Annotated in this window: 47 protein-coding genes and 1 pseudogene; 26 read left to right on the plus strand and 22 right to left on the minus strand. The window is 70.3% G+C overall.

What is annotated here, in order from left to right:
* Positions 1-81: 81 nt before the first annotated feature.
* A complete protein-coding gene (locus ACX9GQ_RS13725; RefSeq protein WP_459630124.1) occupies positions 82-1254 on the minus strand; it encodes an alpha/beta hydrolase family protein in 1173 nt (390 codons plus the stop codon).
* Positions 1247-1840 (minus strand): TlpA family protein disulfide reductase, encoded by a 594-nt coding sequence (locus ACX9GQ_RS13730; RefSeq protein ID WP_459630125.1) that lies wholly within the window; start codon positions 1838-1840, stop codon positions 1247-1249. Before ACX9GQ_RS13730 ends, ACX9GQ_RS13725 begins: the two co-directional genes overlap by 8 nt.
* Before the next feature lie 289 nt (positions 1841-2129).
* Between ACX9GQ_RS13730 and tyrS the strand changes: the two genes are divergently transcribed.
* Positions 2130-3392, plus strand: a complete 1263-nt coding sequence (tyrS, locus tag ACX9GQ_RS13735) for a tyrosine--tRNA ligase (RefSeq protein ID WP_459630126.1) — start codon at positions 2130-2132, stop codon at positions 3390-3392.
* A 48-nt stretch (positions 3393-3440) separates the two neighbouring features.
* On the opposite strand, the gene ACX9GQ_RS13740 is transcribed toward tyrS, so the two are convergent.
* Positions 3441-6893: a YhdP family protein gene (locus ACX9GQ_RS13740; RefSeq protein WP_459630127.1), complete on the minus strand. Its 3453-nt coding sequence runs from the start codon at positions 6891-6893 to the stop codon at positions 3441-3443.
* A gap of 121 nt (positions 6894-7014) precedes the next feature.
* Here ACX9GQ_RS13740 and ACX9GQ_RS13745 point away from each other — a divergent pair, with 121 nt between their 5' ends.
* Complete coding sequence (locus tag ACX9GQ_RS13745; RefSeq protein WP_459630128.1) at positions 7015-7479, plus strand: peroxiredoxin; 465 nt, start codon at positions 7015-7017, stop codon at positions 7477-7479.
* Between the two features lie 106 nt (positions 7480-7585).
* Complete coding sequence (locus tag ACX9GQ_RS13750) at positions 7586-9034, plus strand: M23 family metallopeptidase (RefSeq protein WP_459630129.1); 1449 nt, start codon at positions 7586-7588, stop codon at positions 9032-9034.
* 93 nt (positions 9035-9127) lie between these two features.
* Here ACX9GQ_RS13750 and ACX9GQ_RS13755 read toward each other — a convergent pair whose 3' ends face one another.
* Complete coding sequence (locus tag ACX9GQ_RS13755; RefSeq protein ID WP_459630130.1) at positions 9128-11929, minus strand: Rne/Rng family ribonuclease; 2802 nt, start codon at positions 11927-11929, stop codon at positions 9128-9130.
* Between the two features lie 695 nt (positions 11930-12624).
* Between ACX9GQ_RS13755 and ACX9GQ_RS13760 the strand changes: the two genes are divergently transcribed.
* The 3 genes from ACX9GQ_RS13760 (at position 12625) to prfB (ending at position 17723) form a co-directional block, all read left to right on the plus strand.
* Complete coding sequence (locus ACX9GQ_RS13760; RefSeq protein WP_459630131.1) at positions 12625-13917, plus strand: N-acetylmuramoyl-L-alanine amidase; 1293 nt, start codon at positions 12625-12627, stop codon at positions 13915-13917.
* A gap of 156 nt (positions 13918-14073) precedes the next feature.
* A complete protein-coding gene (locus tag ACX9GQ_RS13765; RefSeq protein WP_459630132.1) occupies positions 14074-16497 on the plus strand; it encodes a penicillin-binding protein 1A in 2424 nt (807 codons plus the stop codon).
* A gap of 97 nt (positions 16498-16594) precedes the next feature.
* Positions 16595-17723, plus strand: a protein-coding gene (gene prfB, locus ACX9GQ_RS13770) for a peptide chain release factor 2 (RefSeq protein ID WP_459630133.1) whose coding sequence is annotated in 2 segments (ribosomal slippage) — positions 16595-16663 and positions 16665-17723 — 1128 coding nt in all. Because the reading frame shifts where the segments join, the coding sequence is not laid out codon by codon here.
* 389 nt (positions 17724-18112) lie between these two features.
* Here the strand turns inward: prfB and ACX9GQ_RS13775 are convergent.
* Both ACX9GQ_RS13775 and ACX9GQ_RS13780 read right to left on the minus strand, forming a co-directional pair.
* Positions 18113-18397: a GIY-YIG nuclease family protein gene (locus ACX9GQ_RS13775; RefSeq protein ID WP_459630134.1), complete on the minus strand. Its 285-nt coding sequence runs from the start codon at positions 18395-18397 to the stop codon at positions 18113-18115.
* Between the two features lie 420 nt (positions 18398-18817).
* Positions 18818-22573: a vitamin B12-dependent ribonucleotide reductase gene (locus tag ACX9GQ_RS13780; RefSeq protein WP_459630135.1), complete on the minus strand. Its 3756-nt coding sequence runs from the start codon at positions 22571-22573 to the stop codon at positions 18818-18820.
* A 766-nt stretch (positions 22574-23339) separates the two neighbouring features.
* Between ACX9GQ_RS13780 and ACX9GQ_RS13785 the strand changes: the two genes are divergently transcribed.
* Both ACX9GQ_RS13785 and ACX9GQ_RS13790 read left to right on the plus strand, forming a co-directional pair.
* Positions 23340-23750 (plus strand): NADH:ubiquinone oxidoreductase subunit NDUFA12, encoded by a 411-nt coding sequence (locus tag ACX9GQ_RS13785; protein ID WP_459630357.1) that lies wholly within the window; start codon positions 23340-23342, stop codon positions 23748-23750.
* A 137-nt stretch (positions 23751-23887) separates the two neighbouring features.
* On the plus strand, positions 23888-24625 hold the full coding sequence (locus ACX9GQ_RS13790; RefSeq protein ID WP_459630136.1) for a DUF2155 domain-containing protein: 738 nt from the start codon (positions 23888-23890) through the stop codon (positions 24623-24625).
* An 8-nt stretch (positions 24626-24633) separates the two neighbouring features.
* Here ACX9GQ_RS13790 and ACX9GQ_RS13795 read toward each other — a convergent pair whose 3' ends face one another.
* Positions 24634-24954, minus strand: a complete 321-nt coding sequence (locus ACX9GQ_RS13795) for a hypothetical protein (protein WP_459630137.1) — start codon at positions 24952-24954, stop codon at positions 24634-24636.
* 227 nt (positions 24955-25181) lie between these two features.
* On the opposite strand from ACX9GQ_RS13795, the gene ACX9GQ_RS13800 reads away from it, so the two are divergent.
* Positions 25182-26102: a pirin family protein gene (locus tag ACX9GQ_RS13800; protein WP_459630138.1), complete on the plus strand. Its 921-nt coding sequence runs from the start codon at positions 25182-25184 to the stop codon at positions 26100-26102.
* Positions 26103-26110: 8 nt separating this feature from the next.
* On the opposite strand, the gene ACX9GQ_RS13805 is transcribed toward ACX9GQ_RS13800, so the two are convergent.
* The gene (locus ACX9GQ_RS13805; RefSeq protein WP_459630358.1) at positions 26111-27064 is read right to left on the minus strand and encodes a homocysteine S-methyltransferase family protein; all 954 of its coding nucleotides are present in this window, start codon (positions 27062-27064) and stop codon (positions 26111-26113) included.
* Between the two features lie 340 nt (positions 27065-27404).
* Between ACX9GQ_RS13805 and ACX9GQ_RS13810 the strand changes: the two genes are divergently transcribed.
* The gene (locus ACX9GQ_RS13810; protein WP_459630139.1) at positions 27405-28463 is read left to right on the plus strand and encodes an ABC transporter transmembrane domain-containing protein; all 1059 of its coding nucleotides are present in this window, start codon (positions 27405-27407) and stop codon (positions 28461-28463) included.
* Positions 28464-28521: 58 nt separating this feature from the next.
* Positions 28522-30396, plus strand: a complete 1875-nt coding sequence (locus ACX9GQ_RS13815) for an ABC-F family ATP-binding cassette domain-containing protein (RefSeq protein ID WP_459630140.1) — start codon at positions 28522-28524, stop codon at positions 30394-30396.
* Positions 30397-30414: 18 nt separating this feature from the next.
* Here ACX9GQ_RS13815 and ACX9GQ_RS13820 read toward each other — a convergent pair whose 3' ends face one another.
* The 6 genes from ACX9GQ_RS13820 to ACX9GQ_RS13845 all read right to left on the minus strand — a co-directional run bounded on the left by ACX9GQ_RS13820 (position 30415) and on the right by ACX9GQ_RS13845 (position 34103).
* A complete protein-coding gene (locus ACX9GQ_RS13820; RefSeq protein WP_459630141.1) occupies positions 30415-30849 on the minus strand; it encodes a hypothetical protein in 435 nt (144 codons plus the stop codon).
* Positions 30850-30957: 108 nt separating this feature from the next.
* Complete coding sequence (locus ACX9GQ_RS13825) at positions 30958-31344, minus strand: hypothetical protein (RefSeq protein ID WP_459630142.1); 387 nt, start codon at positions 31342-31344, stop codon at positions 30958-30960.
* Entirely contained in the window at positions 31341-31808 is a 468-nt protein-coding gene (locus ACX9GQ_RS13830) for a DNA polymerase III subunit chi (protein WP_459630143.1), read from the minus strand. The genes ACX9GQ_RS13825 and ACX9GQ_RS13830 overlap by 4 nt, the downstream gene beginning before the upstream one ends.
* 27 nt (positions 31809-31835) lie before the next feature.
* Positions 31836-32105, minus strand: coding sequence for a hypothetical protein (locus ACX9GQ_RS13835; protein ID WP_459630144.1), 270 nt, complete (start codon positions 32103-32105; stop codon positions 31836-31838).
* Between the two features lie 352 nt (positions 32106-32457).
* Positions 32458-32583: a hypothetical protein gene (locus tag ACX9GQ_RS13840; RefSeq protein WP_459630145.1), complete on the minus strand. Its 126-nt coding sequence runs from the start codon at positions 32581-32583 to the stop codon at positions 32458-32460.
* A 20-nt stretch (positions 32584-32603) separates the two neighbouring features.
* Complete coding sequence (locus ACX9GQ_RS13845) at positions 32604-34103, minus strand: leucyl aminopeptidase (RefSeq protein WP_459630146.1); 1500 nt, start codon at positions 34101-34103, stop codon at positions 32604-32606.
* 280 nt (positions 34104-34383) lie between these two features.
* Here ACX9GQ_RS13845 and lptF point away from each other — a divergent pair, with 280 nt between their 5' ends.
* From lptF to rsmA, 5 genes are read left to right on the plus strand one after another with little or no spacing between them, the layout of a single operon-like run.
* Positions 34384-35520, plus strand: a complete 1137-nt coding sequence (lptF, locus tag ACX9GQ_RS13850; protein ID WP_459630147.1) for an LPS export ABC transporter permease LptF — start codon at positions 34384-34386, stop codon at positions 35518-35520.
* A 5-nt stretch (positions 35521-35525) separates the two neighbouring features.
* Positions 35526-36608 (plus strand): LPS export ABC transporter permease LptG, encoded by a 1083-nt coding sequence (gene lptG, locus ACX9GQ_RS13855; RefSeq protein ID WP_459630148.1) that lies wholly within the window; start codon positions 35526-35528, stop codon positions 36606-36608.
* Positions 36609-36646: 38 nt separating this feature from the next.
* On the plus strand, positions 36647-39187 hold the full coding sequence (locus ACX9GQ_RS13860) for an LPS-assembly protein LptD (RefSeq protein WP_459630149.1): 2541 nt from the start codon (positions 36647-36649) through the stop codon (positions 39185-39187).
* Positions 39184-40218: a 4-hydroxythreonine-4-phosphate dehydrogenase PdxA gene (gene pdxA, locus ACX9GQ_RS13865; protein WP_459630150.1), complete on the plus strand. Its 1035-nt coding sequence runs from the start codon at positions 39184-39186 to the stop codon at positions 40216-40218. The genes ACX9GQ_RS13860 and pdxA overlap by 4 nt, the downstream gene beginning before the upstream one ends.
* Complete coding sequence (rsmA, locus tag ACX9GQ_RS13870; protein WP_459630151.1) at positions 40215-41063, plus strand: 16S rRNA (adenine(1518)-N(6)/adenine(1519)-N(6))-dimethyltransferase RsmA; 849 nt, start codon at positions 40215-40217, stop codon at positions 41061-41063. Before pdxA ends, rsmA begins: the two co-directional genes overlap by 4 nt.
* Before the next feature lie 66 nt (positions 41064-41129).
* On the opposite strand, the gene gmk is transcribed toward rsmA, so the two are convergent.
* The 7 genes from gmk to fabD form a co-directional block, all read right to left on the minus strand.
* Positions 41130-41795, minus strand: a complete 666-nt coding sequence (gene gmk / locus ACX9GQ_RS13875; RefSeq protein WP_459630152.1) for a guanylate kinase — start codon at positions 41793-41795, stop codon at positions 41130-41132.
* A gap of 13 nt (positions 41796-41808) precedes the next feature.
* Positions 41809-42696, minus strand: a complete 888-nt coding sequence (locus ACX9GQ_RS13880; RefSeq protein WP_459630153.1) for a YicC/YloC family endoribonuclease — start codon at positions 42694-42696, stop codon at positions 41809-41811.
* Positions 42697-42852: 156 nt separating this feature from the next.
* Positions 42853-44391: an endolytic transglycosylase MltG gene (gene mltG, locus ACX9GQ_RS13885; RefSeq protein WP_459630154.1), complete on the minus strand. Its 1539-nt coding sequence runs from the start codon at positions 44389-44391 to the stop codon at positions 42853-42855.
* Between the two features lie 140 nt (positions 44392-44531).
* Positions 44532-45794, minus strand: a complete 1263-nt coding sequence (gene fabF / locus ACX9GQ_RS13890) for a beta-ketoacyl-ACP synthase II (protein ID WP_459630155.1) — start codon at positions 45792-45794, stop codon at positions 44532-44534.
* A 32-nt stretch (positions 45795-45826) separates the two neighbouring features.
* Positions 45827-46063, minus strand: coding sequence for an acyl carrier protein (locus tag ACX9GQ_RS13895; RefSeq protein WP_459630156.1), 237 nt, complete (start codon positions 46061-46063; stop codon positions 45827-45829).
* 260 nt (positions 46064-46323) lie between these two features.
* Positions 46324-47061 carry a 3-oxoacyl-[acyl-carrier-protein] reductase gene (fabG, locus tag ACX9GQ_RS13900; RefSeq protein ID WP_459630157.1) on the minus strand — a complete coding sequence of 246 codons (738 nt, stop codon included), beginning with the start codon at positions 47059-47061 and terminating at the stop codon, positions 46324-46326.
* A gap of 46 nt (positions 47062-47107) precedes the next feature.
* A complete protein-coding gene (fabD, locus tag ACX9GQ_RS13905) occupies positions 47108-48055 on the minus strand; it encodes an ACP S-malonyltransferase (RefSeq protein ID WP_459630158.1) in 948 nt (315 codons plus the stop codon).
* Between the two features lie 323 nt (positions 48056-48378).
* Here fabD and rpsF point away from each other — a divergent pair, with 323 nt between their 5' ends.
* The 4 genes from rpsF (at position 48379) to rplI (ending at position 50793) form a co-directional block, all read left to right on the plus strand.
* Entirely contained in the window at positions 48379-48867 is a 489-nt protein-coding gene (rpsF, locus tag ACX9GQ_RS13910) for a 30S ribosomal protein S6 (RefSeq protein ID WP_459630159.1), read from the plus strand.
* Positions 48867-49106, plus strand: coding sequence for a 30S ribosomal protein S18 (gene rpsR / locus ACX9GQ_RS13915; protein ID WP_459630160.1), 240 nt, complete (start codon positions 48867-48869; stop codon positions 49104-49106). Before rpsF ends, rpsR begins: the two co-directional genes overlap by 1 nt.
* A 125-nt stretch (positions 49107-49231) precedes the next feature.
* A complete protein-coding gene (locus ACX9GQ_RS13920) occupies positions 49232-50197 on the plus strand; it encodes a DUF2232 domain-containing protein (protein ID WP_459630161.1) in 966 nt (321 codons plus the stop codon).
* A 32-nt stretch (positions 50198-50229) separates the two neighbouring features.
* Entirely contained in the window at positions 50230-50793 is a 564-nt protein-coding gene (rplI, locus tag ACX9GQ_RS13925) for a 50S ribosomal protein L9 (RefSeq protein WP_459630162.1), read from the plus strand.
* A gap of 157 nt (positions 50794-50950) precedes the next feature.
* On the opposite strand, the gene ACX9GQ_RS13930 is transcribed toward rplI, so the two are convergent.
* Positions 50951-51394: a PaaI family thioesterase gene (locus tag ACX9GQ_RS13930; protein ID WP_459630163.1), complete on the minus strand. Its 444-nt coding sequence runs from the start codon at positions 51392-51394 to the stop codon at positions 50951-50953.
* A gap of 81 nt (positions 51395-51475) precedes the next feature.
* On the opposite strand from ACX9GQ_RS13930, the gene ACX9GQ_RS13935 reads away from it, so the two are divergent.
* The 6 genes and pseudogenes from ACX9GQ_RS13935 (at position 51476) to ACX9GQ_RS13960 (ending at position 56681) form a co-directional block, all read left to right on the plus strand.
* Positions 51476-52285, plus strand: a complete 810-nt coding sequence (locus ACX9GQ_RS13935) for an enoyl-CoA hydratase (protein ID WP_459630164.1) — start codon at positions 51476-51478, stop codon at positions 52283-52285.
* A gap of 155 nt (positions 52286-52440) precedes the next feature.
* Positions 52441-53235, plus strand: a complete 795-nt coding sequence (gene modA / locus ACX9GQ_RS13940) for a molybdate ABC transporter substrate-binding protein (protein ID WP_459630165.1) — start codon at positions 52441-52443, stop codon at positions 53233-53235.
* A gap of 10 nt (positions 53236-53245) precedes the next feature.
* Positions 53246-53953 (plus strand): molybdate ABC transporter permease subunit, encoded by a 708-nt coding sequence (modB, locus tag ACX9GQ_RS13945; protein ID WP_459630166.1) that lies wholly within the window; start codon positions 53246-53248, stop codon positions 53951-53953.
* A 1-nt stretch (position 53954) separates the two neighbouring features.
* A pseudogene (gene modC / locus ACX9GQ_RS13950) lies at positions 53955-54605 on the plus strand (molybdenum ABC transporter ATP-binding protein); the annotation flags it as partial.
* Between the two features lie 94 nt (positions 54606-54699).
* Positions 54700-55287 (plus strand): CoA-binding protein, encoded by a 588-nt coding sequence (locus tag ACX9GQ_RS13955; RefSeq protein WP_459630167.1) that lies wholly within the window; start codon positions 54700-54702, stop codon positions 55285-55287.
* Positions 55288-55394: 107 nt separating this feature from the next.
* A complete protein-coding gene (locus tag ACX9GQ_RS13960) occupies positions 55395-56681 on the plus strand; it encodes an O-acetylhomoserine aminocarboxypropyltransferase (RefSeq protein ID WP_459630168.1) in 1287 nt (428 codons plus the stop codon).
* Positions 56682-56736 lie beyond the last annotated feature (55 nt).

The raw sequence follows: 56736 nt of genomic DNA on the forward strand, positions 1-56736 counted from the left end.
TACGACAAACTCGCACGCAACTACCTCGCAGGCGCACTCATCGCCGCCACTTGTGCTTACTGGATCAATTGAGTCCGGACCCTAGGGCAGCGGCCGCGCGTCCTGCCGATCCTGCGACCCCTTCGCGGGCGCGGGCGGGGAAGCGCCCAGCACCAGCCGGTTGTTCTCGGCGACGATCTCGCACTGCGGCGCGCTCTTCTGGCATTGTTCCAGGGCGAGCCTTCGCGCCTGCGCGACGTCGGCCGCGCCCATGTACCAGTTGAGCTTGCCGCCGCCCGCCGGCCGCGCCATCGCCTTCTCGCCCGGGATGCCGACATAGCGGGTGACGGCCTGGCGCTGCTGTGGCTCCAGGCCCGCGGCCATGATCGCGTCGATCTCGCTCTCTCCCAGCGTGGGCAGGCCGAGGTCGCGCAGGAAGGCGTCGAGGGCGGCGAGCCATCGGGTGCGCCCTTCCGGCAGCGTGAACAGCATGTGCCCGTCCTCGCCGACGGGGTCGAGCATCACCATCCGCGCATCGGCACCGGTCGCGGCGACGCCGGCGTGCATCGCTGTCGCGATCGGCGGCGGGAAGGTCTGGTCGTTTCGCGCGTAGATCCAGAGGGTCGGCACCTTGGGGGGCTGCTCCACCAAGGCCCTGACGAGCCTCTCCTCATAGGGGCAGGAGTTGAGCCGCAGGCCGCCGGACACGTTGATCACGGCGCGCAGCCCCCGCGGCGGGCGCGCCGCCAGCGCGAGGGCCACGGCTCCGCCCGCCGACACGCCGATGGCGATGGCCCGGCCCGGATCGGCATCCTTCCGTCGTGAGACGACCGAAAGGACCGCAGCGAGGTCGTCGGATTCACGACGGAACAGGGCGCCAAGGTCCCGATCCGCCCGGCACAGGTTGGCATAGGCCAGTTCGCCCTCCGAAAGGCCGAAGCCGCGACGGACCACGACCACCGCCAGCCACCCGCGGCGGGCGAGATCGCGCGCGATGGCGCGATAGGAACTGGCGTGGACCACGGCCACGTCGTCGAGACCAGCGGGCTTGCCGTGCGTGATGATCGCGATGGGCCGCGGGGTGGCCGGCCCCGCGAGGCGCACCGTCATCGTCTCGAGGCGCACGGTCGCGCCGTCGACGGTCACCGGCAGGAATCCGCTTTCCTGGACGAACTCGGGGGCACGGGCCTGCGCACGGACAGCACCGGCCGCCAGAAGCAGCCCGAGGACCGGCACCAGCACAGCCCCCGCGACGGCAGCGACCGGCCTAGCCACGGAGGATCGCCTCGTCGATCGCGGGCAGCAGCTCGCGCCGGATGCGCTCGGCGTCCAGTCCGCCGGCAAGCTTCCGCACCGCCGCGCCGCGGCGGTCGAGGACGACGGTCGTCGGCACGCCGCGGATGCCCAGCGCCCGGCTCATGATCCCCTGGGGATCGTGGCCGAGCGCCCTGTACGGCACCCCCGCGCCCAGCAGGTAGGCCCGCACCGCCTCGGGGGTGTCCCGATAGACGACGCCGACGAAGTTGACCCTGGAATCCCGGGAATAGGCCATCAGCGTGCCGTGCTCGCCGCGGCAATAGGGACACCACGAGGCCCAGACGTTCATCACGGTGACGACACCGGTCAGCGTGCGCCGGGTGATCCCCGGAAGAGGCCCGCCGTCGGGCCCGCGCAGGCCCTCGACGGCGGGCAGGATGAAATCACCCTCGGGCACGCCCCCGCCCCGCGCCGAACCGCGCCCGGCCAGAAGCGCGAGGACACCGCCGAGGCCCGCCGCAGCCAGCGCAGCAGTCAGCACGAAGCGCCGGCTCGTTGCCGGCAGCGTGCCCTGGGACGTGGCGTCTGCGTGCTCGAAGGACATGGTCGTCTCCGCCGCACAGCATCGCAGGGAAAGGTTAAGCCGCGGTGGGGAGCACCGGACAAACCCGCGACCTGATCGGCCGCAGCCTCGTAGGAAGGGTGCGCTCCGGTGCTCTCTCGCCCATAGTAGGACTGGGCCAGACACCTGCACCACGAACCGGAAGTTGTATTCCGCCCGAACAGGCCGGGATGCGCCGCCCCGTTGCGCCACCGGCGCATTGCCCCTAAACCTCCGCCGCCGGCCGGGCGGGAAACGTCATCGGCGGCGGGACAGCAGCCAGAGACACGCCATGAGCGAGAGCTTCAAGCCGAAGTCGGACTTCCTGCGCATCCTCCTGGAACGCGGCTACGTCCACCAGTGCTCGGATTTCGCCGGCCTCGACGAGAAGGCCCGCGCCGGAGAAGTGGCGGCCTATGTGGGCTACGACTGCACGGCGCCCTCGCTGCACGTGGGCAGCCTGATCTCGATCATGATGCTGCACTGGCTCCAGCAGTCCGGGAACAAGCCGATCCCGCTGATGGGCGGCGGCACGACGCGCGTCGGCGATCCGTCCGGCCGCGACGAGACCCGCAAGCTGCTCACCCCCGAGCAGATCGAGGCCAACAAGGACGGCATCAAGCAGGTCTTCTCGCGCTTCCTGACGTTCGGCGACGGCCGCACCGACGCGATGATGATCGACAACGCCGAGTGGCTGACCAAGCTCAACTACATCGACTTCCTGCGCGAAGTCGGCCGGCACTTCTCGGTCAACCGCATGCTCTCCATGGACAGCGTGCGCATGCGCCTGGAGCGCGAGCAGGAACTCTCCTTCATCGAGTTCAACTACATGTGCCTGCAGGGCTACGACTTCGTCGAGCTCAACCGCCGCTACGGGGTGAACCTGCAGATGGGCGGCTCCGACCAGTGGGGCAACATCGTCACCGGCATCGACCTCGGCCGGCGCATGGGCACGCCTCAGCTCTACGCCCTCACCTGCCCGCTGCTCACCACCGCGTCGGGCGCCAAGATGGGCAAGACGGCCTCCGGCGCCGTCTGGCTCAACGCGGACATGCGCTCGCCCTACGAGTACTGGCAGTTCTGGCGCAACACGGAGGACGCCGACGTCGGCCGCTTCCTGCGCCTCTACACCGTGCTGCCGATGGACGAGATCGCCCGGCTGGAGGCTCTCGGCGGCGCCGAGATCAACGACGCCAAGAAGGTCCTCGCGACCGAGGCTACGGCCCTGCTGCACGGCCGCGACGCCGCGCTCGCGGCGGCCGAGACGGCCCGCCGGACCTTCGAGGAGGGTGCCGCCGACGCCGCGCTGCCGAGCATCGACGTCCCGCGCGCCGAACTCGCCGCGGGCGTGGGCGTACTCACGGCGTTCGTCCGCGCCGGCCTCGTGCCGTCCACGGGAGAGGCCCGGCGGCAGGTCAAGGGAGGCGGCTTGCGCGTCAACGATGCGGTCGTCACCGACGAGCGCGCGACGATCGGCGAGACCGACCTGAACGCCGACGGAGCCGTGAAGCTCTCCTTCGGCCGCAAGAAGCACGTGCTGCTGAAGGCGTCCTGAAGCACCGGCAACCCGTCCGCCCGCCACGAGGCGGGCGGGCGCGACGCCTCAGCGGTCGCTTCCGACGACTGCCGGCGGTGGCGCGGGCCGCTGCGCCGCGCTTTCCTGGGTCCCGCCGGAGCCCCCGAAGACACCGAAGAACTTCCGCAGGACGCCGGGCGCGACCGCCGAGAGCGGGTTGATCGAGAGCGACGGCTGCGTCACCCGGCCGGTGATCCGGAAGTTGACGGCGAAGATGCCCTCGTCCTTGCCGCCGCCGAGCAGCGTCCCGACGATCGGGACACGGTTGAGCGCGTTGTTGAGCCCGTAGGCGGGCACGAAGGTGCCCGAGAGGTCCACCCGGTCGCGGGCATAGTCCATCGCGCCCTCGAGCGTGCCGCCGACCGCCGGTCCCCACATGGTGCCGTCGCGGATTTCCAGGCGCCCGCCACCGACGGTGAAGCCCGCGCGCAGCTTGGTGAAGGCGACCGAATTGCCGCGTTCCGGGTCGCCCTGCGCCACGCGCGCCAGGGCGGGTTCGTTGGCAAGGGAGAAGGAGTTGGCGAGAATCTCGCCGTTCATCTGCCCCGGTCCACCATAGACCTGCAGGATCAGCGTTCCGCCGATCATCCGCCGGTAGATGTCGAAGAAGCGCAGGAACGACCCTGCGTCACCGCTCTCCACGACGAAGCCTGACGCCCCGCTCTCGGACCGCGCAGGTTGTCCGGCCACCGGCGAGTTTCCGAAGCGGCCCGTCATCCGCAGGTCCCGGACGTCACCGCCGCGAAGCGAGAGCTTGAGGTCCGCCCCGGTGAGCTTCTCGTTGTTCTCGCCCAGCACCGTCTGCGCCTTGAGGTCGAGATCGAGGTCGCCCGGATTGGACACCTGCGGCCCGCCGGGTGCCATCACCGCCCGGATCAGGGGCCGCGCATCGATCTGACCGGCCCGCACCGTGGCCTTGACCGCGCCCGCAGCGGTGCGCTCGGCATCGAGCTTGATGTCGTCGCCCGGAGCGATCCGCAGCGTCGTGAAGCGGATCTGCTGCGGGGTTCCGTCGGCGCCCAGGCGGAGCGATCCCTTGGCCTGCACCCCGCCCGCGGCGTCGAGCACAAGGTCCTCGAGAGCCGTGGCATCACCATCCGACTCCACACGGAAGGACACCTTCCCCGGGCGCCCCGCCGGCTTGGTCCAGCCGGGCAGGACGTCGGTGACGACGGCCTTCGCTAGATCGGCCTCGACCCGCGTCGTCGGGCGGGGGCCGGTCGCGTCGGCGACGGTCACGCGCAGCTCGACCGGCCCGGTGAGGTGGCCGGGAAGCCGCAGCCCGCGCCGGTTGCGCGCCGCCTCGTCGAGCGTGAGCACCGCGGAAGCCTCCATCGGCCCGCCCGCAGGTGCCTTCAGCTCGAGCGCGGCCGGCGAACCGCCAAGCCGCGCATCGCCCTTGATCGACAGGCCGGCCTTGTCCTGCGCGAAGGTGAACGTGCCGCCCTCCAGCTTCTCGCGGCCGCCGAGGTTGTCGATGGCGACGCCCGAAGCCTGCCCTGACACGCGCAGCGCCACGTCCTTCGGGCGTATGGCGGGCGCCAGCGGCAGGCCCAGCGACATCTTCGCCTCGAACGTCCCCTTGCCCGCGGCGAGTTCAGCCGGCAACGACAGGAAGGGCTTCAGCCCGTTGGAGCGGAGGGCCTCCAGCAGGGAATCGAGCGCGCCCGCGGCCTCCCCCTCGATCTGCAGGACCGGCGGCTTGGCCGCCGTGTCGTCCGAGCGGACGTTGACGTTGGACAGGCGGATGCCGTGGGACGCGCTGCCGATCTGCCCGCCGCTCGCGGTGACGCGGATCGTTCGCCCCGTCACCTCGCCCTTCGCCGTGACGTTGCCGATGGTGGGCATCCCCGGACCGATGCGCAGCACGCCGCCCGTCACGCTGACGTCGAGGCGCACGGAGTCGTCCGGAAGCGGACGCTCCGAGAAGGCATCGGCCAGAGCCTGCGGGCTCAGGCTCGTCGCGAGGCGGAACGACTCGACCGTTCCCCCCTCCACGTTGGCAAGCATCCAGGTGCGGGCGTCCGAGGCGACGATGGACGGCCAGAAGGCCAGCACGTTGCGCACCGGCATGCGCCCGGTGGTGAGGCCGAGCTGGAGACCGTCCTGCCCGTCGAACCGGCCGAACTGGCCCGTCATGGCGAGCGCGAGCTGCGGGCCCGTCGCCTCGAGGGTGTCGATGCGCAGGCCGCCGAGGCCGATCGGCATCCGCCCGCGGATCTCGAGCCGGTCGATCTGGACGGGCTTGTCCTGCGGCCCGTCACCGGCCATGGCGGAATCACTGCTGCCGAGCTCGATCGCCCACATCGCGTCGTCGGTCTGCGGCACCGACACCCGGCCCTGCAGGCGCCACTGCGTATCGCCCGCAGCGAGTTCGAGGGAGGTGACGAGCACGGCGTGCTCCTTCGCATCCCAGCCGAACTGCCCGCGAACCGAATCGACGAGGATCGGCTCGAAATCGGGATGGTCGAACATGACGATCGCCGAGCCGCCGGTGATGCGCGCCTCGAACGCGGTCACGCCGTTGTCCGGCCCCAGCGACAACTCCATCGCACCGCGCAGCGGCATGTCGGTCATGGCCGGGATGGAGCCCGGCTGCGAGAGGCCGATGAACTCCGCGACGGATACGTTGTCGACACCCACGCGCAGCGTCCGCTCGCCGCCCGGCGTGCCGCTGACAGTCGCCTGCGCGGACCACGAGCCCAGCGGCCCACGCGCGGAGACGCGCACGTCGGTCTCGCCGGCCGTCGGGCGGGAGAACTGCATGGTGAGGCGGTCGTAGGTGACCGAGCGACCGCGGCGCAGGTCGTTGACGCGCAATCTCCCATCGCGGATGCCCGCGCGCTCCAGCACGGCGAGCGGCCCCGCGCGCAGAAGGAGCGGGTCGAGCAGGGCGGCCGGGCCGAAGCCGCTGCGGGGCGTCGGTGCCTCGCCCTCGCTCCTGGGCGGCTCCTCCTCGCCCGTCGCCGACACGGAGACGGCCCCGTCGGCGGCGATGGTCAGCGCCACGGCCGGGCCGATGAACTGGATGTCCCGCGGCTTGAGCTGGCCGAAGGCGAGCCCGGTCGCGTCGAAGGCGACGTCGGCCTGCGGCGCCGCGACAACGAGGTTGCCCTGCGCGTCGCGCACGGCGACGCCTGTCACGCTGAGCTGCGGGCCGTGGTCCGTCCACTGCAACTGGGAGTGGCGAACGGTGACGTCGAAGCCCTCGCCGAACTGGTCCTCGAGCGCCGACGTGACCCGCTCGGTGAGCGCGTCGACGGAAACCGGGCCTGACTGCAGGCGCCAGACGAGGGCGACGACTCCCACCGCGACGAGAACGACCGCCGTGGCGAGGACACGCAGGACGCGCAGGACGACGCCCGCCTTGCGGGATTTCGGGCGACGGCGACGGGTCGCGCGCAGCCGCACGACGGGCGCGCAGCCGTCCTGCGAAGCCTCGTCGAGGACTTCGCTTGCGTCGATCCGTCCCGTCGTCAACCGTCGCGTCCGTTGCTGCCCCGGCCTCTGCCCCCGCTGCGCGCCGGCTCGTGGCCAAATCCGCGGCGCAGCGCCTCCCGTAAACTAGAAGCCACGACGATTCGACGAAAGGAAGGCAGACATGACCCTCGCCATCGGCGCCCCCGCTCCCGACTTCTCGCTCCCCGGCGACGGCGGATCGACGGTGTCGCTCAAGGCCATGAAGGGCAAGAAGGTGGTCGTCTACTTCTACCCGAAGGACGACACCCCCGGCTGCACCAAGGAGGCCATGGAGTTCAATGCCCTTCGCGGCGACTTCGAGAAGGCCAACACGGTCATCGTCGGCATTTCCGCCGACAGCTCGGCAAGCCACGACAAGTTCAAGAAGAAGTACGACCTCTGCTTCCCGCTCGGCTCGGACGAGTCGAAGGAGACCCTGGAGGCCTACGGCGTGTGGGTCGAGAAGAGCATGTACGGCAAGAAGTACATGGGCATCGAGCGCACAACCGTGCTGATCGGCGCAGACGGAAAGGTCGCGCAGATCTGGCCGAAGGTGAAGGTCGACGGCCACGCCGCAGACGTGCTCGCGGCGGCGAAGGCGCTCTGAACGCAGGGAAAAGGCGCCCCGGGCGGGGCGCCTTTTCCGTTTGGTTAACCCTAACGAGTTGTAATGCCTCGCGCAGTCGTTGTTTGCGCGTGTCGCGAGGCTCCCGATGACATCAGTACCCGGCGGTTCGCGCTCCGGCAGGTCGCCCGTGACGCTGGTCTACGAGCGCGGCGGCCGAACGCGGACGGTGCGTCTCGACACCCGGCTGGCGCTGGTCGTGGGCGTCGCCCTCGTCCTCCTCGGCACCTGGTACCTCGTCGCCACGCTCTACCTCGTCTTCCGGGACGACGTCCTGACCAATCTCGTCTCCCGGCACGCCCAGCTCCAGTACGCCTACGAGGACCGCATCGCGGCGCTCCGGTCTTCCATGGACCGGCTGACGAGCCGGCAGCTGATCGACCAGGACGGCGTCGAGGGCAAGGTGCAGGAGCTCCTCGCCCGCCAGGCGCAGCTCGAGACCCGTCAGGCCATGGTCGCGGCCCTTGTGAGCCAGGCCGAGTCCATGCCCCGCGGGGCAGGTCCCGCCGTGCCCGCCCCGATGCCGCTGCCTCGGCCCGCCTCCTCGCCCGCGCAGGCCATGGGCGGCCCCGCCCCGTCGAACGACCTTCCGGCCGCGGCATCGTCCTTCGCCCCCGCACAGAAGCCGCAGCCGATCCCCGAGTTCGGCCCGCTGCGTGGCAGCGGCGCGCCCGCGGCGTCTCCTGTGAAGGGACAGGTGCCGGCGGGGCGGACCGCCGACGCGGACCACGCCCCCCTCCCCGTCCCCTCCCTCCCGGCAGATCTGCCCGGCCCTCGCGCGGAGGCACCCGTGGCGGCGCCCGTCGCGGTGCCTGGGACGGCGGCCGCGAAGCTGGCCCGGCTCTCCGTCGCCCAGTCGATCGCCGAATCCCGCCAGCTGACGACGCTGGAGGACTACGCGGCGCGGTTCCGGACCCAGTCGCTCCGCCTGCAGGGCGTGCTGGCCGAGGTGGGGCTCGACAGAACCCGCTTCGCGTCCATCGCCCCCGCCAACGCCGCCGCCCAGGGCGGCCCGTTCGTTCCGGCGAAGGTGGACGGCACGGCGGGGCCTTTCGAGGCTTCCGTCGACCGGCTGCAGCGGTCGATGGCCGAGGCCGGAGCCATGATGCGGATCGTCGAGGCCATCCCGCTGCGCCGCCCGCTCTCCGGCGATCCCGACACGACGTCCAGCTTCGGCTATCGGCCCGATCCCTTCACGCGCGGCCTCGCGATGCACACGGGCGTCGACTTTCGTGACGACTACGGTTCGCCGGTGCGCGTGACCGCGCCGGGTACCGTGGTGGCGGCGGAGTGGTCGGGCGGCTACGGGAACATGGTCGAGGTCGACCACGGCAACGGCCTGTCGACCCGCTACGCCCACCTGTCACAGATCCTGGTCACGGAAGGCCAGCACGTCGACGCCGGCGCCGTTGTCGGCAAGCTCGGCTCAACCGGCCGCTCCACCGGGCCCCACCTGCACTACGAGACGCGGGTCGACGGTGAACCGGTCGACCCCATGCGCTACCTGCGCGCCGCGGGACGCTTCAACCGCAGCTGAACCCCGCGGCGGGGCCCGCCTCGATCCTCTCACAAACGAAAATCCCCGGCCTAGGCCGGGGATTCGCATTTCGGGGCCGGAAACCGGGGAGCGTCAGCTGCCGCCGAGGGCCTGCTTCGCCTTGGCCCACCAGCCGGCCTTGCGGGGCGTCGCCGGCTCGCTGCCGATGACGACTGGTTCGGTCGTGATGGGCTCGGGCAAGGGCTCCTGAGCCGGAGGCTCGACCGCCACCGGCGCAACGGCGACGGGCTCGGGCGATGCCTCGACCGGCGCCGCGACCACCGGCTCGGGCGCCGCCTGAGTGGCCTCGGTGGCCTCGGGGGCCGTAGCCTCGGGGGCCGCTGCTGCCGCGGCCCGCGGCTTGCGCGTCCTCGGCTTGCGGGCCGGCTTCGGCTCCTCGGCGACGACGACCGCCTCGGCGACGACCTCGACGGCCGGCTCCGCGGGCGCCTCGGCACCGGCCTCCGCCGGAGCTTCGTCGCCCCCCTCTCGGGTGCGTCGCCCGCCGCGACGGCCGCGACGGCGGCGGCCGTCCCGCTCGCCGGAGGCCGGCGATGCCACCGGCTCGCCGCCTTCTGCTTCATTGAGGGCCAGTTCCTCGACCTCGGCCTCCGACACGGCGTCCTGCGGCTCGAAGGTGTGGGTGCCCGCAAAGGGCGCGCCGGTGACGTCAGGCTGGGGCGCGTCGAGCGGCATGGGGCCGCCAGCGTGCATCGGCGCAGCGCCTCCCTCGGGCCGCCCCTCGCCGCCACGCCCGCCACGGCGGCGCCGACGGCGACGCCGGCGACGACCGCCCTCGCCGTCACCCCGGCCCTCGCCGTTGCGGTCACCGTTGCGCTCGCCCTCGAAGCGCGGCCGGTCGCCGCGCGGTCCGCGGGGCTCGCGCTCGCCGCGGGCGCCCTCGGACTCGGTCTCCTCCTCGTCCTCCTCGGCCTCGGGCTCCTCGACCTCCGGCTCCTCGTCCTCCGGCATGACGACGCTGTCGACCTGGACCGTCGTGGGGATCGGCCGCGGATTGGCGATGGCCTCGCCGCGCTCGATGGCGAAGGCGTGGCTGCCGGTGTGGCTGTCGTCCGCCAGGATCGTGATGTCGACGCCGAACCGGTCCTCGAGCCCGCGCAGGTGGCTCCGCTTCTGGTTGAGGATGTAGAGCGCCACTTCCGTCCGCGTGCGGACGATGAGGTGGTGCGCGTTGCTCTTGATGAGCATCTCCTCCACCGCGCGCAGCACGTGCAACGCCACGGACGGCACGGCCCGGACGATGCCGGCACCGGCGCAGTGCGGGCACGGCACGGTGGAGCCTTCCAGCACGCCGGTGCGGATGCGCTGGCGCGACATCTCGAGAAGGCCGAAAGCGGAAATGCGGCCGACCTGGATGCGCGCGCGGTCGTTCTTCAGCGCCTCCTTGAGGCGCCGTTCGACCGTGCGGTTGTTCCGCTTCTCCTCCATGTCGATGAAGTCGATGACGATGAGGCCCGCGAGGTCGCGCAGGCGCAGCTGCCGGGCGACTTCGTCGGCCGCCTCGCAGTTCGTCTTCAGCGCCGTGTCCTCGATGTTGTGCTCGCGCGTGGCGCGGCCCGAGTTCACGTCGATCGAGACCAGCGCCTCGGTCTGGTTGATGACGATGTAGCCGCCCGACTTCAGCGTCACCTGGTTCGAGAACATCGCGTCGAGCTGGGCCTCGACGCCGAACTTGGCGAAGATCGGCTGCACCTCGCGGTAGGGCTTCACGTTCTTCGCATGGCTCGGCATGAGCATGCGCATGAAGTCCTTGGCGTCCTTGTAGGCGCCCTCGCCCGCGACGAGCACCTCGTCGATGTCCTTGTTGTAGAGGTCGCGGATGGCGCGCTTCACGAGCGAGCCTTCCTCGTAGGTCAGCGCCGGGGCGGACGACTGCAGCGTCAGCTCGCGCACCGACTCCCACAAGCGCATCAGGTACTCGAAGTCGCGCTTGATCTCGGCCTTGGTGCGGCTGGCGCCGGCCGTGCGCAGGATGACGCCCATCCCCTCGGGCACCTCCAGCTCCTGCGCGACGGTCTTGAGGCGCTTGCGGTCGGCCGCGCTGGTGATCTTGCGGGAAATGCCCCCGCCGCGGCCCGTGTTGGGCATCAGCACCGAGTAGCGGCCGGCGAGCGAGAGGTAGGTGGTGAGCGCGGCGCCCTTGTTGCCGCGCTCCTCCTTGACGACCTGCACCAGCAGGACCTGCCGGCGCTTGATCACCTCCTGGATCTTGTACTGGCGGCGGACCTGGCGGGGGCGCTCCGGCACCTCCTCCATCGCGTCCTCCGAGCCGACGCTCTCGATCACGTCGGCCTCGTCCTGCGCCTCGTCGTCGCCGTCCTCGTCGTCGCCGTCGGAGGCGCCGGACGCTTCCGATGCGGGAGCCGCATCGGCCTGCGAGACCTCGTCGGCGGCCGGCGCCTCGGCGACGGCATCGCCATCGGCCGGCGCCTCGGCGGCCGTCGGCTCGCCACCCTCGCCCTCGGCTGCAGCCTCGGACACGGTCTCGGCGGTCTCGGCCGCGGCGGCCTGCGGACGACGCTCGCCGCCGCGGCGGCGGCGGTTGCGGCGGCTGGCGCGCTCCTCCTCGGCCTCGGCGTCGCGCTCCTGGCGCGCCTCCTCGGCGAGCAGCGCCTGCCGGTCGGCGACCGGGATCTGGTAGTAGTCGGGATGAATCTCGCTGAAGGCGAGGAAGCCGTGGCGGTTGCCGCCGTAGTCGACGAAGGCGGCCTGCAGCGAAGGCTCTACGCGGATGACCTTGGCGAGGTAGATGTTCCCGCGGAGCTGCTTCTTGTTGGCGGACTCGAAATCGAACTCTTCGACCCGGTTACCGCGGACCACGACCACCCGGGTTTCTTCCGGGTGGGAGGCATCGATCAACATCTTGTTGGCCATGAGAGACTCTCATTGGCGCAGTCTCCGCTGGTCGGCCTGCCTTGTCCTGAAATGACATGCCGCTGGCTCCGCGGCGGACCGTGGTCCGCGGGAGGCGGCAGGGAAGAACGACAAGAGAACGGGCGGAACGGAGACGGCGCACGGTTGCCGCCGGAACCCGGCGGGGGGTTGGTACGCGCTGAAGAACGAAAGGTGCGGGCCGCCGCGGTCGCTCGCTTGTCCCCGCCCCGCGCCGAGAATCGACGGAAACCGCCTGTCGGCGGCCGTCGCCTCGCGTGCTGGACGGGTCCGGAGCAGCATGCTCGTGCCCTCAACCTCGACATGGGTGGCGGCCGAGGGGTCCGCTGGAGGGCGGGTCCGGTCGCCGGGCGCCCGCGCGACGCACGAGGCGCCACGAACGGGCCGGGATCGCAGGCCGTCTTCCGACATCGGGGCGGCCGGTCCCTTCGGTCCGGTCGTCGCCCGCCGATCGGCACATGGCTCCGGGACGCACACGCCCTGGGTGGAACCTGCACCGGCCACACGACCTTTTTCTCTTAGCGACGCGCAGGCCGTCTTGGCAAGGGCCGTGTTGCTGCACCGCCACAGCCGCCGGCGATCGCGCCGCCCCCGGTAGGGTTCGGTTAACCCTCGGGCCGGTAAGGCTTTAGAAAGGACTCGCGACGCCGCGGCGTCGATCCGGAGATGGAACGGGCATGGTGCGGCGGGGCTCCTCGCGGACGGACGGCGCAGCGGGCGCATGGGCCCGCCGTGCGCTCGTCGCCGGGGCCGTGCTGGCCGGTCTGGCCGGGTTCCCCCTGGCGGGCCTTGCCCAGGGCCCTGCCCTGCCCCCAGTGGAGGGTCCTCGCGCAGCCCCCGCTCCCCTCCCCGTCGCCATCGATGCGGAGATCACGGGCGACGCCGCGACGACGCGCCTCGCCTTCATCGTCTCGCAGGAACTGCAACCCCAGGTGCGGATGCTGGAACGGCCGGACCGCATCGTGGTCGACCTTCCCGAGGTGAACTTCCAGCTCCCGGCCCAGGCCGGCCGCAAGGGCCGCGGGCTGGTGAAGTCCTTCCGCTCGGGTCTCATCGGGCCAGGCCGATCCCGGATCGTGATCGATCTGGCCGGGCCCGCCCTGCCCGTCCGCGTGCTCACCGAGCCGGCCAGGGGCGGAGCAGCGACGCAACTCGTCATCGAACTCAAGCGTGCCGACCGCGACGCCTTCGCCAAGGCGGCCGTGTCGGAGCTCGAGGCGGTCCCGGTGGATGCCCATCCGGCGAAGCCGCCGCAGGGCGACTCGCGGCCGGTCATCGTGCTCGACCCCGGCCACGGCGGCATCGACACCGGCGCCATCGGCGTCGGGCAGGTCGTGGAGAAGGATCTCGTCTTCACGTTCGCGCGAGAACTGAAGGCGAAGCTGGAGAAGGCCGGCCACTACCGCGTCGTCCTGACGCGGGAGGGCGACAGCTTCGTCTCGCTGCGGGAGCGGGTGAAGATCGCCCAGGCGCAGAACGCCAGCCTCTTCGTCTCCATCCACGCCGACACGCTGGTCGGCAGCGCCGAGGTGCGCGGGCTCACGGTCTACACCATCAGCGAGAAGGCCTCGGACGCCGAATCGGCCCGCCTCGCCGAGAAGGAGAACATGGCCGACAGCGTCGCGGGCCTCGATCCCAACGAGGACCCGGCCGAGATCGCCGGGATTCTCGGCGACCTCACGGTGCGGGAGACGAAGGTCTACTCCAACCTCTTCGCCCGCACCCTCGTCGGCCAGATCACCGCGGCCTCCAAGCTCAACAAGAATCCGCACCGTTCGGCCGGCTTCATGGTGCTGCGCGCGCCGGACGTGCCGTCCGTGCTCGTCGAACTTGGCTACCTGTCGTCGAAGAGCGACGTGGCGCTGCTCACGGCGGCCGACTGGCGGGACAAGGCAACCGACGCGATCACCGCCTCCGTCGACCGCTTCTTCGCGCAACGACTGGCTCAACAATCCGTTGTGTCTCCGTGACATCGGGGACGAAAGCGGGCATACAGGTCGAACATTCGCAGGCGTGAACGGCCGTGGTCGTGTTTTGACCACAATGGCCCGGCACGCCATGACGTTGATCACAGGGCCGCGCTGTGATTGCTCGCGCGGCCCGGCTGAAACGGCGACACGGTTGAAATGCGCTACGTCCTGCGACTGATCGGCTTCATGTTCACGGCTGGGGCCATCCTCTTCCTCGTGGGAGCGGCGGGCGCCTCCTATCTCTATTGGAAGTACTCCCAGGACCTGCCCGACTACACCCAGCTCGCCAACCACGAGCCGTCGGTGATGACGCGCATGCACGCCGGCGATGGCAGCCTGCTGGCCGAGTATGCCCGCGAGCGGCGCCTGTTCATCCCGATCCAGGCCGTGCCCAAGATGATCGTGGCCTCGTTCCTGTCCGCCGAGGACAAGAACTTCTACAAGCACGGCGGCGTCGACCCCGAGGGCATCCTGCGCGCCGGCCTCTACTATTTCCGGCGCGAGAAGGGCAGCCGCCCGCAGGGCGCGTCGACCATCACCCAGCAGGTCGCCAAGAACTTCCTGCTGTCCAGCGAGCAGACCTTCGACCGCAAGATCAAGGAGATGCTCGTCGCGCTGCGGATCGAGTCCACCTACACCAAGGACAAGATCCTCGAGCTCTACCTGAACGAGATCTACCTCGGCCTCGGCAACTACGGCATCGCCGCAGCGTCGCTGAACTACTACGGCAAGTCGGTACACGAGCTGACGCTCGCCGAGGCGGCCTACCTCGCAGCGCTGCCGAAGGCGCCGAACAACTACCACCCGTTCCGCTTCCGAGAGGCGGCCATCGGCCGGCGCAACTGGGTCATCGACCGCATGGTCGAGAACAACTACGTGTCGAGGGAGGACGGCGAGAAGGCCAAGAAGGAGCCGCTCACCGTCAATCCGCGCTCGCTGTCCCCCAACTCCGTCGCCGCCGGCTTCTTCGCCGAGGAGGTGCGCCGCGAGCTGGCTGAGCGCTACGGCGAGAAGAAGCTCTACGAGGGCGGGCTTTCGGTCCGCACGACCCTCGATCCCAAGATGCAGCTGATGGCCCGCAAGGCCCTCACCGACGGCCTCGTGCGCTACGACGAGGCCCACGGCTGGCGCGGCGCGATCCAGCGCCTCGAGATCACCGGCAAGGACTGGGGCGTGCCGCTGGGCGAGGTGCCCGCGCTGGGCGACGTGCCGTGGCAGATCGCGGTCGTCCTCGACGTGACCGGCGACGTGGCCCGGGTCGGCCTGCAGCCGAACCGCGAGCTCTCCGGCGCCCTCTCCCGCGAGCGCACCACCGGCGTCGTCACCAACGAGGGCGCCAAGTGGACCCGCAAGCCGGTGCGCCAGCTGGTGACGGCGGGCGACGTGGTCTACGTCGAGCCCATCGACCAGAAGGGCAACTTCCGGCTGCGCCAGCTGCCGGAGATCTCCGGCGCAATCGTCGCCATGGATCCCTACACGGGCCGCGTGCTGGCCATGGTCGGCGGCTTCTCGTTCGACCAGTCGAAGTTCAACCGCGCCACGCAGGCGCTGCGGCAGCCGGGCTCGTCCTTCAAGCCCTTCGTCTACGCCACCGCGCTCGACAACGGCTACACGCCCTCCTCCGTCGTGCTCGACGGGCCGATCGAGGTCGACCAGGGCGCCGGGCAGGAGATCTGGCGTCCGGAGAACTACGACGGCAAGTTCGCCGGCCCGCGCACGCTGCGCTACGGGATCGAGCACTCCAAGAACCTGATGACCGTGCGCCTCGCGCAGGACGTGGGCATGCCGCTGGTGTCGGAGTACGCCAAGCGCTTCGGTGTCTACGACGACATGCCGCCGATGCTGGCGATGTCGCTGGGCGCCGGCGAGACGACCGTGCTGCGCATGACCACGGCCTATTCGATGTTCGTCAACGGCGGCAAGCGCATCAAGCCGACCCTGATCGACCGCATCCAGGACCGCTGGGGCCAGACGATCTACCGCCACGACGAGCGCCAGTGCCCCACCTGCGAGCAGGACCGCTTCTCCAACCAGCAGGAGCCCCGGCTCATCGACAAGCGCGAGCAGGTGCTCGATCCGCTGACCGCCTATCAGGTGGTGTCGATGCTGGAAGGCGTGGTGCAGCGTGGCACCGCGACCGTCGTCAAGGAGGTCGGCAAGCCGCTCGCCGGCAAGACCGGCACGACCAACGATGCCAAGGACGTGTGGTTCGTCGGCTTCTCGCCCGACCTCGCCGTCGGCGTGTACATGGGCTATGACAAGCCGCGCTCGCTGGGCAACTCGGCCACCGCCGGCCAGTACGCCGCCCCCGTGTTCCGCGACTTCATGAAGATGGCGCTCGCCGACAAGCCGGCGACGCCGTTCCGCGTGCCGCCGGGCATCAAGCTCATCCGCGTCGCCGGCTCCACCGGCCTGCGCGCCGGCCCGAACGACCCGGGCGCCATCCTCGAGGCGTTCAAGCCCGGCACCGCCCCGCCCGACAGCTACTCGGTCATCGGCGGCATGGGTCCCGGCGGCCCCCTGACCGTGACGCCCGAGGCCGCGCGCGCCGTCGGCAGCGGCACGGGCGGGCTGTACTGACCCCGCTTTACACCGGCCGGGCGGTTTCGTAGGGAAGCCGCTCGGTTCCCCCGGCCCTCGCGCCGGATTCTCCCCTCGCCCGGAAAGCCAACGAGACATGCGCGCCGAAGTCGAAGCGCTCGTCGAAGCCGCCAAGCAGTCCATTGGACTGCTGAGGAGGCATCTTTGACGTCGATACCGCCACACGCCGCCTCGCGGAGCTGAACGCCCGCGCCGAGGACCCGAGCCTCTGGGACAAGCCCGACGAGGCCCAGAAGGTCATGCGCGAGCGCACCGACCTCGAGGAGAGCCTCGGCTCCATCGGCCGACTCGAGCGCGAGCTCGACGACGCGCTGACGCTGATCGAGCTCGGCGAGATGGAGGACGACGCCACCGCCATCGCCGAGGGCGAGGAGGCGGTGCGCAACGTCCAGGCCGAGGCGGCCCGCCGCCAGGTAGAGACCCTGCTCTCCGGCGAGGCCGACCAGAACGACACCTTCCTCGAAGTCCACTCCGGCGCCGGCGGCACCGAGAGCCAGGACTGGGCGAACATGCTCATGCGCATGTACACGCGGTGGGCCGAGCGGCGGAAGTACAAGGTCGAGGTGATGGACGTCACCGACGGCGAAGAGGCCGGCATCAAGGGCGCGACGCTGCAGATCAAGGGCCACAACGCCTATGGCTGGCTGAAGACCGAGAGCGGCGTTCACCGCCTGGTGCGAATCTCGCCCTTCGACTCGAACGCCCGGCGCCACACCAGCTTCGCCTCGGTGTGGGTCTACCCGGTCATCGACGACCGCATCCAGATCGAGGTGAACGAGGCGGACTGCCGCATCGACACGTTCCGGTCCTCCGGCGCCGGCGGCCAGCACGTCAACACCACGGACTCCGCGGTGCGCATCACCCACATCCCCACCGGGATCGTGGTCGCCTGCCAGCAGGAGCGCTCCCAGCACAAGAACCGCGCCAAGGCGTGGGATATGCTGCGCGCCCGCCTCTACGAGCTGGAGCTGAAGAAGCGCGAGGAGAAGGCCAGCGCCGAGGCCGCGTCGAAGACCGACATCGGCTGGGGCCACCAGATCCGCTCCTACGTGCTGCAGCCCTACCAGCTGGTGAAGGACCTGCGCACCGGCACCCAGTCGACGAGCCCCTCCGACGTGCTCGACGGCGAGCTCGACCCCTTCATGGAAGCCGCCCTCGCCCAGCGCGTGTACGGCACGACGGTCGAGGTGGAGGACGTGGAGTAAGGGGGGCGTCAGGGGCAGCGCGGCCGCAGCGGTCAGCGATTGCCCTCTTGCTTCCCTGCTGCAGCCTTGCCGTTCACGTCTGAAGTCCACCGTCCCGCGTCGGCGCCCTTCGCCCTCGGTTCGCTGGATCCCCTTCCCCTACGCGCCTGCGGCGCTCCGGCCGGGGATGACGGCGGAGTGAACGGGCGGCCGGGGAACAGTTGATGGAGGTCACGGGAGACCTCGCCGCCCTCTCCGTCCGGTCTAGACACCAACTCCGTTCGCTACGCCCCTGCCGCCGGCCCAGACACCCTCCCCCGTCATCCCCGGCGACCGGCGCAGCCGGTCGGGAAGGGGATCCAGTCTTCCCGACGCTGGAAACGGACCACGACGGAGAGGGTCTCCCCTTCTCAATCGGCCGGCAACTCCAGCCACTCCGGATTGGCGGCCTCTATCAGTCTCAGTTTCCACGCTCGGTTCCAGCCCTTGAGCTGTTTTTCCCGCGCGATGGCGTCCTCGGCGCGGTCGTACCACTCGACGTAGACGAGCGTCGTGACGCCATGGCGTGCCGTGAAGCCGGGCGTCGTCCTGGCCTTGTGCTGCTCGATCCGAACGGGAAGGTCGCCGGTCACGCCGATGTAGAGGGTGCCGTTGCGTCGACTGGCGAGGATGTAGACCGCGAAACGTCGCGCCATGGCGGAACCGAAGCACCAGCATGTCAGCGCGTCCACGTCACGCAGGTTGCATGCCTTGCGGAACGACGCCGCTGGATCCCCTTTCCCCTTCGCGCCTGCGGCGCTCCGGCCGGGGATGACGGCAGAGAGAATGAGCGCCGGCGGCGCTCTGGGCGGCGACCGCGGAGAGACTGGGCGCCCTTGGAAAAGCTGGCGGAGGTCATGAGGGGGGCCTCGCCAGCCTGTCCGTTCGCCCCCCTCCGCCACCGGGTCTGAGCCCCCCGCAATCCGCCCGGACACGCTCCCCGTCATTCCCGGCGACCGGCGCAGCCGGTCGGGAAGGGGATCCAGCGGCGTGCCGTCCGTCCGCCGCCAAAAGCCGAAGGGCCCCGCCATCCGGCGGGGCCCTTCTCACTTCAGAACCTCAGTCCGGCGAACCCGTCACGAGCAGCCCGTCGTGCTCCCGCAGGTGTCGCACTTCAGGCAGGTGCCGTTCCTCACCAGCGTGAAGTTGCCGCACTCGCCGCAGGCGTCGCCTTGATAGCCCTTCATCAGGGCCTCGGCGCGCTTGGCGCCTGCGGTGGGGGCCGGGGCAGCGGCGGGGGCTTCCTCGCGGCGCGCCGCGGGCGCAGCGAAGGCGAGGTTGGCGAGGCCGGTCTCGTCGAGCACGCGCTCCACCTGCCCGGCCACGTCGGCCTTCAGCGCCGTGGCGCCGACCGTGGTCAGCCCGGCCGACGCCGGCTGGCCGCGCAGTTCGCCGCGGGCGTCTGAGTTGGCGGCGCCGCCCTCGATGGCGAGGAGCCCGGTGGGCTTGCCGCGCACGAGGCCCTTCGACACCACCCGCGCCGCAGCCGGCGACACCGCCGCCGGAGCCTTGCCCTCGTCCTCGCCCTTGCCGAGCGCATCGAAGCCGATGGCGTCCGGCGAGACGTGGGCGAGGTCGTGGCGGGCGAGGTAGGAGATCGCCAGCTCGCGGAAGACGTAGTCGAGCACGCTGGTGGCGTTCTTGATCGCGTCGTTGCCCTGCACGAAGCCCGCCGGCTCGAAGCGGGTGAAGGTGAACGCGTCGACGTACTCCTCCAGCGGCACGCCGTACTGCAGGCCCAGCGAGATGGCGATGGCGAAGTTGTTCATCAGGCTGCGGAAGGCGGCGCCCTCCTTGTGCATGTCGATGAAGATTTCGCCGAGGCGACCGTCCTCGTACTCGCCGGTGCGCAGGTACACCTTGTGCCCGCCGACGATCGCCTTCTGCGTGTAGCCCTTGCGGCGGTCCGGAAGCTTCTCGCGCTCGCGCAGCCGCTCGATGCGCTCGACCACACGCTCCACGATCTTCTCGGCCACCGCCGCGGCGCGGGCCGAGGCCGGCTGCGCCACGAGTGCCTCCAGCGCCTCGTCCTCCTCGTCGTCGTTGTCGGCGATGAGCTGGGCGTTGAGCGGCTGCGAGAGCTTGGAGCCGTCGCGGTAGAGGGCGTTGGCCTTCAGCGCGAGGCGCCAGGAGAGGAGGTAGGCGTTCTTGCAGTCCTCCACCGTGGCGTCGTTCGGCATGTTGATGGTCTTGGAGATCGCGCCCGAGATGAAGGGCTGCGCCGCCGCCATCATGCGGATGTGGCTCTCGACCGAGAGGTACCGCTTGCCGATGCGCCCGCACGGGTTGGCGCAGTCGAAGACGGGATAGTGCGCGAGCTTGAGGTGCGGCGCGCCTTCCAGCGTCATCGCCCCGCAGACGTGGATGTTCGCCGCCTCGATCTCGGCCTTGGAGAAGCCGAGGAACGCGAGGAGCTCGAAGGAGGGGTCCGCCAACTTCTCCGCCGGAACCTTGAGGGTCCCGGTGAGGAAGTCCTCCCCGAGCGTCCACTTGTTGAACACGAACTTGATGTCGAAGGCCGACGCCAGTCCCCGCTCAACAGCCGCGATCTTCTCGTCCGTGAAGCCCTTGCCCCGCAGCGAGGTGTGATTGATTCCCGGCGCCTGCGCCAGAGAGGCGTGGCCCACCGCATAGGCGACGATCTCGGCGATGGCGGCCTCGCCGTAGCCCAGCGTGCGCAGCGCCTCCGGCACGGCCTGGTTGATGATCTTGAAGTAGCCGCCGCCGGCGAGCTTCTTGAACTTCACCAGCGCGAAGTCGGGCTCGATGCCGGTGGTGTCGCAGTCCATCACGAGGCCGATCGTGCCGGTGGGCGCGATCACGGTGGCCTGCGCGTTGCGGTAGCCGTGCTGCTCGCCGAGCGCCAGCGCTGCGTCCCACGCCTTGCGGGCATGCTCGATGAGCGCCTTGTCGGTGCACGAGGCGGCGTCCAGCGGCACGGGCGTGACGTTGAGGCCCTCGTAGCCCGCCGCCTCGCCGTGCGCGGCGCGGCGATGGTTGCGGATGACGCGCAGCATGTGCTTCGCGTTGTCCTTGTAGCCGGGGAACGGCCCGAGCTCCTTCGCCATCTCGGCGGAGGTGGCGTAGGCGACGCCGGTCATGATGGCGGTGAGCGCGCCGCAGATGGCCCGGCCCTCGGCCGAGTCATAGGGGATGCCGGACGTCATCAGCAGGCCGCCGATGTTGGCGTAGCCGAGGCCCAGCGTGCGGTAGCGGTAGGACAGCTCCGCGATCTCCTTCGACGGGAACTGCGCCATCAGCACGGAGATCTCGAGCACCACCGTCCACAGGCGGCAGACGTGCTCGTAGCTCGCCACGTCGATGCGGCCGTCGGGCTGGCGGAACTGCAGCAGGTTCAGCGAGGCGAGGTTGCAGGCCGTGTCGTCGAGGAACATGTACTCGGAGCACGGGTTCGACGCGCGGATCGGCCCCGCAGACGGGCAGGTGTGCCAGTCGTTCATGGTGGTGTTGAAGTGCAGGCCCGGGTCGGCCGAGGCCCACGCGGCGTGGCCGATCTTCTCCCACAGGTCGCGGGCCTTGAGCGTCTTCGTCACCTTGCCGGTGGTGCGGGCGGTGAGGTTCCAGTCCCCGTCCGCCTCGACGGCGCGCAGGAAGTCGTCCTTCAGCGAGACCGAGTTGTTCGAGTTCTGGCCGGAGACGGTGAGGTAGGCCTCGCTGTCCCAGTCGGTGTCGTAGGTGTCGAACTGGATGTCCGTGTAGCCCTGGCGGGCGAACTGGATGACGCGCTTGATGTAGCTGTCCGGGATCATCACCCGACGCGCCGCCTTGATCTCGCGCTTCAGCGCCGGGTTCTTCTCCGGGTCGAAGCAGGCGTCGCCCGAGCCCTCGCAGTTCACGCAGGCCTTCAGGATCGCCTTGAGGTGCTTCTGGCAGAGCTTGGAGCCTGTGACGAGGGCGGCGACCTTCTGCTCCTCCTTCACCTTCCAGTCGATGTAGGCCTCGATGTCCGGGTGGTCGGCGTCAACGACGACCATCTTGGCCGCGCGGCGGGTGGTGCCGCCCGACTTGATCGCGCCTGCGGCGCGGTCGCCGATCTTCAGGAAGGACATCAGGCCCGACGAGCGGCCCCCGCCGGCGAGCTTCTCGCCCTCCCCGCGCAGCAGCGAGAAGTTGGAGCCGGTTCCAGAGCCGTACTTGAAGAGCCGCGCCTCGCGGACCCACAGGTCCATGATGCCGCCCTCGTTGACGAGGTCGTCCTGCACGCCCTGGATGAAGCAGGCATGCGGCTGCGGGTGCTCGTAGGACGACTTCGACTTCGTGAGCTTGCCGGTCTTGAAGTCCACGTAGAAGTGGCCCTGCGACGGCCCGTCGATGCCGTAGGCCCAGTGCAGGCCGGTGTTGAACCACTGCGGCGAGTTGGGGGCGACCATCTGGCGGGCGAGCATGAAGCGCAGCTCGTCATGGAAGGCGTGCGCGTCCTCCTCCGAGGAGAAGTAGCCGCCCTTCCAGCCCCAGTAGGTCCAGCAGCCCGCGAGGCGGTCGAACACCTGCTTTGCGCTCATCTCGGAGCCGGTGCGCTCGCCCTCGGGCAGCGCCTTGAGCGCTGCCTCGTCGGGCACCGAGCGCCACAGCCACGAGGGGACGTCGTTCTCCTCGACCTTCCTCAGGCGGGCCGGGACGCCCGCCTTGCGGAAGTACTTCTGGGCCAGCACGTCGGACGCGACCTGGCTCCACGCCTCCGGCACCTCGATGTTCTCGAGGCGGAAGACCACCGAGCCGTCCGGATTCCGGATCTCGCTCGTGGCTGCCCGGAACGGGATCGCCTCGTAGGGCGACCTGCCGCTGGTGGTGTATCGACGTTCGATCCGCATCGTATGTCCCCTTTGACGGACGCCGCGCGCCCGCCGAGCCGGTTGATGCCCGGCTCCTGCCCCTGTCTGACGTGCCCCTGGAAACGCGAGCGGCGGTTGTGGCCGCCTTGCTCAAACCCTGCTCCCGACGGGCGGTTCCGGGCCGGCCATGCCACGGAGGGCACCTCGCGGGCCTCTCCGGCGGGTCGGTTCCGGCCGACTGGACAGACGGGTCTCCCCGCCTCTCCCGCTGCCGCGTCGAACGCTGTGTGACCCTAGTGTGAAGGAGCGGCCGGCGTCAACATCATGTGTCGACCACTCCTGTGGCCACTAGATGTAGAGCGGAAGACCTTAACAGTGCGTGAATCACGCCACATTTATGCCAAGCATCGGATTCGTCTGGAAGATTCGCAACGGTGCTGTGGGTGGGGCCCGGCGGGGTTGTCCCCGCGATGCACCAGGGTGCGCGAATCCCCGTTCTGATCCCTTGACAAGACCCCTCGCATTCTTCCCTTCGCCCGGCGTTGCAGGGGCCCTGTCTAACCCTCTCATTTCGGTTCGATTCCGGAACGAGCGCCAGGGTTGGCGAGTCGCGGGAATCGCACCTGCGGTTGAGCAGCCTCCTGTCGAATCGAGTCGCCGCGAGCCTCCCCCTTGCGACTTTCGCGGACTGGACAGGCTCCGCCCCGATGGCCATAGTCCGCCCCGACGAACCGGAGACGGGCGTGGCGGTCGGCCACGTCCCTCGCCATCGACCTGCGCCTTTCCCTGCGGAGCCGTCATGGGCATCAAGGACACCCTCATCGAGATCTTCACCTGGTGGAACGGCCAGACGATGGGGACCCGCTTCCACACGTGGCGGCACGGGGAACTGGTGGGGACGGACGAGTTCGGCAACCGCTACTTCCAGACGCGCGGCGGCAAGGTCGACCCGACGATCGGCGTCGTGCGCCGCTGGATGCTGTTCGCCGGCGAGATCGAGGCGACCAAGGTGCCGCCGGGCTGGCACGCCTGGCTGCGCAACACGACGGACGTCCCGCCCGGCAAGGACGGCTACGCGGCCCGCGAGTGGCAGCTCGGCTGGCGCCCCAACCCCACCGGCACCCCTAACGCCTACCGCCCCAAGGGCTCGATCCTCGCATCAGGAACGCGTCCTGCCGCGACCGGCGACTACGAGGCCTGGACGCCGGGCAGCTGAGCGGCACGGCCGGACTCATCCGGCTGGCTACCGGCCCCGGCGCGGCTCTGCCCTTTCTCCGCCCCTTTTCGCATGTTAATCCGTCGCGCGCCCGCGGCGGGATCGACTCGCCGGAGCCACCGGACACGCCGTCGATCATGCCGCACCCGCTCCGCTTCGCCCGTCCTCTCGCCGCCGCCGCGCTGGCGGGCGTGACGCTGGCCGTCGCGGCCGGAACGGCACGGGCCGACAAGATCCGCAACCCGGTCGCCATCTTCGCCGGCCTCGACAAGATCACCGGCCGGATCATCTCGTTCGACGTCAACATCGACGAGACCGTGCAGTTCGGCGCGCTGCAGCTGACGCCGCGGCTCTGCTACACCCGCCCGCCGACCGAGCCGGCCAACACGACGGCCTTCATCGAGGTCGACGAGGTGACGTTCACCAACGAGTACCGGCGCATCTTCGGCGGCTGGGTGTTCGCCTCCAGCCCGGGGCTGCACGGCATCGAGCACCCGATCTACGACGTGTGGCTGACCGGCTGCAAAGGCGGCACGGAGATCATCCCGGATCCGCCGAGCGCCGACCAGGTGGCCGACCCGCTGCGCGGCACCGAGCAGCAGCGCGCCGCGGATCGCCGGCGCAACCAGGGTCTGGACGCGCCCGTCACCGGCCAACAGCCGGCCGGAACCGCCTCGCTGCCGCCCGGTTCGCCCGCGCCGCAGCTGCCGCCGGGTGTGCCCGTCCCGCCCGGCACGGTGCCCGGCGGCCAGATCGGCATTGCCGCGCCCGCGGGCACGCCCACGGCCCCGCGCCAGCCGACGCAGCGCTTCTTCCCGGCGACGAGCGCCACGCCCTCGCCCAACCGCGACCCCTTCCAGAACTCGAACAGGTAAGGCCGGGCTCAGCGCCCGCCGCCGCCCTTTCGCTCGCGCGCCAGACGCTCGATCATCTCGGCGATGGCGGTCCAGTGGAAGCGCAGGGCCGCCTCCCCGTCCTCCGTCAGGCCGAAGGCCGGCAGGGACCAGTCGTCGTTCGCCGCATCGCCGCGCTGGGCAAGGCCCAGGCGCCGCAACCGCTCATAGACCTGCAACGTCCGCGCGTCCTGCGGCACCACCCCGCCCGACGCGAGTGCGACGAGCGCAAGGACCTCGCGCTCCTCGACGACTTCCCCCGGCAGGATCTCGAACGGCATGGCATGGTCCCCGATGAGGGCGCGAGCCATAGACCTCCCGGGGGGCCGCATCAAGGCGGGACGCGTCCCGGCGTCGGGTGCGTGGCCGGGCAGCCCCTCCTTCTCCCCGCCACGCGGGGAGAAGAGAGTGCTGAACGGCGGCGCATGCGGGCGATGGCACGCCTGCAAGGGCGCCCGGCCCGCCGATACCCTACATTGCGAAAGACGGCACGGCCGCCGGCCTGCCGCACCGGACGCCCCACCCCCGGAGGACACCGATGACCCAGTTCCACACGCCCGGCCTCGACAACGACTGCGATCATGCCGACGGCCCCAGCGCGGTCGAGACGGTGATCGTGCCGCGGGCCCGCGACCTCGGCGGCTTCGAGGTGCGCCGAGCGCTCCCCTCCGCGCAGCGGCAGATGATCGGTCCCTTCATCTTCTGGGACCAGATGGGCCCCTCGGTGTTCAAGGCCGGCACGGGCATCGACGTGCGGCCGCATCCCCACATCGGACTTGCCACGCTGACCTATCTCTTCGAGGGCCAGATCCTGCACCGCGACAGCCTCGGCGTGGTGCAGGCCATCGACCCGGGCGAGGTCAACTGGATGACGGCGGGCCGCGGCATCGTCCACTCGGAGCGCACGGCGCCGGAGGTCCGGCAGAACGAAGCCACGCTCTTCGGCATCCAGTCGTGGATCGCCCTGCCCGAGCGCCACGAGGAGACGGACCCCGGCTTCGCCCACCACGCGGCGGGCGACCTGCCGCTCATCGAGGGCGAGGGCAAGCGCGTGCGCCTCGTCGCCGGCTCGCTGTATGGCCAGACGGCGCCGGTGAAGACGTTTTCCGAGATGGTCTATGCAGAGGCCGTGCTGGAGCCGGGCGCGCGCCTGCCCATCCCGGCCGGGCACGAGGAGCGCGCCGTCTACGTCGCGCAGGGCACGATCCTCGTCGGCCATGACCGGTTCGAGCCCGCCCGGCTGCTGGTGCTGCGGCCCGGCGAGCCCGTCACACTGACGGCCGAGACAGCCGCCCGCGTGCTCATCTTCGGCGGCGAGCCGATGGACGGCCCGCGCTACGTCTGGTGGAACTTCGTCTCCCGCTCGAAGGACCGGATCGAGCAGGCGAAGGCCGACTGGAAGGCGGGACGCTTCGACGGCGTGCCCGGGGAGACGGAGTTCATCCCCCTCCCCGGCTGATCCGGCGGTCAGGCTGCGATCGGCGGGGCGCACGCCTCGCAGATCGCCGCCACGTGGCGGTGGTCCGTGCCGCAGCATCCGCCCATGACGCGCAGGCGCGGCAGCTGGCGCTGCAACATCCGGTAGCGCCGGCCGAGATCGGCCGGATCGCCGGGATCGAGCTCGGTCGCCGCGTCGAGCTCGGCATGGCTCTTCGTCGACGCGTTGGCCCTGAGCCCTCCGAGCCGGATCGTCCAGGCGCCGCCCCGCTCGAGCGCCGGCGCGAGATGCAGCGGATGGGCGCAGTTGACCATGTAGTAGAGCGGTGCGCCGCCCGTCGCCGCGTCGACCATGGCGATCGCACCCTCGAGCGTGGCGCCCGAAGCGAGCCGGCCGTCGGTCTCGACGGTGAAGGAGATGGCGCATGGCACCCCCACGATGGCCGCCGCCGTGGCGATGCCGCACGCCTCCTCGGGCGTGTTGATCGTCACTGCCGTGATCATGTCGACCCCGGCGCCAGCCAGCGTCCCGACCTGCACGGCGTGGTACCGCGCCGCCTCCTCCGCCGACATGCGATCCTCGACCCGGTAGCCGTCACCGCGGGGGCCCACGACCCCGTTGACGAGGACGCGCGAGCCGGGACGCGCCAGACGCTCGCGCAGGGCGCGCGCCCACCGCACGCTCTCGCGGTTGACCCGGGAGAGCGCTGCGGCGTCATGACCGAGCCGGGCGCCCCAGTCGGCGTTGGCGCGCCAGGTGGGCGTGTCGAGCAGGAAGCCGGCGCCGTGGCGCGCGGCGGTCTCGAGGTAGGGACGGAAGTAGCGCTCCAGCCGCTCCCGCCCCTCCGCCGTCTCGATGAGCGGATAGGCGGCGAAGCAGGGCAGATCGATGCCCTCGATGAAGACGAGCGTCGTCTCGAGCCCGCCGTCCGTGAGAAAAAGGGTCTCGTCCGCGCCCGGCAGGCCAGCCGGGCCGCGCTGCATGGTGAAGGATGTCACGATGTCCTCCTTGGGGGATGGAGTGGATTCACCATGCGCCCGGGCTCGGCGCACCCGATGTGACAAATCACACGCGGGGAACGGGTCGCGCAGCGCTGATGGACCGGTGCCGGGACGAGGGCCGCGGCCAGAACTGCCTTGCAGGGAGGGGCAGTCCGCCCCCCCTCACCCGCCCCTCATGATGAGGAGCCCGCGAAGCGAACGTGTCGAACGACGCATCAGTGGCGGGCCCGACGGCATCACGCGGATCGGTTGTCCTACGCATTGGCCGCCATGCCGGGCGGGGGCACATTGTCTGCATGGTCTCCTTCGTGGCGCAGGCGCGATGACGGCTTACGCCCACGGCGCGGCGGGACGGCAGCCTTCGACCGCGGCAGCGGACGCGTCCGGTGTGGCGCCGCCCCTGCCCTTCGGGCTTTTCGGCTTCATCCGGCTCGTCGGCATCCGTCACCAGCTCCTGCTGTGCGGGCTGTCGATGGCGGTCTTCCTCCTGTCGACGGCCCCGCTCGAGGTGCAACGGCGGATCGTGAACGACGCCTTCAAGGGCGGCTCGTTCCGCACCATCCTGCTGCTGGCAGCGGCCTATGCGGCGCTCGCGCTGTCGGAGGGGCTCATCAAGCTCGGCATGAACGTCTATCGCGGCTTCGTCGGCGAGACGGCGGTGCTGACCCTGCGGCGCACCTTTCAGTCGCTGCTGCGGGCCCTGCCGCCCGACGCCAGCACGCCGGAGGCGCTCGGCGTCGAGACCTCCATGATGCTGGCGGAGGCGGAGCCCGTCGCGGGATTCGTGGCCGTGAGCGTCTCCGAGCCGATCCTGCAGGGCGGGCTGCTGATCAGCGTCTTCGGCTATATGGTCTACCTGCAACCCGTGATGGCGCTGGTCGCGTTCGCGGTCCTCACGCCGCAGGTCGTCTTCATCCCCATGATGCAGCGTGCCATCAACCGGCGCGTCGCCCGGCGCATCAGCACGCTGCGCGAGGTGGGCGCAGACATCATCGGCGACCGCACCGGCGCCCACGAGCGCCAGCAGCGCGAGCGCATCGCCCGCGTGTTCGACCTCAACATGGGAATCTTCAAGCTGAAGTTCTCGATGAACTTCCTCATGAACCTGCTCCACCACCTCGGCACGGCCTCGGTGCTGGCCATCGGCGGCTGGTTCGTGGTGCATGGCGACACGGAGGTCGGCACCGTCGTCGCCTTCATCTCAGGCCTTGCCAAGGTCGTCGACCCGTGGGGCGACCTCGTGAACTGGTTCCGCGACCTCACCTCGACGCAGACCAAGTACGGCCTGATCGCCCGAGCCGCAGCCGTCCTGGCCGGCGCCCAGGCGAACGGCACCACCCTCGACGCCAGCGACCTCATCGGCCGCACCGACGAGCCCTGACCGGTCAAGGACCCGTCCCGGCCTTGCGCCGCCCGCCGGCCTTTGCGACAAGCCCGGCATGCTGCACGTCAACGACCTGACCTACCGGCTGGGGCCGCGAACCCTGTTCGACAAGGCAACCGTGGCCATCCCCACGGGCGCGCGCGTCGGCTTCGTCGCGCGCAACGGCACCGGCAAGACCACTCTCTTCCGCATCATCCGCGGCGAGGTCTCGCCGGAGGGCGGCTCGGTGACGATCGGCCGGGGCCTGCGGATCGGCTCGGTGGCGCAGGAGGCCCCCGGCGGCCCCGAGACGCTGGCAGAGGTCGTGCTCGCTGCCGACACGGAGCGGGCGGCGCTGCTCGCCGAGGCCGAGACCGCGACGGACCCCCACCGGATCGCCGAGATCCAGACCCGCCTCGTCGACATCGACGCCCATTCGGCCCCCGCCCGCGCCGCGTCGATCCTGCACGGCCTCGGCTTCGATGCGGAGGCGCAGGCGCGGCCCTGCTCGTCCTTCTCTGGCGGCTGGCGCATGCGCGTCGCGCTCGCGGCCGTCCTCTTTGCCGAGCCGGACCTGCTGCTGCTCGACGAGCCGACCAACTACCTCGACCTCGAAGGCACGCTCTGGTTGATGGACTACCTGGCGCGCTACCCGCACACGGTGCTCGTCATCAGCCATGACCGCGACCTCCTGAACCAGTCGGTCGAATGGATCCTGCATCTCGACCAGGCGAAGCTGTCGCTCTACCGCGGCGGCTACGACCAGTTCGAGCGCCAGAGGGCCGAGCAGCAGGCGTTGCAGCTGAAGCTGCGCAAGAAGCAGGAGGACGAGCGGCGCCACCTCCAGGCCTTCGTCGACCGCTTCCGCGCCAAGGCATCCAAGGCCAAGCAGGCGCAGTCGCGCGTCAAGCGGCTGGAGAAGATGCAGCCCATCGCCGCCATCGTCGACCAGGAGGTGCTGCCCTTCGACTTCCCCTCCCCCGAGCGCCCGCTGTCGCCGCCGATCGTCGCCATGGAGGGGGCGAGCGTCGGCTATGGGGAGAAGCCGATCCTCTCGCGCCTGTCGCTCTCCATCGCCGACGACGACCGCATCGGCCTGCTCGGCTCCAACGGCAACGGCAAGTCGACCTTTGCGAAGCTCGTCGCGGGCCGGCTCGATGCCATGGCCGGCACCGTTCGGCGCTCCTCCAAGCTGCAGGTTGCCTACTTCGCGCAGCACCAGCTCGATGAGCTGAACCCCGGCGCGACGCCGTATCGGCATGTCGCCGACCTGATGCCGGACGATACCGAGGCCCGCGTGCGGGCCCGCTGCGCCCGCATGGGGTTCTCGGGCGCCAAGGCCGACACGCCCGTCTCCGCCCTCTCCGGCGGCGAGAAGGCCCGTCTCCTCATGGGCCTCGCCACCTTCGGCGGTCCGCATCTGCTCATCCTCGACGAGCCGACGAACCATCTCGACATCGACAGCCGCGCCGCCCTGATGGAGGCGATCAACGACTATGGCGGCGCCGTCATCCTCATCTCGCACGACCGCTTCCTGCTGGAGGCCTGCGCCGACCGCCTGTGGCTGGTCGCCAACGGCACGGTGAAGCCGTTCGACGACGACCTCGACGCCTACCGGCGCTTCGTGCTCGAGGGGCCGGACCGCCCGGCGTCCAAGCGGGACGACGAGCGGGGCTCGGCCGCCGACACCCGCCGCGAGGCGGCGGGCCGGCGCGTGGCGCTGGCGCCGCTGAGGAAGAAGATCGAGGCGCTGGAGGCGAAGATGGCGAAGTTCGCCGACCTCATCGCACGTGTCGACGCGGTGCTCGGCGATCCCGACACCTTCCAGAAGGAGCCGCAGAAGGCATCCCAGCTCTCCGCTCAGCGCGCCGAACTCGAGCGCGGCCTGATGGCGGCCGAGGAGGAGTGGCTGGAGCTTTCCGCCGAGTACGAGACGGCAGCCGCGGGCTGAAGGGCAAAACCGCCGGCCTCAGTTGACGAGTGCGTAGCCCTTGCCGGCCCAACGCCACGTGCCCTTCTCCGACAGGAGCTCGCGGTATCCGCGGTGCACGCGGCGCGCGACGTTGAGGTCGCGGTCGCTCGTGCTGAGGATGGCCGCCCAGCGTCCCTGCATCCTCGTGAAGACAGTGACGCCGCAACGCGTCCCGCTGCAGGGGGCCGCGGGGCGTACGGCCACTTCCTGCACGCCGTCATTGTCCAGGTCGATGACGGCATAGTCCCATCCCGACCCAATTCCGTCCGCGACGGGCGTCGGCGACGAGCCGAGCCCCAGCGTCTCCGTGAGGAAGGCCGCATCCTCCGGCGTCAGGCTCGGATGAAAGACGAGTTTCTCGGTGGCGGACGCGGCAGCCGGCATCAGGGCGATGGCGAGGAGGCAGGCGGCGGCGCGAAGGCGCGGGCGCATCGGGGTGTCCGGGTGGCGGGAGGCTCTCTCCGCGCGCACCCTACCGGGCGCGGCATGAGACGGCGTTCCGGAACACCGGACAATTTGAAGGACCCCGCGAACGTTGCCCTACTGCACGACCTGCACGAGCCGGTTGTCGGCGAAGAGGTAGATCACCTTCCCGGTGGGGGTCATGTAGAGCATCGTCGTCTCGCGCTTGGCGCGCGGGCTGGAGCCGGTCTGCACGCTGAGCGGCTCGCCCTTGAGGGCGACGAGTTCGCATTCGGTCAGGCCGATCAGGCCGTCGCCCTCCCGCCCCCGGAACGTCGCCGGGTCGATGCGCAGATCCGCGGTACAACGTCCGTCCTCACCCACGACGGCCTCGGTCGTGGCCACGCGGGCGGTCGCCGACTTGTCGTTGACGAAGCCCGTCATCTCCATCGCGCAGCCGCCGAGCATGAGCGCCGCGATTGCCACGGCACTGGAGCAGACACGGCGAAGGGATTCCCGGATCACGCTTTCTTCTGCCACCGTCCGTCCTCGTCCTGCTGCCAGTAGGTGGGCTGCCGCCCGGCCTTGCGAAGCTCCGCCCACGCTCCGCGGGCGGCCGCCAACGCTGCCTCGTCGTTGCCGTCGAAGAGCAGCACGAGCCGCGTCAGTCCGTCGAGGGTGGCCGGCAGCCGCGCCCCCTCGACGAGGAAACGCACCGTGGCGCCGTTGGGATTGCCGTCCCCCGCCGTCAGCACCACGCGCTCCCGCGCGGCATCCGGCTCGCGGTCGGTGGCGTGTGGCAGGAAGCCCTCGTCGGAATAGGTCCAGAGGAGGTCGTCGAGCGCGGCCACCCGCTCCGGCGTCACCGCCTGCACCACCACCGACCAGCCGCGCTGGAGGCTGCGTTCCAGCAACTGCGGGAGCACGGCTTCGAGCGGCTTCGACTGCAGGTGGTAGAACCAGATCTCGGTCCCGGCGGTTTCGCTCATGCGCCGCCTCCCGTCGACACGGCGGCCTCAGGCCCGGCGGGCGTTCCCCACGCCGTGCCGGACCGCGTCCGCAGCACCCCAGGACGACGCCACGAAGGCGACGTCGCCGAGCCGCACGCCGGGATGGCGCCGGGCGAGTTCGGCCCGCACGGCGGCCTCGAGGCGAAGACGATCCGTCGCCTCGTCGCTGCAGGGCGTCCAGTCGACCAGCAGCGGATACCACCCGCCGTCGGCTTCCACGCTCGCATAGGTCTCCCCCTGCCCGACCGGGCTCAGGACGATCCGGTGCTCCGTCATCGCGACTCGCCTCCATGCTTTGCGGGGCGATGGTGGCCCCGCGAGGGCGATGCGCAACGCGGCACGCGACTTTTGCACAGTCCGGCAGCGCCGCCGAACGACGGCGTGACGAATCCGTCACGGTTCACGAAATGACGAAGCGGCACCGGCAGCCGGACCGGAGAAAGGCCTCAGTCCAGCCAGCCGGGCAACTCGCCGGCGGCCAGCAGGAAATAGCTGGCCACAAGGATGCAGGTGAGCACGAAGCCTGCGAGAAGGCTCAGGAAATCACGCCATGCGTCCATCGAGAGACCGTAGGCGGCACCGTGGACGCCAGACAGATGGCAGGAACGCGGACCTAGGCCTGTGCCGGTCAGCGTCGCCAGGCATCGATCATGTCCCACAGGCTCGGCGTCTCCACGCCGCCCAGGACCTCGCGCAGGACGATGAGCAGGGTCAGAAGGCCGAAGAACACGATCGACCGGCCCCGGGAGAACATCGTCCTGCCTCCGCCGCGGCTCAGCCCTCGTAGTGGTCCGCGACGAGCCGGTCGAGCAGACGCACACCCCAGCCCGAGGCCCAGCCGCGGTTGATGTCCGACGACGGCGATCCCATGCCCGTGCCGGCGATGTCGAGATGGGCCCACGGCGTCTCGTTGACGAAGCGCTTGAGGAACTGCGCCGCGGTGATCGAGCCCGCATGCCGGCCGCCGGAGTTCTTCACGTCGGCGAACTTGCTGTCGATGATCTTGTCGTAGCGCGGGCCGAGCGGCATGCGCCACACGGTCTCGCCCGTTGCCTTTCCGGCGTCGAACAGGCGCGCCGCCAACGTGTCGTCGTTGGAGAAGAGGCCCGCGTTCTCCTGCCCGAGCGCCACGAGGATGGCGCCGGTGAGGGTCGCGAGGTTCACCATGAAGGCCGGCTTGTAGCGGTCCTGCACGTACCAGAGCACGTCGGCGAGGACGAGGCGGCCCTCCGCGTCGGTGTTGATGATCTCGATCGTCTGCCCGGAGAGCGACGTGACGATGTCGCCGGGACGCTGGGCATTGCCGTCCGGCATGTTCTCGACGAGGCCGATCGCGCCGATCGCGTTGACCTTGGCCTTGCGCGCAGCCAGCGCGTGCATGAGACCAACGACGCAGGCGGCACCCGCCATGTCGCCCTTCATGTCTTCCATGCCCTGCGCCGGCTTGATCGAGATGCCGCCGGTGTCGAAGGTCACGCCCTTGCCCACGAAGGCGACGGGCTGGGCCTTGGCAGACTTCGCCCCGTTCCAGCGCATGATGACGACGCGGCTCTCGCGCGCCGAGCCCTGCCCGACGCCGAGCAGCGCACGCATGCCGATCTTCTCGAGCTTCTTGCGGTCGAGGATCTCGATCTCGACGCCGAGCTTCGACAGCGCCTCGGCGCGCCGCGCGAACTCCTCCGGATAGAGGACGTTCGGAGGCTCGTTCACGAGGTTGCGCGCCAGCACCACGCCGTCGGCCACCGCAGCGCGGGTCTTCGCCGCGCGCCGCGCGGCGGCGGGGTCGAGCACCCCGATCGTCACGGAGACGGAATCCGGGGCGGCGTCGTCACCCTTGCGGGTCTTGTACTTGTCGAACCGGTAGGCCCGCAGTTGCAGGCCCATCGCGATGTCCGCGGCGGCGGCCGCGTCGGTCCGCCACCCGGTGGGGCCTTCGAGCAGCACGGACGCCGCCTTCGACGTCCCCAGCCGGCCGCCGATGGCGCCACCGAGGTCGACGTAGTTCGTTTCGCCGCGGTCCTTGGCCGACCCCAGCCCCATCACGACGAGGCGGTCGGCCTGCAGCCCGGCGGGAGCCAGCAGGGTGAGCCCGCTTCCGGCCTTGCCCTTGAAGCCTTCCGCGGCGGACGCCCGCGCCACCGCGTCGGACACCGCCTCGCCAACGAGCGCCAGCACCGATTCGGGGATCGCCAGGTCGTCGCCCACGAAGATCACGAGCGCGCCGCTTGCAGGCAGCGCGGGACTGGCAAAGGCGACCTTGATACGATCGGTCATCGGAGGCTCCGGAAGGAGGAAACGGGAGGCACGTCGAGAGATAACGGCGCGGGCCTGACAATTCCAGCGGCCCCGGTCGCATGTCCACGATCCTCGCCGGGAGCGGGCCCGGGCGATGCGGTGTGCACACTTCACGATTGCGTTGAGGCCTTCATTTCCCGCCATGCATGCAGCCCCTGGCATTGCCACGACATGGCCGCGATCACGCCCGATGAAGGACGCTTGCCGGCGCACCGGCGTTTCTTTAGGGCTGGCGTCCTGAGCGTCGCCGGCACGGGCCATGATGGGTATCCTCGACCGCTACATCCTGCGTACGGCGACCGTCGCGTTCCTCGCGACGCTGCTGTCGCTGACGGCGGTCATCTGGATCACGCAGGCCCTGCGCGAGTTCGACCTGCTCACGGCCAAGCGCCAGACCATCCTGATTTTCCTGATGGTCACCGGCCTCTCGATCCCGGCGCTGTTGACGATCATCGCCCCCTTCGGCCTGTTCATCGCCGCGCTCTACGCGCTCAACAAGCTGAACGGTGATTCCGAGCTCATCGTCATGAGCGCGGCCGGTCTCGCACCGTCGCGGCTGCTGCGTCCGTTCCTGGTCCTGTGCGTGGCCGTTTCGACGCTCGTGGCCTCGATGACGCTGTGGGCCATGCCCGCGAGTTTCCGCGACCTGCGCGACCTGATCACGCAGATCCGCGCGGACTTCATCGGCAACATCGTCCGGGAAGGCCAGTTCACGACGCTCGACATCGGCATCACGTTCCACTTCCGGGAACGCGCCGGCGACGCGCTGCTCGGCATCTTCATGCAGGACCGACGCGACCCCGACAAGGTCAACACCTACATCGCCGAGCGGGGACAGACGATCGAGGCGAACGGCGTCCCCTACCTCGTGCTCGAGAAGGGAAGCGTGCAGCGCGAGGTGCGCGGATCCAGCGACGCCTCGATCGTGGTCTTCGAGCGTTATGCGATCGACCTCAGCCAGTTCGGGGCGGATGGCGAAACGGTGGTCTACAAGCCGCGCGAGCGCGGCACCGCCGAGCTGCTGAGCGTCGACCTCAACGACGCGTATGTCCGCGACCAGATCGGCCGGTTCCGGGCTGAACTCCACGACCGGTTCTCGACGCCGCTCTACCCGTTCGCCTTCCTGGCCATCGCGCTGGCGGCACTGGGAACTCCACGCACCACCCGCCAGGGCCGCGGCATGGCGATCGGCGCGGCGATCATCGCCGTCGCCGCCGTCCGCATCGCAGGCTTCGCGGCGTCGAGCCTCGTCGTCCGCGCGCCGTGGGCCATTCCGCTCCCCTACCTGATCCCGATCATCGGCGCCGGGGTGGCCCTCGCCTGGTTCCTGCTGGGCGGCCGGTCATGGCCGCGCGTGTCGTTGCCGCTGCGCCGCCCGGCGCTGGCGCGAGGCTGACGCGCATGATCGGGCGCACGCTCGGCCTCTATCTCGCGTCGCGCTTCGCGCGCTCCGTCATCGGCGTGTTCCTGACGGTTTTCGCGCTGATCTACACGCTGGACTTCGTGGAGCTGGTGCGACGGACCGGCGACGTCGCCGACGTGCCGGCCGCGCTTCTGGCGCAGCTCTCGCTGTTCCGCACGCCGTCGGTCGCCGAGCAGGTCCTGCCCTTCGCCATCCTCTTCGGCGCCATGGCGGCGCTTCTCAACCTGTCGCGCAAGCTGGAGCTGGTGGTGGCGCGGGCGGCGGGCGTGTCGGCCTGGCAGTTCCTCACGCCGCCGCTGCTGGTCGCCATCACGTTCGGGATCCTGACCGCGACCGTCTACAACCCCGTCGCCTCGTGGCTGCGGGATCGCGCCACCAACATCGAGACGACGCGTTTCGGAAAGAACAAGGCCTCCGCCGACCAGCTCATGTGGGTGCGCCAGCGCAGCGTCGACGGCCAGGCGATCATCCGGGCGGAGCGATCCAGCGGCTCGGGCACCGTGCTGGGGCAGGTCACCTTCTTCGAGTTCGACCCGCAGGGTCGCTTCGTCAGCCGCGTGGAGGCGACCTCGGCGCAATTGCGGCCGGGCTTCTGGGAGCTGACGAAGGCCCGCGTGATCACGCCGGAGCAGGAGCCACAGGCCTTCGACACCTACAAGGTCGCCACCAATCTGACGCCGGAACAGGTCCGCCAGTCCTTCTCCTCGGCTGACGGCGTGCCGTTCTGGGAGTTGCCCGGCCTCATCAAGCGAACCGAGGAATCGGGGCTCGATGCGGCCCGGTACAGGCTGCAGTTGCAATCGCTCCTGGCGCGCCCGCTGCTCTATATGGCGATGGTGCTGGTGGCCGCTTCGGTTTCCTTAAGATTTTTCCGATTTGGTGGTGTCGCCAGGATGGTCCTCGGTGGTGTCGCTGCCGGGTTCGTGCTCTACGTAGCGACGAAGCTGATCGAGGATCTTGGATCGGCAGGTTTCCTGTCGGCGGGGGTGGCGGCCTGGTCGCCTGCCATCGTCGGCAGTTTGCTCGGAACGCTCGCCCTATTGTATCAAGAGGACGGGTGATGACGGGCCGTGCGTTCTTCGGCCGTTGTGGTTCGGGCATGGTATCGCAGTCCAAGATAGCGACCCTGATCGTGGCGGGCATCGGCGTCGGTGCCGCGGGTCTGTCGCAATGGCCGGCCGCGGCCCAGACGATGTCGGACATGATCGGCCGCCAGGCCCAGAAGTCCGGCAAGGAGGGCGGCAAGGACCGCCTGCTCGTCGAGTCGCGCGAACTCGTCTACGACCGGGACAAGAACACCGTCTCGGCGGTCGGCAACGTCCAGCTGTTCTACCAGGGCCGCGTCCTGGAGGCTGACAAGGTCCTCTACGACCGCAACACAAGCCGCGTCTTCGCCACCGGCAACGCCAAGCTGACGGAAGAGAACGGGCAGGTCGCCTACGCGGACCGCTTCGAGCTCACCGACGACTTCCGCGACGGCTTCATCGATTCGCTGCGCGTCGAGACGACGGACCGCACCCGGCTCTCCGCCCCGCGAGCCGAGCGCACCGGCGGCGACGTGACCGTCCTCGAGAAGGGCACCTACACGGCCTGCGAGCCCTGCAAGGACGATCCGTCCAAGCCGCCGCTCTGGCAGGTCCGCGCCAAGCGCATCATCCACAAGAACGAAGAGCGCACGATCTACTACGAGGATGCGACGCTCGAGTTCTGGGGCCTGCCGGTCGCCTACATCCCCTACTTCTCGGCGCCCGACGCAACGGTGAAGCGCAAGTCGGGGTTCCTGCCGCCGCACTATGTCGCCAGCTCCGCGCTCGGCTACGGCATCTCGACCCCCTACTTCTGGGCACCGGCGCCGAACTACGACGTGACGGTCACCCCGACGTTCCTCACCCGCCAGGGCGTCATGGGCCAGGTCGAGTGGCGCCACCGCCTGATGAACGGCAGCTACAACATCAAGGCGACGGGCATCTTCCAGCAGGACAAGGCGGCGTTCCTCCTGCCGCCCTACGGTGCCGGCGACCGGACGTTCCGTGGCTCCATCGACAGCCAGGGCCGGTTCCTCATCAACGACAAGTGGCAGTGGGGCTGGGATATCCGCACCGCCACGGACAAGTGGTTCGAGCAGAACTACAAGATCATGCCGCAGCTGGTGGACGCCCTCGGCGTGACCGGCTTCCGCGAGCTCAACTCGACGCTCTACCTGACCGGCCAGGGCGACCGGAGCTTCTTCGACGCCCGCGGCTTCTATTTCCGCGGCCTGTCCTACGCCGACTGGCAGAAGCAGATTCCGGTGGTCGCCCCCGTCATCGACTACGACAGGCGCTGGGTGAACACGCCGATGGGCGGCGAGCTCAGCTTCACGGCGAACGCGGTGAACCTGAACCGCCAGGAAACCGACTTCAACAGCCTGGTGAACGCAAACGGCCAGCCGGGCATCTACCAGTTTCCGCTCGGTCCCAACGCCCAGGGCCAGCCGTACTACATCTACCAGACGTGCGCGCCCGGCCAGTACAACCGTACGAACTGTCTCATCCGCGGCGTCGCCGGCAACTACTCGCGCGCCACGGCCGAGGTCGCCTGGCGGCGCACGTTCATCGACCCGATCGGCCAGAGCTGGACCCCGTTCGGCTCGCTGCGCGCCGACGCGGCGTTCGCATCGCTGAACACGTCGGGCACGTTCAACCAGTACCTGCCCAACTTCATCGACACCTCCGGCGACATGCTGGGCCGGTTCATGCCGGTGGCGGGCCTCACCTACCGCTATCCCTTCGTGGCCGACAGCGGCTTCGGCGCCCACGTGATCGAGCCCATCGCGCAGGTTATCGCGCGCCCGCGGGAAGGCCTGATCGGCAACCTGCCGAACGAGGATGCCCAGAGCCTCGTCTTCGACGACACGAACCTGTTCGCCGTGAACAAGTTCTCCGGCTTCGACCGGGTCGAGGGCGGATCGCGGGCCAACCTCGGCGCCCAGTACACCTTCACCGCCGCGAACGGCATGTTCGCAAGTGCCCTGCTCGGCCAGTCGTACCAGATCGCCGGGCAGAACTCGTACGCGCAGTACGATCTCGCCCACACCGGGCAGGACTCCGGCCTGCAGACGTCGCGCTCGTCCTACGTCGCGCGCCTGCAGATCCAGCCGACCTCCGCCCTGAGCTTCATCGGGCGTGGCCGCTTCAACGAGCAGGACCTCTCGATGGAGCGGATCGAGCTGCAGGCGAGCGGCCGGGTCGACCGCCTGACGGCATCGCTGATCTACGCCAACTACGCCGCCCAGCCGAACCTGGGCTACTTCGTGCGCCGCGAGGGCCTCGGCTCGTCCGCGCAGTTCGACCTGACGCCGAACTGGTACGTCAACGGCACGGTGTTCTTCGACCTGAGCCGCAACGCGACCGATCGCTTCCTCAATCCCGCGAGCCCCACGGCGAACCCGTTCACCGTCGCCAGCATGACGCTTGGAGCCGGCTACAAGGACGAGTGCACGACGATCGGGTTCGTCTACTCCAACGGCGGCAAGCAGCAGCTGGCGGACGGGACGTCGGAGCGGGTGCAGACCTTCATGCTCCGGCTTGAGCTGCGCACGCTGGGCGGGGCGAACTACAGCTACAACGTCTCCTCGTCCTCGACCGCGGACGGCCTGTGACCGTGCCGGCGGGGCCGGTACAGCGCCCGCTGCTGCTCACGCAGGGGGACCCAGCCGGTATCGGCCCCGAACTGACGCTCCGGGCCTGGTTGGCACGGCAGGAGGAAGCCCTCCCTGCCTTCGCTGTGGTCGGCGACCCCGCACTCTATCGAGACACCGCACGGCGCCTGTCGGCGGACGTGCCGGTCCGCGAGACCGACCCGGCCGGTGCCGATGGCATTTTCCGCGACGCCCTGCCGGTGATCCCGACGGGCCAGCCCGGCACCGCCTTGCCAGGCTCCCCGGACGCGGCGTTCGCTGCCGGCACCATCGCGGCGATCGACCGGGCATGTGCGCTCGTGCACGACGGACTGGCCGCGGCGGCGGTCACCAACCCGATCGCCAAGTCGGTGCTCTACGCCGCCGGCTTCCGCCATCCCGGCCATACCGAGTACCTTGCCCACCTGGCCGCCGCGCTCTGGAACATCCCTGAGCCGCGTCCGGTGATGCTCATCTGGTCGTCGGTCCTCGCGGTGGTGCCGGTCACGATCCATGTGCCACTGGCCGAGGTGCCGGCTCTCGTCAGCGAGGACCTCATCGTCGAGACGGGCCGCATCGTCGCGCAGGACTACGCCACGCGGTTCGGCCTGCCGTCGGTCCGCCTCGCGATCAGCGGGCTCAATCCCCACGCCGGCGAGGGCGGCGCCCTCGGCAAGGAGGACGACGCCGTCATCCGCCCGGCCGTGGAGCGGTTGCGGCAGGACGGGATCGACGCCCGCGGCCCCCTCCCCGCCGACACGATGTTCCACGCCCGTGCCCGCGCCACCTACGACGTCGCGCTGTGCATGTACCATGACCAGGCTCTGATCCCGGTGAAGGCGCTCGCCTTCGACGAAGGTGTCAACGTGACGCTGGGGCTGCCCTTCGTGCGCACGTCGCCGGATCACGGCACCGCGTTCGACATCGCCGGCAAGGGCATCGCGCGGCCCGAGAGCCTCCTCGCCGCGATCCGTCTGGCGCGCCGGCTGGCGGACGGACCCGCGGCCCAATGAGCGCGATCGACGATCTGCCCCCCCTGCGCGACGTCATCCGGCGGTACGACCTTCTCGCGAAGAAGTCGCTCGGCCAGAACTTCCTGCTCGACCTCAACCTGACCGCCCGCGTCGCCCGCGCCTCCGGCCCGCTGGACGGCGTGACCGTCGTCGAGGTCGGCCCCGGTCCCGGCGGATTGACGCGTGCCCTTCTGGCCATGGGGGCGAGGAAGGTCGTCGCCATCGAGCGCGACGAGCGGTGCCTTCCAGCGCTGGCCGAGATCGCCGCCCGCTACCCCGGGCGGCTGGACGTCATCAGCGGCGATGCCCTGGAGACGGACTGGGCTTCGCTGCCCGTCGAGGCGCCGGCGCGGGTCGTCGCCAACCTCCCCTACAACATCGGTACCCTGTTGCTGACGGGATGGCTGGAGGCGGAGCCGTGGCCGGGCCTGTTCGGCAGCTATACGCTGATGTTCCAGCGAGAGGTCGCCGAGCGCATCGTCGCCACGCCGGACCAGCCGAAGGACTATGGGCGTCTTGCCGTGCTCTGCGGATGGCGGACACAGGCGCGGATCGCCTTCGACGTCGCGCCGTCCGCCTTCACGCCGCCGCCGAAGGTGACGTCGTCGGTCGTGCACCTCGTGCCGCGGCCGGAGCCTCTGCCCTGCCGCACCGCCTGGCTCTCGGCCGTCACGGCCGCGGCCTTCGGCCAGCGCCGCAAGATGCTGCGCCAGAGCCTGAAGGCGCTCTCGGCTGATCCCCTGCCCCTGATCGAGGCCGCCGGGCTCAACCCTACCGCGCGCGCCGAGACCGTCCCGGTCGAAGGTTTCGTGAGGCTGGCCAACGCCTGGGGAGTCAGCCGATGACGGCTGCGCCGGCCACCATCCAGCTCGGAGAGGCAGCCTCGCGAAGGCGGGCGCAGAGGTCCAGCGTCAGGTCGTGACGTCGCGCAGGTCGGCCATCAGGCCGTCGACGAACTCGGACAGGCCCATCTGCCGGTCCCGGCGCAGGCGCTCGGCGACGAGGATCGCCTGCAGGCGATCGAAGCACTTCTCCAGGTCGTCGTTGACGAGCACGTAGTCGTACTCGCGCCACCGCTCCAGTTCGCCCAGCGCCGTGCGCATGCGGCGCGCGATCATCTCCGGCGGGTCTTCGGCCCGCCGCTCCAGGCGCCGCCGCATCTCCGGGATGGAGGGCGGCAGGATGAAGATCGAGACGACGTCGGACGGCGCGTTGGCCCGGATCTGCTGCGCGCCCTGGTAGTCGATGTCGAACAGGATATCCTGTCCCGAGGCCAACGCGCGGTCGATCTCGCGGCGCGGCGACCCGTAGAAGTTGCCGTGGACCTCGGCCCATTCCAGCAACTCCCCCCGGTCGCGCATCGCCGCGAACTCGTCCGGCGCGATGAAGCGGTAGTGCACGCCATGCACCTCGCTCGGCCGGCGCGGGCGAGTCGTGACGGACACCGACAGCGTCAGGCTGGGCTCCTTCTCGCGCAGGAGGCGCGTCAGCGTCGTCTTGCCGGCGCCCGAGGGAGACGACAGGACCAGCATCAGGCCGCGGCGGCCGATGGTCTCGTTGGCAAGCTGGGCGGTCATGGCGGTCACCCCATTACTCGACGTTCTGGACCTGCTCGCGGAACTGCTCGACCTCGGTCTTGAGATCGAGGCCGATCACCGTCAGCGAGACGTCGTTGGCCTTGGCGCACAGCGTGTTCGCCTCCCGGGAGAACTCCTGTGCGAGGAAATCGAGCCGGCGTCCCACGGGGCCCCCCTTCGAAAGGAGTTCCCGCGCGGCGGCGACGTGTGCGCGCAGCCGGTCGATCTCTTCCCGGACGTCGGCCTTGGCGGCAAGAAGCACGGCTTCCTGGTGAAGCCTGTTCGGATCGAGCCCGCGGGAAGCCTCGACCAGCGCCGCAACCTGCTCGGCGAGCCGGGCACGGATCGCCTCGGGCTTGCGGGCCGGGCAGGCATCCGCCGCGTCGGCCAACGACGCGATGGTGTCGATGCGGGTCCGCAGCAGCGCATCGAGCTGCCGCCCCTCTTCCCGGCGCGTCGCGACGAGCGCCTCCAGCGCGCGATCGAGGCCGCCGAGAACATCCCGGACGAGCGCGGCCAGCGAGGCCTCGTCGTCGCCGGCCTCGACCACTTCCACCACGCCGCGCACGCCCAGGAGGGCTCCGAGGGACGGCGCCCGCAGGCCCATCTGGCCGTCATAGGGCGCCAGCGCCTCGACGAGCGCGTCCAGCATGGCCGTGTTGACACGGGCCACCGGAGGCGCTCCCTCCCGCGTCGCCGACAGGTTGGCGAAGCAGGTGCCGCGCTGGAGCGCCTTGCCGATCCTCTGGCGCGTCTCCTCGGAGACGGCCTCCAGCGCCGGCGGGACGCGAACGCGGACGTCGAGCCCCTTGGCATTGACCGTCTTGAGCTCCCACGCCCAGCGCCATGCGCCGGAGGTTCCGGCCTCTCGGGCAAAACCGGTCATGCTGGCAAGGGACATGGGCAAGGACTCCGACCTGCGGCCGGAGGCAGCTTTAATGCATGGAGCGACGCCGTGGAAACCGGCTTTTCGGACTCGCTCCCAGACAGCCGGGGAAAGCGAGGTGGCCGGACGGAACAGCGCAACCCGTCACGGCGGATGCGGCGGCAGGCTGCGTCAGTTGGCGCGCGGCTGTGACGGAGCGGGCGCAGCCTCACCCGTCGCGGCCGCCGGCGGCGTGCGCGGCTGGCCGGACGGCGGGCGCTGCTGCTGCGTCCCCTGCCGCGGCGGCGGCGGGTTGGTGGCCTGCCGCGGCGGCGGCGGATTCGTGGCCTGTCGCGGCGCCCGCGGCGCCGGGGGTGGCGGCTGCACGAGTTCGGCGGGCACCGTCTTGGGGTTGTTGAGATCAAAGGTCTTGTCGTTCAGCGGGTCCTTCGGCGTCCCGGCCACCGCATCGATGTTGTTGCGCACGCCGTCGCGGCCGATGGCAGGCCCGCCCGGCGCGATCGTCGGAGCCAGCGCCGGAGCGTCGGTCGGCCCAGCTGACGCGGCGTCCGATTTCGGGGCCGGCGGCACGTCGACGGCCGGCGCCTGGTCGCGACGATCCCCTTCGATCTGGCGCCAGCGCTGCACGTTGCGCACGTGCGCCTCGTAGGTCTCGGCGAAGACGTGGCCGCCCGTACCGTCGGCCACGAAATAGAGCTCGCGGGTCCGCGAGGGATTGGCGACGGCCTCCATGGCGGCGCGGCCAGGGTTGCTGATCGGACCGGGCGGCAGACCCTGGATGACGTAAGTGTTGTAGGCCGTCGGCTGCTCGATCTCGCTGCGCAGGATGCCGCGCCCGAGCGTGCCCTTCCCGCCGACGAGCCCGTAAACGATGGTCGGGTCCGACTGCAGCTTCATGTTGCGGTTGATGCGGTTGATGAACACGCCCGCGACGCGCGTCCGCTCGTCGGCCCGGCCGGTCTCCTTCTCGACGATGGAGGCGAGCACCACGAGTTCCTGCGGCGTCTTCACCGGCACGTCGGCGGCCCGCCGCGCCCACACCTCGCGCAGCACGCGCGCCTGCTCCTGCTGCATGCGCTCGACAAGCTGCTGCCGGGTCATGCCGCGCGTGAACTTGTAGGTGTCGGGAAGCAGCGACCCCTCCTTGGGGATGTCCACGATCTCCCCGACGAGGACGTCGTTGTCGCGCAGCCGCTCGACGATCTGCTGGCTGGTGAGTCCTTCCGGCAGCGTGACCGAGTGCAGCACGGACTTGCCCTCGACGAGCGTATCCATGACGTCGTTGAGGCTGGCGCCCTGCCGGAACTGGTACTCGCCGGCCTTGATCTGGGACGCCTTGCCGAGCGCGTGCAGGCCGACGACGAAGAGGAACGGATGTTCGAGCACGCCCTCGCGCTGAAGCTGCTCGGCCACGTCCGCGGCACCGCCCTTCACGGTGACCACCTTGTCGGCGGCCAGAGGCCCGGCGGCCTGGAACTGCACCTTGCCCACGAACACGGCCGCGCCCGCCATGACGGCCAGCACCATGATCAGCGAGAGCATGCCGCTGACGAAGTTCACGACCGGCCGACGCTTGCGCTCCACGGGCGGGGGCGGCGGGGCGGCCACCGGCTGGATCGCCTCGGTCGGAGAGCGCGGCACTATGCGGCCCATCAGGCCGCGGGACGGGCGTTCAGGCGGAGGCGTTCCGGGGGCGGGTGTCTCGGCCATGATTCCCGTTCTGCTCGCGTCCTGCGGGGGGTCTCGTTGCGGACCGGTTCTCGCCGGCCCCCGTCTCTCGGCCTCTGATCCTTGGATCGACCGGCCCCGACACTATCACCGAATATGGCGAAAGAACGAGACTGCAACCATCAGGCGTAGCGCCGGAAGACGATCGACGCGTTGGTCCCGCCGAAGCCGAACGAGTTCGACAGCGCCACGTCGATGTCGACCTTGCGGGGCGTGTGCGGCGCGAGGTCGACCGGCGTCTCGACGGACGGATTGTCGAGGTTGAGCGTCGCAGGCGCGATTCCATCGCGCATGGCGAGGATGGAGAAGATGGCCTCCACCGCCCCCGCAGCACCCAGCAGGTGGCCCACCGACGACTTCGTCGAGGACATGACGAGATTGGCGGCCGCATTGCCCAGCAGCCGCTCCACGGCCTTGAGCTCGATCTCGTCGCCGAGCGGCGTCGAGGTGCCGTGGGCATTGATGTAGTCGATGTCGCCGGGCGAGATGCCGGCGCGCTTCAGCGCCGCCGCCATGCAGCGATAGGCGCCGTCGCCGTCCTCGGACGGGGACGTGATGTGGTAGGCGTCACCCGAAAGGCCGTAGCCGACGACCTCGGCGTAGATCTTCGCGCCACGGGCCTTGGCGTGCTCGAGGTCCTCGAGAACCACCACGCCGGCGCCCTCGCCCATCACGAAGCCGTCGCGATCCTTGTCGTACGGCCGCGAGGCCTTCGTCGGTGTGTCGTTGAAGCTCGTCGAGAGCGCGCGGCAGGCGGCGAAGCCCGCGAGCGACAGCCGATTGATGGGCGATTCGGCGCCGCCGGCCACCATGACGTCTGCGTCGCCGAGCGCGATGAGCCGCGCCGCGTCGCCGATGGCGTGGGCACCCGTCGAGCAGGCGGTCACGACGGCATGGTTCGGCCCCTTCAGGCCGTGCTCGATCGAGACGTAACCCGAGACGAGGTTGATCAGCCGGCCGGGGATGAAGAACGGCGAGATGCGCCGCGGCCCCTTCTCCGCCAGCGTGATCGAGGCATCGTAGATGCCGCCGATCCCGCCGATGCCGGAGCCGATGAGCACGCCGGTCGTGGTCTGTTCCTCGTAGGTCGTCGGCTTCCAGCCGGCGTCCTCGAGGGCCTGCCGCGCCGCCGCCATGCCGTAGACAATGAAGTCGTCGACGCGGCGCTGGTCCTTGGGGTCCATCCACTGGTCGGGATTGAACGTCCCGTCCGTCCCGTCCCCACGGGGAATCTGGCAGGCCACGCGGGCCGGCAGGTCGCTGACATCGAAGGACTCGATGACGCGCGCACCGCTCTCGCCGGCGATGAGGCGTTTCCAGGTGATGTCGACGCCGCATCCCAGCGGCGTCACCATCCCCAGACCCGTGACGACGACCCGCCGCATGGACCTGACCGGAGCCTTGTCCTGACCCGAGGTCAGGCGGCCTTCTTCTCGAGGAAGCTGACGGCGTCACCCACCGTGCGGATCGTCTCGGCGGCGTCGTCCGGGATCTCCACCGAGAACTCCTCCTCGAACGCCATGACGAGCTCGACCGTGTCGAGGCTGTCGGCGCCCAGGTCGTCGATGAAGTTCGCGCTCTCGACCACCTTGTCCGGCTCGACGCCGAGATGCTCGACGACGATCTTCTTCACGCGGGCGGCGATGTCGCTCATGTCTTACCTCTTTACAGTGCGACCCCGGATGCGATCCGAGGTCCTTCAACGGTTTCAGCCTGCCGGACCCGCCGGACGATGGATGAAGGGTGATGCGAAGCCCGCCGGCTCGATCGCCGTCGGACATGCGCCCTCAAGACGCTGCCGCGCGACCCGCGTCAAGCCCCCCACAGGATGTTGTGCTGCGTACCATACTTTATTCACGATGGCGAGAGCCGCGCCCGGCTCCCGCCACGTCTCCACAACGGGTTTCAACCCGTTCAGATCATTGCCATTCCGCCATTGACGTGCAGCGTCTGGCCGGTGACGTAGGACGCCTCCGGGCTGGCGAGGTAGACGACGGCAGCCGCGATCTCCTGGCCGTTGCCGAGCCGGCCCATCGGCACGTTCCCGAGGATCGATTCCTTCTGCTTCTCGTTCAGCACGTCCGTCATGGCCGTCTCGATGAAGCCCGGCGCCACGCAGTTGACCGTGATGTTGCGGCTGGCGACCTCGGCCGCGAGCGACTTCGACATGCCGACGAGGCCCGCCTTGGAGGCCGCGTAGTTGCCCTGGCCGGGGTTCCCCGTGGTGCCGACGACGGAGGTGATGGAGACGATGCGGCCCCAGCGGCGCTTCATCATCCCCCGCAGCACCGCGCGCGACAGCCGGAACGCCGCCTCGAGGTTGACGCGGATCACCGTGTCCCACTCGTCGTCTTTCATGCGCATGAAGAGGTTGTCGCGCGTGACGCCCGCATTGTTGACGAGGATGTCCACCTGCCCCATCGCGGCCTCGGCGGCCGGCACGAGCGCCTCGACCGAATCCCGGTCGCCGAGATTGGCCGGCAGCACGTGCGCCCGCTCGCCGAGCTCGGCCGCGAGCGCCTGCAGCACCTCGACCCGGGTGCCGGAGAGGCCGACCGTGGCGCCCTGGGCGTGGAGGGCGCGCGCCACGGCGCCGCCGATGCCGCCGGTGGCGCCCGTGACGAGGGCCGTCTTGCCAGTGAGATCGAACATGGTGCCTCCGGTGTGGGGCGTTGCAGGGGCGAATGAAGTGGCGGGATCAGGCGCCGGAGCGGGCGCGGTAGGCGGCGATGTCGTCGGGCGTGCCGATGGCGACGCCCTCCGCCCCGTCCGCGATGCGCTTGACGAGGCCGGTCAGCACCTTGCCCGAGCCGAGTTCGTAGAAGGTCGTCACGCCGGCGGCCGCCATCGCGGCCACGCATTCGCGCCAGCGGACCGTGCCGGTGACCTGCGCCACGAGCGCTTCACGGATCGCGGCCGGATCGGTGAGCGGCGCGGCGAGCACGTTCGCCATCACCGGGACCTTCGGCGCACGGATCGCGACCTTGGAGAGTGCATCGGCCATGGCCTCGGCCGCCGGCTGCATCAGCGCGCAGTGGAAGGGCGCGGACACCGGCAGAAGCACTGCGCGGCGTGCTCCCTTGGCCTTGGCGATCTCGCAGGCGCGCTCGACGGCGGCCTTGGCGCCCGAGACGACGACCTGCCCGCCGCCATTGTCGTTGGCGGCCTGGCAGACCTCGCCCTGCGCCGCCTCGGCCGCGGCCGCTGCGGCGGCCTCGAAGTCGAGCCCGAGCAGCGCCGCCATGGCGCCCTGCCCCGGCGGGACCGCGGCCTGCATGGCGTTGCCGCGAATGCGCAGGAGCCGGGCGGTGTCGGCAATGGTGAAGGTGCCGGCCGCCGCCAGCGCCGAGTACTCGCCCAGCGAGTGCCCAGCGACAAACTTCGCGTCGCGCGCTAGGTCGAGCCCCGCCTCCGCCTCGAGCACCCGCACCACCGCGAGGCTGACGGCCATCAGCGCCGGCTGTGCATTCGCCGTGAGCGTGAGGTCGGCCTCGGGCCCCTCGAACATCAGGGTCGAGAGCTTTTGCCCGAGCGCATCGTCGACCTCCGCGAACACGGCGCGCGCCGCCGGGAACGCATCGGCCAGCGCCTTGCCCATGCCCACGGCCTGGCTTCCCTGCCCCGGAAAGGTGTAAGCGGCGGTCATCGGCGTTCCCCGTGCGTCGTTTCGTCTGTGCGGGCCTGGCCTGCGGCGCGCGACGTGCACGCTGCGCGGGGCGGTGTCAAGCACGCAGGCGCGCGAAACGGGGCGAAACGCGGCCGGAGCTTGCGTCGGCGTCCGATCCATACTATGAGCCGCGCTTCGCAGCGTCCGGCTGGGGGCTGAACGGAAGGGCGTGCGCGCCAGCGCATGCGGGATCCTTGGATCCGGCTTCCCGTGTCTCCGCCTTCGGAATGTTCGCTCGGGCCTTTCGCGCCCGAAGGGCTTCGCGCCGGATGGGATGCGAGTGTGAAACGAAAGGCCACGGAATGCCTCTCTACGAGCACGTGTACCTCGCCCGTCAGGACGTGACGGCGCAGCAGGTCGAGGCGATGACGGAACAGTTCAAGTCCGTCATCGAAGGGAACGGCGGCAAGGTCGAGAAGATCGAGTACTGGGGCGTCAAGTCCCTCGCCTTCCGCATCAAGAAGAACCGTAAGGCGCACTTCTCGCTGCTCAACATCAGCGCTCCGGCCGCGGCCGTGGCCGAGATGGAGCGCCAGATGCGCATCAACGAGGACATCCTCCGCTTCATGACCATCAAGGTCGAGGAGCTCGAGGAAGGCCCCTCCGCGATGATGCAGAAGCGCGACCGCGACGATCGCGACGACCGCGGTGACCGCGGCTTCGGCGGTGGCCGCGGCTTCGGCGGCGGCCGTCCCGGTGGCGGTGGTAACCGTTTCGGTGACCGTGATCGTGGTCCGCGTCCGGACCGTCCGCGTCGCGAGGACGCGCCTGCTGCCGAGGAGGCCTTCTGATGTCCGGTGGTGCCGCCCGTCGCCCGTTCTTCCGTCGCCGGAAGACCTGCCCCTTCTCCGGCCCGAACGCGCCGAAGATCGACTACAAGGACACGCGTCTGCTGTCGCGCTACATCTCCGAGCGCGGCAAGATCGTGCCGTCCCGCATCACGGCCGTGTCGGCCAAGAAGCAGCGCGAGCTGGCCCAGGCCATCAAGCGCGCCCGCTTCCTCGGCCTGCTGCCCTACGTGATCGCCTGATTCTCCTTGCGGGCCGCGTTCGCGCGGCCCGCATCTCCATCAAGTCGCCCGGCCCCGAGGCCGGGTTGGTTGGAGAGGGCGAGCCCCTCCCCTAACCGCTCGTTTCGACGCGGGACAGCTGGACGATGCAATCCTTCATCGGCATAGGCGCAGCCGCCGGCCTCGTGGCCGCCCTTCTGTTCGCGGTGATCACCACCGGGAACGTGCTCGCCCTGTTGCTCTACTTCGTCGCCCCGCTGCCGATCCTGCTCGCCGCCCTCGGCTGGAACCACAGGGCCGGGCTCGTCGCGACCGCTGTCGGCGCCGCCGCCGTGTTCCTCGTGTTCCGTTTCTCCGCGTCCATGGTGTTCGCGGTGTCCGTGGCGCTGCCGGCGTGGTGGTACGCCTACCTCCTCCTGCTCGCACGGACCAACGAGGACGGCTCGGTCGAGTGGTTCCCCCTCGGCAAGGTGCTGCTCTGGATGGCCGCCATTTCGGCGGGCCTCACCATCGTCGGCGCCTTCATGCTCGGCGACAGCTACGACGCCTTTGTGCGCTCCTTCGAGCGGGCCGTCACGCTGATCGAGCAGATCAACCCGAACAGCTTCGAGGGCGTCGCGCCCGACGCCCGGCAGGCCAGCATCCGCCAGATGGCGGAGTTGTTCGCCGTGGCCGCGCCGCCCATCAGCGCGGCGGTGGGGGTCGGCTTCGCCGTTCTCCTCGCCTATGTGGCCGGACGCATCACCGCCGCCTCCGGGCGCCTGCCGCGCCCCTGGCCGGACGTCGCGGCGGCGGAGCTTCCGCAGGCCGCGCTGCTCGGTCTCCTCGCCGCGCTGGCGGCGGCCGCCGTCCTGCGCGGGTTCGCAGGGGTCTTCGCCCTCTCCATCGCCGCGGCTTTGGCCATGGCGTTCTGCATGCAGGGACTCGCCGTCATCCACGTGCTGACCCGCGGCGTCGCCGGGCGGGGCTCCATCCTCGCCGTCCTCTACATCGTCTTCGTCCTTCTGCCCGGCTGGCCGGCGGTGCTGTCCGCCCTGGTCGGGATCGCCGACACGATCTTCGGCCTGCGGGCGCGCCGGATGGCGCGGCCGGGGCCGCCGACCCTCACCTGAAACCGATTCCCACCTTTCGAAGGAGCACCACCATGGAAATCATTCTTCTCGAGCGCGTCGCCAAGCTCGGCCAGATGGGCGACGTCGTCCGCGTCAAGGACGGCTTCGCCCGCAACTTCCTGCTGCCGCGCGGCAAGGCGCTCCGCGCCACCGCCGCCAACCGCAGCCGCTTCGAGGAGCAGCGCGCGCAACTCGAGGCCCGCAACCTGACGGCGAAGTCCGAGGCGCAGAAGGTCGGGGAGAAGCTCGACGGCCAGAGCTTCACCCTCATCCGCCAGGCCGGCGAGATGGGCCAGCTCTACGGCTCGGTCTCGACCCGCGACCTCGCCGACATCCTCTCGGCCGCCGGCTTCAGCGTCGCCCGTCAGCAGATCGTCCTCAATGCCCCGATCAAGACGATCGGCCTCCACGCCGTGCCGGTGCACCTGCACGGCGAGGTCGAGGTCAACGTCACGATCAACGTCGCCCGCAGCCCCGAGGAGGCCGAGCGCCAGGCCCGCGGCGAGAGCGTTCTGGCCCGCGAGGAGACCAACATCGACGACCTCGGCCTCGAGGTCGGCGCGGCTCTAGCGGACGCCGAGGGCGACGAGCGCTGAGCGCGCGCCGGGCCTGCCCGGTTCGCGCCACCAAACGCCGCGCGCCGGGCCTGCCCGGTTCGCGCCGCTCAGGATCGCGACGGAACGTCGGAACAACGAAGGAGCGGGCGCGAGCCCGCTCCTTCTTGTTTCCGGGGAGAGCGAGCTCGCCGCCCTTTCAGCGGTCCGGCAGCGAATAGGTGCCGGTCGCGTGCGCGACGGCGGGACCGCCGAGTTCGGAGAGGATCGTCACCTCCCCCATTGCGAGCCGCTTGCCGAGCTTGAGCAGCCGGCACTCGCCCCACAGCGGCCCGGCCGCGGGCTTGCGCAGGAAGTTGATGGTGAGCGACGTCGTCACCGCCAGCGCGACGGGGCCGATGGCCCCCAGCACGGCGGCGTACAGGGCTAGGTCGGCGAGCGTGAACATCGTCGGCCCGGAGATCGTGCCGCCCGGTCGCAGCTGGCTTTCGTGGTAGTCGATCCGCAACCGGGACGTCCCGTGGCCCAGCTGCTCGACATGCCAGATCGTCCCGTGGACGTAGATCTGCGGGAACTCCCGGGCGAAGAACGCCTCCAGTTCCGCCTCGCTCATCGCCCGCTGTCCGGTGGACGGCTGCCCCATGCCCGGTGCCTCCTTTTGTTCCGGGCGGGGCATCGCATATCATCCCCGTCGCCCGCAACGGCGCCGATGCCCGGAGACCGCATGTCTGCCCAGCCCGAACCCACGCCGCCCGTCCTGCTGCGCGACGACCGCGATGGCATCGCCGTCCTCACGCTCAATCGGCCGGCGGCGCGCAACGCGCTGTCGGGCGAGCTGATCGATGCGCTGGCGGCAGAGTTCGGGGCGATCGCGGACGACTCCGGCGTCCGGGTCGTCATTGTCGCCGCATCCGGCCCCGTCTTCTGCCCCGGCCACGACCTCAAGGAGATGACGGCGCTCCGCGCGGCGCCCGACAAGGGCCTTGCCGCCTACCGAGACGTCTTCGGCCGCTGCGCCGCGATGATGCAGTCCATCGTCCGCCTGCCGCAGCCGGTGATCGCGGCCGTGGAGGGCACTGCGCTCGCCGCCGGCTGCCAGCTCGTGGCGAGCTGCGACCTCGCCGTCGCGGGCGAGGCCGCCCGCTTCGGCACGCCGGGCGTGCACATCGGCCTGTTCTGCTCGACGCCGATGGTGGCGCTGTCCCGCAACGTCGCGCCCAAGCACGCCATGCAGATGCTGCTGACGGGGGAACCCGTCGACGCGCAGGAGGCGTGGCGCATGGGCCTCGTCAACCGCGTCGTCGAGGCCGGCGGGGCGCTGGATGAGGCCCGGCGCATGGCCACCGTGATCGCGTCGAAGGCCCCGGCCGTCCTGCGGATCGGCAAGCGCGCCTTCTACGAGCAGGCGGAGATGACGCTCGCCGACGCCTACGCCTATACGGCCGAGGTCATGGTGGAGAACATGCTCCACCGCGACGCGGTCGAGGGGATCGGCGCGTTCGTCGACAAGCGCAAGCCCGTCTGGAGCGACTGAGCGCCTGCCGCGGCCGACAGCCCTTGACCGGAGGGCGCCCGGGACGCGACAACAGCATCGACGTTCGCCGGTGGGCGTCGTCGACCACGCTCCGGCGGGAGCTCCCTCCCTGATCGACGCCCGTTCCCTCGCGGACGCGCCGTGGAGCCGACCCCATGCCGAACCGTCGTTCCCTGCTGTCCCTGGCCGCAGCGGCCTTCGCGGCGCTCCTGCCGTTTCCTGCCGCGCATGCCGTGGACCGGCCCCTCGCCGTCTATGCGGCCGCCAGCCTGTCGACCGCGCTGGAAGGCATCGCCGCCGACTGGAAAGCCAGGACCGGCAAGGGCGTGACCCTGTCCTTCGCCGCCAGTTCCGCCGTTGCCCGCCAGGTCGAGCAGGGTGCGCCCGCCGACCTCGTGCTGACGGCGGACATCGACTGGATGGACTGGATGCAGCAGCGCGGCCTCGTGCGCGCCGACAGCCGCGTGACGCTGCTCGGCAACACGCTCGTGCTCGTCGCGCCGGCGGACAAGGAGACGCACGTCGCCATCGGCCCCGGCTTTGCGCTTGCCCAGGCGCTCGGCGACGGACGCCTCGCCATGGCCGACGTCACCGCCGTCCCCGCCGGCCGCTACGGACGCGCGGCGCTGGAGACGCTGGGCGTGTGGTCTTCCGTCGCCAACCGCGTGGTGCAGGCGGAGAACGTGCGCGCCGCGCTGCTCTTCGTGGCCCGGGGCGAGGCGCCGCTCGGCATCGTCTACCGGACGGACGCTTCGCCCGAGCCGCGCGTGCGCATCGTCGGCACCTTCCCCGAGACCAGCCATCCGCCGATCCTCTACCCCATGGCCGCCGTCTCGGCCTCGCGCCATCCGGACGCCGCCGCCTTCGCCGAGTTCCTGCGGGGCCCGCGGGCGAAAGCGCGGTTCGAGGCCGAAGGATTCTCGGTGGTCGCCGCCCTCCCCTCGAACTGACCCATCCTCCGTGCCGTCATTCCTCACCGACTGGCTGACGCCCGACGAGGCCACGGCCCTGCTGCTGAGCCTGAAGATCGCCTTCTGGGCGACGGTCTGGAGCCTGCCGCCGGGGATCGCGGTCGCGTATGCGCTGGCGCGCGGACGGTTCTGGGGGCGCAGCCTGCTCAACGGCGTGGTGCACCTCCCGCTGGTGCTCCCGCCGGTGGTGACGGGCTACCTCCTGCTCGTGGCCTTCGGCCGCAAGGGCGTTGCGGGGCAGGCGCTGGAGGCCTGCTGCGGCATCGTCTTCTCCTTCCGCTGGACGGGCGCGGCGCTCGCGGCGGCCGTGATGGCCTTCCCGCTGCTGGTGCGCGCGGTGCGGCTCTCCATCGAGGCGGTCGACCGGCGCCTCGAGCAGGCAGCCTCGACGCTCGGCGCGCCGCCGTGGTGGGTCTTCGCCTCGATCACGCTGCCGCTCGCCCTTCCGGGCGTGATGGCTGGGGCGGTCCTCGCCTTCGCCAAGGCGCTGGGGGAGTTCGGCGCCACGATTACCTTCGTCTCCAACATCCCGGGCGAGACGCGGACGATCGCCGCCGCGATCTACACCTACACGCAGGTGCCCGGCGGCGACGGGCCGGCGATGCGCCTCGTCGTCGTCGCCGTGATCGTGTCGATGGCGGCGCTGGTCCTCTCGGAGTGGCTCGCGCGCCGCGTCGGCCGGCCGGCCGGGGCGTGAGATGGAGGGACTTGTCGTCGACATCCGCGTGCGTCGGGACAGCTTCAGCCTCGATGCCCGCTTCGAGACCCACCGGCGGGTGGTCGCGCTGTTCGGGCCGTCCGGGGCCGGCAAGAGCACCCTCGTGCACGCGGTCGCAGGGCTCGTGAGGCCGGACGAGGGCACGATCCGCGTCGCCGGCACGACCCTCTTCGACAGCGCCGCCGGCATCGACGTCCCCGTCCACCGCCGGCGGATCGGCTACGTCTTCCAGGACGCGCGGCTGTTTCCCCACCTCTCCGTCCGCGCCAATCTGCTGTACGGCCACCGCCTCGCGCCGCGGACCGAGCGCGCCGCCGGGCTCGACTCGGTCGTCGCGATGCTGGGCATCGGGGACCTGCTCGGCCGGCAACCGGACACGCTCTCCGGCGGCGAGCGCCAGCGTGTCGCGATCGGTCGGGCGCTCCTCGCCGCTCCCCGGCTCCTGCTCATGGACGAACCCCTCGCTTCCCTCGACGCGGCCCGAAAGGACGAGATCCTGCCGTGGCTGGAGCGCCTCCGCGACGAGACGGCCCTGCCCATCGTGTATGTCAGCCACGCGCGCGACGAGGTGAACCGCCTCGCCGAGGAGGTCGTGATGCTCGAGGAGGGCCGGGTCGCGGCGGTGACGCCGGTGCCGATCTGACGGCGTGACCGTCTGGCGCCCCGGCGGTCGCCCGCTCCTCCCGCATTGCTCCGCGCCCGCCGCTTCTGTAGCGTCCGCCGCCATGACAGAGAGCCCTGCCCCCGCCTTCGATCCGGCCCGCCACGACAGCTACCCGGACGACCTGATCCGCGCGATCCTGCGCGGCACGAAGACCATCGCGCTCGTCGGCGCGTCGGCGAACCCGGCGCGGCCGAGCTGGATCGTCGTGAAGTACCTCTCCGAGCGCGGCTACACCGTGCACCCCGTGAATCCCGGCCTCGCCGGCCAGGAGATTCTCGGCCTTCCCGTCTACGGACGCCTCTCGGATGTGCCCGGGCCGCTCGACATGGTCGAGATCTTCCGCAACTCGGAGGCGGCGGGGCCGATCGTCGACGAGGCGCTGGCGCTCGACCCGCTGCCCAAGGTCATCTGGATGCAGCTCTCCGTCCGCAACGACGCCGCCGCGGCGCGGGCCGAGGCGCGGGGCGTCACCGTGATCATGAACCGCTGCCCGAAGATCGAGTATGGCCGCCTCTCAGGCGAGATCGGCTGGCAGGGCATCAACTCGCGCATCCTCTCGGCCAAGAAGCCGCTGATGAGCGAGAAAGGCGTGCAGAAACGTTCCATCGGGCTGGCGCCCGGCGCGAACCCGTTCGGCACGCGGCGATGAGGGCAGGCGCCACGCCGGGTTGACGCCCGGCGAAGCGTTCGACATAAAGAACAATATCTCCGTCTCAGCGGACAACCTCCGCAGGACCTGACAAGCGAGGACACGCCATGACCGCCCCGACCACTCCCGGCTTCGCCACCCTCGCGATCCATGCCGGCGCGCAGCCCGACCCGGCGACGGGGGCTCGCGCCACGCCGATCTACCAGACGACGTCCTTCGTGTTCGACGACGTCGACCATGCCGCGTCGCTGTTCGGGCTGCAGGCCTTCGGCAACATCTACACCCGCATCGGCAACCCGACGGTGGCGGTGCTGGAGGAGCGCATCGCCGCGCTCGAGGGCGGAACCGCGGCGCTCGGCGTCGCCTCCGGCCACGCGGCCGAGTTCCTGTGCTTCCACACGCTGCTGCAGCCGGGCGACGAGTTCATCGCCTCCAAGAAGCTCTATGGCGGCTCGATCAACCAGTTCAACCACAGCTACAAGAACTTCGACTGGCGGGTGAAGTGGGCCGACCCGGACGACCTCTCGACCTTCGAGGCGGCAGTGTCGGACAAGACGAAGGCCATCTTCATCGAGTCGATCGCCAATCCCGGCGGCGTCGTGACGGACATCGAGGCGATCGCGAAGATCGCCCACAAGGCCGGCGTGCCGCTGATCGTCGACAACACGATGGCGACCCCCTACCTCATCCGCCCGTTCGAGCACGGCGCGGACATCGTCGTGCACTCGGCGACGAAGTTCCTCGGCGGCCACGGCAACTCCATCGGCGGCCTGATCGTCGACGGCGGCCGCTTCGACTGGATGAAGTCCGGCCGCTACCCGATGCTCTCGCAGCCCCGCCCCGAATACGGCGGCATGGTGCTCGGCGAGACCTTCGGCAACTTCGGCTTCGCCATCGCCTGCCGCGTGCTCGGCCTGCGCGACCTCGGCCCGGCGCTGTCGCCGTTCAACGCCTTCATGATCCTGACCGGCATCGAGACGCTGCCGCTGCGCATGCAGCGCCACTCCGACAACGCGCTCGCGGTGGCGAAGCATCTCGCGGGCCATCCCGGCGTCAGCTGGGTGAGCTATCCTGGCCTCGAGGGCGACAAGTACAACGCGCTGGCGAAGCGCTATAGCCCGAAGGGCGCAGGCGCCGTGTTCACGTTCGGCGTGAAGGGCGGCTACGAGGCCGGCGTGAAGCTCGTTTCCAACCTCAAGCTCTTCTCGCACCTTGCCAACATCGGCGATACGCGCTCGCTGGTCATCCACCCGGCCTCCACCACCCACCGGCAGCTGACGCCCGAGCAGCTGGTCCAGGCCGGCGCCGGCCCGGACGTGGTGCGCCTGTCGATCGGCCTCGAGGACCCGGCGGACCTGATCGCCGACCTTGACGAGGCACTGGCCTCGGCCTGACCGCGCCGCCCGGCCTCCGCCGGGCCATGCCCTGCCGGCACGGCCGCTGCCCTTT

It is taken from the genome of Alsobacter sp. R-9 (assembly GCF_054612375.1).

Excerpts from the sequence above, each read along its gene's own strand:
- ACX9GQ_RS13730 (WP_459630125.1), bottom strand. The coding sequence starts at position 1,840 with ATGTCCTTCGAGCACGCAGACGCCACGTCCCAGGGCACGCTGCCGGCA.
- tyrS (WP_459630126.1), top strand. The coding sequence starts at position 2,130 with ATGAGCGAGAGCTTCAAGCCGAAGTCGGACTTCCTGCGCATCCTCCTG.
- ACX9GQ_RS13745 (WP_459630128.1), top strand. The coding sequence starts at position 7,015 with ATGACCCTCGCCATCGGCGCCCCCGCTCCCGACTTCTCGCTCCCCGGC.
- ACX9GQ_RS13750 (WP_459630129.1), top strand. The coding sequence starts at position 7,586 with ATGACATCAGTACCCGGCGGTTCGCGCTCCGGCAGGTCGCCCGTGACG.
- ACX9GQ_RS13755 (WP_459630130.1), bottom strand. The coding sequence starts at position 11,929 with ATGGCCAACAAGATGTTGATCGATGCCTCCCACCCGGAAGAAACCCGG.
- ACX9GQ_RS13760 (WP_459630131.1), top strand. The coding sequence starts at position 12,625 with ATGGTGCGGCGGGGCTCCTCGCGGACGGACGGCGCAGCGGGCGCATGG.
- ACX9GQ_RS13765 (WP_459630132.1), top strand. The coding sequence starts at position 14,074 with ATGCGCTACGTCCTGCGACTGATCGGCTTCATGTTCACGGCTGGGGCC.
- ACX9GQ_RS13775 (WP_459630134.1), bottom strand. The coding sequence starts at position 18,397 with ATGGCGCGACGTTTCGCGGTCTACATCCTCGCCAGTCGACGCAACGGC.
- ACX9GQ_RS13780 (WP_459630135.1), bottom strand. The coding sequence starts at position 22,573 with ATGCGGATCGAACGTCGATACACCACCAGCGGCAGGTCGCCCTACGAG.
- ACX9GQ_RS13790 (WP_459630136.1), top strand. The coding sequence starts at position 23,888 with ATGCCGCACCCGCTCCGCTTCGCCCGTCCTCTCGCCGCCGCCGCGCTG.
- ACX9GQ_RS13795 (WP_459630137.1), bottom strand. The coding sequence starts at position 24,954 with ATGGCTCGCGCCCTCATCGGGGACCATGCCATGCCGTTCGAGATCCTG.
- ACX9GQ_RS13800 (WP_459630138.1), top strand. The coding sequence starts at position 25,182 with ATGACCCAGTTCCACACGCCCGGCCTCGACAACGACTGCGATCATGCC.
- ACX9GQ_RS13805 (WP_459630358.1), bottom strand. The coding sequence starts at position 27,064 with ATGCAGCGCGGCCCGGCTGGCCTGCCGGGCGCGGACGAGACCCTTTTT.
- ACX9GQ_RS13810 (WP_459630139.1), top strand. The coding sequence starts at position 27,405 with ATGACGGCTTACGCCCACGGCGCGGCGGGACGGCAGCCTTCGACCGCG.
- ACX9GQ_RS13815 (WP_459630140.1), top strand. The coding sequence starts at position 28,522 with ATGCTGCACGTCAACGACCTGACCTACCGGCTGGGGCCGCGAACCCTG.
- ACX9GQ_RS13820 (WP_459630141.1), bottom strand. The coding sequence starts at position 30,849 with ATGCGCCCGCGCCTTCGCGCCGCCGCCTGCCTCCTCGCCATCGCCCTG.
- ACX9GQ_RS13830 (WP_459630143.1), bottom strand. The coding sequence starts at position 31,808 with ATGAGCGAAACCGCCGGGACCGAGATCTGGTTCTACCACCTGCAGTCG.
- ACX9GQ_RS13835 (WP_459630144.1), bottom strand. The coding sequence starts at position 32,105 with ATGACGGAGCACCGGATCGTCCTGAGCCCGGTCGGGCAGGGGGAGACC.
- ACX9GQ_RS13840 (WP_459630145.1), bottom strand. The coding sequence starts at position 32,583 with ATGTTCTCCCGGGGCCGGTCGATCGTGTTCTTCGGCCTTCTGACCCTG.
- ACX9GQ_RS13845 (WP_459630146.1), bottom strand. The coding sequence starts at position 34,103 with ATGACCGATCGTATCAAGGTCGCCTTTGCCAGTCCCGCGCTGCCTGCA.
- lptF (WP_459630147.1), top strand. The coding sequence starts at position 34,384 with ATGATGGGTATCCTCGACCGCTACATCCTGCGTACGGCGACCGTCGCG.
- lptG (WP_459630148.1), top strand. The coding sequence starts at position 35,526 with ATGATCGGGCGCACGCTCGGCCTCTATCTCGCGTCGCGCTTCGCGCGC.
- ACX9GQ_RS13860 (WP_459630149.1), top strand. The coding sequence starts at position 36,647 with ATGGTATCGCAGTCCAAGATAGCGACCCTGATCGTGGCGGGCATCGGC.
- rsmA (WP_459630151.1), top strand. The coding sequence starts at position 40,215 with ATGAGCGCGATCGACGATCTGCCCCCCCTGCGCGACGTCATCCGGCGG.
- gmk (WP_459630152.1), bottom strand. The coding sequence starts at position 41,795 with ATGACCGCCCAGCTTGCCAACGAGACCATCGGCCGCCGCGGCCTGATG.
- ACX9GQ_RS13880 (WP_459630153.1), bottom strand. The coding sequence starts at position 42,696 with ATGTCCCTTGCCAGCATGACCGGTTTTGCCCGAGAGGCCGGAACCTCC.
- mltG (WP_459630154.1), bottom strand. The coding sequence starts at position 44,391 with ATGGCCGAGACACCCGCCCCCGGAACGCCTCCGCCTGAACGCCCGTCC.
- fabF (WP_459630155.1), bottom strand. The coding sequence starts at position 45,794 with ATGCGGCGGGTCGTCGTCACGGGTCTGGGGATGGTGACGCCGCTGGGA.
- ACX9GQ_RS13895 (WP_459630156.1), bottom strand. The coding sequence starts at position 46,063 with ATGAGCGACATCGCCGCCCGCGTGAAGAAGATCGTCGTCGAGCATCTC.
- fabG (WP_459630157.1), bottom strand. The coding sequence starts at position 47,061 with ATGTTCGATCTCACTGGCAAGACGGCCCTCGTCACGGGCGCCACCGGC.
- fabD (WP_459630158.1), bottom strand. The coding sequence starts at position 48,055 with ATGACCGCCGCTTACACCTTTCCGGGGCAGGGAAGCCAGGCCGTGGGC.
- rpsF (WP_459630159.1), top strand. The coding sequence starts at position 48,379 with ATGCCTCTCTACGAGCACGTGTACCTCGCCCGTCAGGACGTGACGGCG.
- rpsR (WP_459630160.1), top strand. The coding sequence starts at position 48,867 with ATGTCCGGTGGTGCCGCCCGTCGCCCGTTCTTCCGTCGCCGGAAGACC.
- ACX9GQ_RS13920 (WP_459630161.1), top strand. The coding sequence starts at position 49,232 with ATGCAATCCTTCATCGGCATAGGCGCAGCCGCCGGCCTCGTGGCCGCC.
- rplI (WP_459630162.1), top strand. The coding sequence starts at position 50,230 with ATGGAAATCATTCTTCTCGAGCGCGTCGCCAAGCTCGGCCAGATGGGC.
- ACX9GQ_RS13930 (WP_459630163.1), bottom strand. The coding sequence starts at position 51,394 with ATGGGGCAGCCGTCCACCGGACAGCGGGCGATGAGCGAGGCGGAACTG.
- ACX9GQ_RS13935 (WP_459630164.1), top strand. The coding sequence starts at position 51,476 with ATGTCTGCCCAGCCCGAACCCACGCCGCCCGTCCTGCTGCGCGACGAC.
- modA (WP_459630165.1), top strand. The coding sequence starts at position 52,441 with ATGCCGAACCGTCGTTCCCTGCTGTCCCTGGCCGCAGCGGCCTTCGCG.
- ACX9GQ_RS13955 (WP_459630167.1), top strand. The coding sequence starts at position 54,700 with ATGACAGAGAGCCCTGCCCCCGCCTTCGATCCGGCCCGCCACGACAGC.
- ACX9GQ_RS13960 (WP_459630168.1), top strand. The coding sequence starts at position 55,395 with ATGACCGCCCCGACCACTCCCGGCTTCGCCACCCTCGCGATCCATGCC.